The sequence below is a fragment of the Cohnella boryungensis genome, assembly GCF_042651945.1.
Taxonomy (GTDB): Bacteria; Bacillota; Bacilli; order Paenibacillales; family Paenibacillaceae; genus Cohnella; species Cohnella boryungensis.
The window spans coordinates 1-56,905 of the sequence record NZ_JBHSED010000031.1 but is presented as its reverse complement, the minus strand read 5'-3'; the positions used below and the strand labels follow the sequence as shown (position 1 = coordinate 56,905).

Here is a 56,905-nt window from a genome sequence, read left to right as displayed (position 1 = left end):
GCTCATTGACCGGGTAATCGTCACTTCGCAAACGGCATACCCAATTGGGTGAGCAGCTCACGCGCTTCTTCGTCCGATTGTGCTGTCGTTACGATGACGATATCCATCCCGCGAACTTTATCGATTTTGTCGTATTCGATTTCCGGGAAAATAAGCTGCTCTTTCAGACCGAGCGTATAGTTTCCGCGACCGTCGAACGATTTCGTCGACACGCCGTGGAAGTCGCGTACGCGTGGGAGAGAAATGTTGAACAACTTATCAAGGAAATGGTACATCCGTTCGCCGCGCAGCGTAACCTTGACGCCGATCGGCAAATTCTCACGCAAGCGGAAGCCTGCGATTGATTTCTTGGAACGCGTGATTACTGGCTTTTGGCCGGCAATCTTCTGCATATCCTCAACCGCAAAATCGATGATTTTGGAGTTGGAAACCGCCTCGCCGACACCCATGTTGATGACGACTTTCTCGATTTTCGGCACTTGCATGACGGATTTGTAGCTAAACTTCTGCATCAGAGCAGGAGTAATTTCATTCAGGAAACGTTCCTTCATTCTTGCTGCCATGAGTCACAGTGACCTCCTTTCCGTTCTTACTGCGATTAGTCGATCGATTCTCCGGAGCGTTTAGCGACCCGGATTTTCTTGCCGTTATCCAGCGTTTTGTAGCCGATACGAGTCGGCTTTCCGCTTTTAGGATCGATATGCATAACGTTGGAAGCGTGAATTGGCGCTTCGCGTTCGATGATACCACCTTGTTGGTTAGACGGGTTAGGGCGAGTATGGCGCTTGACCATATTCACGCCTTCGACAAGAACGCGGTTCTCGCGCGGATAAGCAGCGATGATGCGGCCTTTCTTGCCTTTGTCCTTACCGGAGATGACGATAATGTTATCGTCTTTCTTCACGTGCAGTTTATTGTTGTGCGATGCAAGCACTTTTTTCAGACGGGGCATGGGTACACCTCCTTGAGTGTTTCTCCATCGGTGCGTTCCGGGTTCTTAGAGAACTTCCGGTGCCAGGGAAATGATTTTCATGAAGTCACGTTCGCGAAGCTCACGAGCAACAGGTCCGAAGATCCGGGTACCGCGCGGGCTCTTATCTTCTTTAACGATTACAGCGGCGTTCTCGTCGAACGCGATGTAAGATCCGTCTTTACGGCGTACCGAACGTTTCGTACGTACGATAACGCATTTGACTACGTCGCCTTTTTTGACAACGCCACCTGGTGTTGCTTGTTTAACGGAGCATACGATCATATCACCGATATGTCCTACGCGGCGTCCCGTACCACCAAGCACACGGATGCACATCAATTCTTTCGCGCCGGAGTTGTCGGCAACATGCAGACGCGTAAACGGTTGAATCATCGCAAGGTCCTCCTTTCAGTAACGGGTGAGTCGCTTAGGCCAATACGGCTTTCTCGACGATTTCGACCAGGCGCCATGTTTTGTCTTTCGACAGTGGGCGGGTCTCCATGATTTTTACAGTGTCGCCGATTTGGGCGTCGTTGTTTTCATCATGTGCTTTGAATTTCTTCGTGTATTTGATCCGCTTGTGGTACAGGCTGTGCTTCTTGTAAGTCTCAACAGCTACCACAATCGTTTTGTCCATCTTGTCGCTGACGACTTTGCCGATCTGCACTTTGCGATTGTTGCGCTCGCTCATGGTCATCCTCCTTTTCCCGGGTATTAGCCGATGCCGAGTTCACGCTCGCGCAAAATGGTTTTAGCCCGAGCGATTTCTTTCCGCAGATCGCCAAGGCGGTGCGGGTTGTCCAGCTGGCCTGTAGCCAGTTGGAAGCGGAGGTTAAACAGTTCGTCCTTGAAGCCGGCGACTTTCTGCTCAAGTTCCGCCGAAGTCAGGTTGCGAAATTCACTCGCCTTCATTTGCTTCACCACCCAGTTCTTCACGTTTCACAAACTTCGTCTTAATCGGCAGCTTGTGTGCGGCAAGACGCATTGCTTCGCGTGCGATCTCCTCGGATACCCCTGCGAGTTCGAACAGCACTTTGCCCGGCTTCACAACGGCAACCCATGCTTCTACGTTACCTTTACCGCTACCCATCCGAACCTCGAGAGGCTTTTGGGTGATCGGTTTCGAAGGGAAGATTTTGATCCAGACCTTACCGCCCCGCTTGATGTAACGAGTCATCGCAATACGGGCAGATTCGATCTGACGGTTCGTCACCCAGGAAGCTTCCTGCGCTTGGAGACCGAATTCGCCGAAGTGCACCTCAGTGCCGCCTTTGGCGCGACCTTTCATTTTACCGCGGTGTACTTTGCGGTGTTTTACGCGTTTAGGGACCAACATGATTAGTTGCCTCCTTCCTCAGCAGCTCTTTTCTTCGTCGGAAGGACTTCGCCGCGGTAGATCCATACTTTAACGCCGATGCGGCCGTAAGTCGTATGAGCTTCCGCTGTTCCGTAATCGATGTCAGCGCGAAGCGTATGCAGAGGCACCGTTCCTTCGCTGTATCCTTCTTGACGAGCAATCTCCGCTCCGCCCAGACGGCCGCTTACCGAAGTCTTGATTCCTTTAGCGCCTGCGCGCTGCGTGCGTTGAATAGCTTGCTTCATTGCACGACGGAAGGAAACGCGACGTTCCAGCTGTTGCGCGATGCTCTCGGCAACGAGGACTGCGTCCAATTCAGGGTTTTTGATCTCGGAGATGTTGATGTGTACCTTTTTGCCGTTCGTGAGCTTGGTCAGTTGGCCGCGAAGCACTTCAACCTCGGAGCCGCCTTTACCAATGACGATGCCTGGCTTAGCGGTATGAATCGTAACGTTAACGCGGTTAGCCGCACGCTCGATTTCAACTTTGGAAACCGCTGCTTCTTTCAGCTTCTTCTTAAGGAATTCGCGGATTTTGACATCTTCGATCAGAAGGGTGCCAAAATCTTTGTCAGCATACCATTTGGATTCCCAGTCACGGATAATGCCGATGCGAAGACCGACGGGATTTACTTTTTGACCCACACGTTGTCCCTCCTTATTTTTCAGATACGACCAGCGTAATGTGGCTGGAGCGTTTGAAAATACTGAATGCGCGACCTTGGGAACGAGGTTGGAACCGTTTCATGGTTGGACCTTCGTTAACGAAGGCTTCGGAAACGACCAATTTGTTCACGTCGAGCTGATAGTTGTGTTCAGCGTTCGCAATGGCAGAGTTCAGGAGCTTTTCCAGAACCGGAGATGCCGAACGCGGCGTGTGACGCAAAATCGCGACTGCATCGCCTACCTTTTTGCCGCGGATCAAGTCAACGACCAGGCGGACTTTGCGAGCCGGAATGCGAATGTTATTCACAACAGCTTTCGCTTGCTGAGACATCGGTGTACCTCCTCCCTTACGTACGTCTCGTGCCGATCAACTCGCGGCGCTCAGCGCCCTTGTCCGATCGCACTTCGTAGGGTTAATTATCTCTTGCCCGTTTTCTTGTCGTCATCCGTATGGCCTTTGAACGTACGCGTAGGCGCAAATTCGCCGAGCTTGTGGCCGACCATGTCTTCCGACACGTATACCGGCACGTGCTTGCGACCGTCGTATACTCCGAACGTTTGACCCACGAATTGCGGGAAAATCGTCGAGCGACGCGACCAGGTTTTGATCACGACTTTTTTATTCGAACCGGACAGCTCTTCTACCTTCTTCAGCAGGTAGCCGTCCACGAAAGGTCCTTTTTTCAAACTGCGACCCATGGATTGTTCCTCCCTTCAAACCGGCTTGAGAGTATTCCGCTCATGCCGCTAGACAAGAATGGATTACTTGCTGCGGCGACGAACGATGTATTTGCTCGAAGCTTTTTTCTTCTTGCGTGTTTTGTAGCCCAGAGTCGGTTGGCCCCAAGGAGAAAGCGGGGATTTCCGTCCGATTGGCGCGCGGCCTTCGCCACCACCGTGCGGGTGATCGTTCGGGTTCATGACGACACCGCGAACAGTCGGGCGCTTGCCTAACCAGCGATTACGTCCAGCCTTACCGATGTTGAGCAACTCGTGGTCTTGGTTACCGACCGTACCGATCGTTGCGCGGCAAGTTTTGAGGATGCGGCGGATTTCGCCGGAAGTCAAACGGATCGTAACGTAGGTTTCTTCTTTACCCAGCAATTGAGCGCTCGTGCCTGCAGCGCGAACCAATTGTCCGCCTTTACCTGGCTTCAGCTCAATGTTGTGGATAACCGTACCCACAGGGATGTTTTCCAGTGGAAGAGCGTTGCCGATTTTGATATCAGCGTCAGGACCCGATGTAATCACGTCGCCGACTTTAAGGCCTTTCGGAGCGATAATGTAAGCTTTCTCTCCGTCCACATAGTTGATCAGAGCGATATAAGACGTACGGTTCGGATCGTATTCAACCGTAGCCACGCGGCCGGGAATGCCGTCCTTCGTGCGCTTGAAATCGATAATCCGGTATTTACGCTTATGTCCGCCGCCGTGGTGACGAACAGTAATTTTACCTTGGTTGTTGCGGCCTGCGCGTTTGAATAACGGCGCGAGCAACGATTTTTCCGGTTCTGTCGCCGTAATCTCTTCGAACGTAGCAATCGTCATTTGACGACGGCTGGCCGTTGTCGGATTAAACTTTTTGACTGGCAATTGGATTCCCTCCTTACTTTACAGACTGGTTATACGGATGATTCGAAGTATTCCAGCGGCTTGCTGTCTTCGGAAAGCGTTACGATCGCTTTCTTCCATTCAGACGTGTAACCGCTGTGTCTGCCGTAGCGTTTAGGCTTGGCAGGCATTCTAAGCGTATTGACGCCAACGACCTTCACCTTGAAGATTTGCTCGATGGCTTGTTTGATTTCCGTTTTGTTAGCTCTCAGGTCGACTTCGAATACGTATTTGCGCTGTTCCATGAACTCGCTCGTACGTTCGGTAACGACCGGGCGCTTGATCAGATCGCGAGGGTTCTTCATTACGCGAACACCTCCTCAACTTTAGCAACCGCATCCTTCGTGATGATCAGTTGATCATGCTTCATCACGTCTAGCACATTGATTCCGTCAGCGGCTACAAACTTGACGCCAGGAATGTTACGTGCGGACAGGGCCACATTTTCTTCAAAGTTCGCCGTAACGACAAGCGCTTTGCGGCTTACTTTGAGGTTGTTCAAGATTTTCGCGATTTCCTTCGTTTTCGGTTGGGCCAAGCTCAGCTGATCCAGAACGATAAGTTGGTTATCCACAACCTTGCTGGACAACGCCGACTTGATCGCCAAACGACGAACTTTACGCGGCAATTTGAAGCCATAGCTGCGTGGTGTCGGTCCGAAGACGATACCGCCGCCCTTCCATTGCGGCGAACGAATGCTGCCCTGACGAGCGCGACCCGTTCCTTTTTGTTTCCACGGCTTGCGTCCGCCACCGCGCACTTCCGAGCGCCCTTTGGTGTCGTGCGTGCCGGAACGAAGGGATGCTTGTTGAAGCAATACGGCGCTGTGCAGAACGTGTACGTTCGGCTGCAGTCCGAAGATTCCTTCAGCCAGATCCAATTGTCCGACTTCTTTGCCGTCTACGTTAAATACGGATACTTTCGGCATGAGTGGTCCTCCTTTCCTCTTACGTTACGTATTATTTCTTCACCGCTGTGCGGATTTTGAGATAGCTGTTGCGAGCGCCGGGTACGGAGCCTTTGATCAGCAGCACGTTGCGCTCTGCGTCGACTTTGACGATTTCGAGGTTTTGAACCGTAATCGTCTCGCTACCCATGCGTCCGTGCATTTTCTTGCCCTTAGGCACGCGGTTGGCATCGCGAATCGTCGCGAGGGAACCGTTGCCGCGGTGGTATTTGGAACCGTGCGTCATCTTACCGCGCTGGAAGCCCCAACGCTTGATTGCACCCGCTGTTCCTTTACCCTTGGAAATACCCGTAACGTCAACAAAATCGCCTTCGGAGAATTGGTCAACTTTAAGTTCCTGACCAACTTCTACTTCTGCTGGCGTAAGTCCGCTAACTTCACGGATGAAGCGCTTGGGTCCAGTGCCTGCCTTTTTAGCATGGCCGATGGCTGGTTTAGTAGCGAGCTTTTCGCGTTTGTCCGCGAAGCCGATTTGAACTGCTTCGTATCCGTCGTTATCCGCAGTTTTCTTTTGCAATACAATGTTCGGAGTCGCTTCAACTACAGTTACAGGCACTACACTGCCGTCCGCTGCGAAGATTTGCGTCATTCCGAGCTTGCGTCCCAAGATTCCTGACATGTTGACACCTCTTTTCTTGATGAATCTAATTTACTTTGAAAGCACCTTACAGCTTGATTTCGATATCGACGCCAGACGGCAAGTCAAGACGCATCAACGCGTCTACTGTTTGCGGCGTAGGATTGACGATATCAATCAAACGCTTGTGCGTACGCATTTCGAATTGTTCACGCGAATCCTTGTATTTGTGCACCGCACGCAGGATCGTAATGATCTGCTTCTCGGTCGGCAACGGAATCGGTCCAGAGACACCTGCACCTGTACGTTTTGCCGTTTCTACGATCTTCTCCGCGGATTGATCCAGGATACGATGATCGTAAGCTTTCAAACGGATTCGAATCTTTTGCTTAGCCATAGAATTCCCTCCTTCATTCGCCCAATTTTGGAATCGGACATACTCCGTGAGAATAACCCTGACACACTGGTCGGCTTCCCTTATGGCAAAGGGGCCGGGTGTGTCGGCAACCTCTCACATCAGCGCACAGTCACAGACCAACATTCACTATTATAGCGATCTGCCCAAGCGATTGCAACAAAAAATGTTTCGGAAATGAAAAATTATTAATTCCCATCTAGCTTGCTGCAAATTCGTCTACATGACCTTGGGTATTTTGGAGAAACTGGTGTAGAGATCACGCTAAATAAAGGAGGGTCCGTCGTGCCGGATTGGCTGGAAGTGGCTTTGCGTACATTGATGGCCGTCGTCATCTTGTTTGTTCTGACTCGTCTGCTTGGAAAGAGACAGGTCTCCCAGCTGTCGTTGTTCGAGTATATCACGGGGATATCCATCGGCAACTTGGCTGCCTATCTATCGCTGGACACCGATTCGAATTGGGTCATCGGAGTTGTGGCCCTTGCGGTTTGGGTCAGCGTCTCGCTGGGCATGGAGTTCCTTCAATTGAAAAGCAAAAAAGCCCGCGACCTGCTGGACGGAAAAGCAAGGGTTATTATTCAGAACGGCAAGATCCTCGAAGAGAACATGAAGAAGGAAAGAATCACTTCCGACGAGCTGCTCGAAATGCTGCGAATGAAAAATGCATTTAACCTGTCCCAGGTCGAATTCGCCATTATGGATACGAGCGGCGAGCTGAACGTTCTGTTGAAAAAGGAATATCTGCCGATCACCCCCTCCGACATTAAGCTGCCCGTCAATGCGGAACACTTTAGCATGGCCGTTATTATGGATGGAAAAGTTATGGAGAACTCGCTCAAGCAAGTCGGGCTGAACCGCAATTGGCTGGACGCCAAGCTGGATCAGCTGGGTACCTCTCTGGACAAGATTTATTTCGCTCAGGTTGACTCGCAGAACAAGCTCTACCTAGACCCTTACGAGGATTCCTTAAAAGCCCACTGACCGTAAAATGTTTCCCTTCCTTTTCGTCATTGCCAGTCTTCTTCTTCCATATATATAAGACTAGCTTTGGCGAAAGGAATGGGGTCATTTGTTTTCCATTCATAAGATCGGCGTTATTATCGCGGGATGCTTGCTGATCGCGTGCGGAATCGACTTTTTCTTGATGCCGCTTCGAGTGCTGGACGGGGGGCTGATCGGGGTGGCTCTCATCAGCAACTACTTGTTCGGAGTTAAGGTAGGCTTCATTCTCATTGTTTGCAGCTTGCCCATTTTCCTGTATGCCTGGTTCAAGGACAAATCGATGTTTTTCCACAGTCTGTTCGGGATGATTTTTCTTTCTTACTTTGTTGATCTGCTGGACCCCTATAATCCGTTTGGTTCAGTTATCGTCTTTCACCCGTTCCTTGCCTCCGTTCTCGGAGGTATCAGCATTGGCATCGGCTTTGGCCTCCTGTTGAAATTCGATACCAGCACAGGGGGCATCGATCTGTTGGCCAAGCTGCTTGCCCCTCGCCTGAAGGTGAATGTTGGAATGCTGATTTTGCTCACCGACGCCGTTGTCGTGATCGCCGGCGGAATCCTATTCTCTCTAGACACCTTGTTCTTGTCCATTGCAACGATTACAACGGGAGGTTTGGCAACCACTCTCTGTACATTTAAGTATTTGTCCTGGTGATTGCTATTAATATAGAAGAAAAGCTGCTCCGGGATAACCCGAGCAGCTTTTCCTATAGGTGGGTGAAGCTTATTTTTGAATGGAAGCAACTGCTCCAGCGCCAACTGTACGGCCGCCTTCGCGAATCGCGAAGCGAGTGCCTTCTTCGATAGCGATTGGAGAGATCAGTTGAACCGTAACCGTGATGTTATCGCCAGGCATAACCATCTCAGTGCCTTCAGGCAGGTTGATGATACCCGTTACGTCAGTTGTACGGAAGTAGAACTGAGGACGGTAGCCAGTGAAGAAAGGCTTGTGACGGCCACCTTCAGCGGAAGTCAGTACGTAGATTTGAGCCGTGAATTCCGTGTGAGGCTTAACGGAACCTGGCTTAGCCAGAACTTGACCACGCTCGATGTCTTTACGGTCAACGCCGCGAAGCAATGCGCCGATGTTGTCGCCAGCTTGAGCTTGGTCAAGCAATTTGCGGAACATTTCAACGCCTGTAACAACGGATTTGCGAGTTTCTTCTTGCAAACCGATGATTTCAGCTTCGTCGCCAACTTTGATGATACCGCGTTCTACACGGCCTGTAGCAACCGTACCACGACCAGTGATCGTGAACACGTCCTCAACTGGCATCAAGAAAGGCTTGTCAGTTGCACGCTCAGGAGTTGGGATGTAGCTGTCAACTGCTTCGAACAGCTCGATGATTTTGTCAGCCCAAGGGCCGTCTGGGTTAGCCAAAGCTTCACGAGCAGCGCCGCGAACGATTGGAGTGTCGTCGCCTGGGAACTCGTACTCGTTCAGCAGGTCGCGAACTTCCATCTCAACCAGCTCAAGAAGCTCTTCGTCTTCAACCATGTCGCATTTGTTCAAGAATACGACGATGTAAGGAACGCCTACTTGACGGGACAACAGGATGTGCTCGCGAGTTTGCGGCATAGGGCCGTCAGCTGCGGATACAACCAGGATAGCGCCGTCCATTTGAGCAGCACCCGTGATCATGTTCTTAACGTAGTCGGCGTGTCCAGGGCAGTCAACGTGAGCGTAGTGACGGTTAGGCGTCTCATACTCAACGTGAGCTGTGGAGATCGTGATACCACGCTCGCGCTCTTCTGGAGCTTTGTCGATTTGGTCGAATGCTACAGCAGCGCCGCTGCCGTATTTCTTGTTCAATACCGACGTGATTGCAGCCGTTGTCGTTGTTTTGCCGTGGTCAACGTGACCGATAGTACCGATGTTAACGTGCGGTTTCGTACGTTCGAATTTAGCCTTAGCCATGGATACTGTTCCTCCTTAATGAGTAAAAGGATTTAATTTTATATTTGATGACGGGGAGACAACCGCATTAAGCCGCTCTCTGCCCGTCCGCTTTCAGGTAAGTCTTAAGCGCCTTTGTGCTTGGAGATGATCTCATCGGAGATCGACTTAGGCACTTCTTCGTAGTGGGACAGTTCCATCGAGAATACCCCGCGGCCTTGCGTACCGGAACGAAGCGTTGTAGAATATCCGAACATCTCAGCCAATGGCACCTTCGCGCGAACGATTTGTGCGCCGAAACGCATATCCGATCCTTCGATGCGGCCACGGCGGGAGCTCAGCATACCCATAACATCGCCGAAGTACTCTTCTGGAACCGTTACTTCAACCTTCATGATTGGCTCGAGCAACACAGGATTACATTTGTCCTTCGCTGCTTTAAGCGCCATCGATCCGGCAATCTTAAACGCCATCTCCGAGGAGTCGACGTCATGGTAAGATCCGTCGAAAATCGTTGCCTTGATATCAACGAGCGGGAATCCGGCGAGAACGCCGTTCTTCATCGACTCTTCGATACCGGCTTGAACCGGAGCGATAAATTCGCGCGGAACAACGCCACCGACAACTTTGTTTTCGAACAGGAAGCCTTCGCCCGGCTCACGCGGTTCGAACTCGATCCAGCAATGGCCGTATTGACCGCGACCACCGGATTGACGAACGAACTTGCCTTCGACCTTCGCAGCTTGACGGAATGTTTCACGGTAAGCAACTTGCGGTTTACCAACATTCGTTTCTACTTTGAATTCGCGAAGCATACGGTCAACGAGAATCTCCAAGTGGAGCTCGCCCATACCCGAGATGATGGTTTGGCCGGTTTCTTCGTCCGTATGTGCGCGGAACGTAGGATCTTCCTCGGCCAGCTTCTGAAGAGCGATACCCATCTTGTCTTGGTCGGCTTTTGTTTTCGGCTCAACTGCAAGCTGGATAACCGGCTCTGGGAAGTTCATCGATTCGAGAATAACAGGGTTCTTCTCGTCGCACAGCGTATCACCTGTTGTCGTATCCTTAAGACCGACGGCTGCAGCGATATCGCCAGAGTATACTTGGTCGATCTCTTGACGGCTGTTCGCATGCATTTGGAGAATACGGCCGATACGCTCGCGTTTGCCTTTGGTTGCGTTAACGACATAAGAGCCGGAGCTCAGTACGCCGGAATATACGCGGAAGAAAGTCAAACGACCAACGTAAGGGTCGGTCATGATTTTGAAAGCCAATGCCGCGAACGGTTCGGAGTCGGAAGACTTACGAATCGTTTCGCTGCCATCGTCAAGCACGCCTTTGATGTCCGGAACATCGACTGGCGCCGGAAGGTAATCAACAACAGCATCCAGCATAGGCTGAATCCCTTTGTTGCGATAAGAGGTTCCGCAAACGACCGGGAAGATTTTCACTTCGCAGACGCCTTTGCGCAGTGCCGCTTTAATTTCCGCAACACTAATCTCTTCGCCTTCCAGATACTTCATCGTAAGCTCTTCGTCCAACTCGGCGACTTTCTCAACCAAGATACTGCGAAGCTCTTCCACTTGTTCAGCGTATTCCGCAGGGATTTCGACTTGCTCAGGCTCTTTGCCTTTGTCGTCGGTGTATTTGTAAGCGATGCGCTCGACAATATCGATCATGCCTACAAATTTGTCTTCAGCACCCATAGGGAACTGAATAGCCACTGCGTTAGCGTTCAAGCGCTCTCTCATGTCCTTGATGACATTGAGATAGTCCGCTCCGATAATATCCATCTTGTTAACATACGCGATCCGCGGTACGCCGTAACGGTCAGCTTGACGCCATACCGTCTCGGATTGCGGTTCTACGCCTTCTTTGGCGCTGAATACGCCAACGGCCCCATCCAATACGCGCAGGGAGCGCTCGACCTCTACCGTAAAGTCTACGTGACCCGGTGTGTCGATGATATTGATGCGGTGACCCTTCCACTGAGCGGTTGTCGCGGCAGACGTGATCGTAATGCCGCGCTCTTGCTCCTGCTCCATCCAGTCCATCGTAGCGGCGCCTTCGTGCACTTCGCCAATCTTATGAACGCGTCCGGTGAAGAACAAAATCCGTTCAGTCGTCGTGGTTTTACCCGCATCAATGTGCGCCATAATCCCGATGTTGCGCGTATTTTGCAAGGAGAACTCTCTAGCCATTGATACAGTCTCCCTTCAAAATATCTTGCTTCGAAATAATTACCAACGGTAGTGCGCGAACGCTCTGTTGGCTTCCGCCATCTTGTGAGTGTCCTCACGTTTCTTGACGGCTGCTCCCGTGTTGTTGGATGCGTCCAGAATTTCTGCTGCCAGACGCTCTTCCATCGTCTTCTCGCCGCGGTTGCGGGAGTAGTTCACGAGCCAGCGCAGTCCAAGAGACGTGCGGCGCTCAGGCTTAACTTCGATCGGAACCTGATAGTTTGCACCGCCTACACGGCGTGCTTTAACTTCAAGCACCGGCATGATGTTCTTGATTGCGGCTTCGAAAACCTCCATAGGCTCTTTGCCGGAGCGCTCTTGAATCAACTTGAACGCATCGTATAGAAGTTGTTGAGCTACGCCTCTCTTACCGTCGATCATAATACGGTTAACAAGACGAGTCACCAATTTGCTGTTGTACAGCGGATCCGGAAGTACGTCCCGTTTAGGAACCGGTCCTTTGCGTGGCATTAAGATTCCTCCTTCCTCATTCATGAAGCGTCAGGCGATCGCAATCGCTTGGCGCGGATTAAGATTTCTTGACTTTCGGTCTTTTCGTACCGTATTTGGAACGAGCTTGCTTCCGGTTGTTAACACCTGCGGTATCCAATGCGCCGCGAACGATGTGGTAACGTACACCCGGAAGGTCTTTAACCCGACCGCCACGAACAAGAACGACGCTGTGCTCTTGCAGGTTGTGTCCGATTCCCCCGATGTAGGCGGTCACCTCGACACGGTTCGTTAGACGAACCCGCGCGTATTTACGCAATGCGGAGTTCGGTTTTTTTGGAGTCATCGTACCTACACGAGTGCAAACTCCACGCTTTTGAGGAGCGCTCAGATCCGTTTCAACGCGCTTAAGTGCGTTGAACCCTCTTTGCAGCGCTGGCGACTTGGATTTTACAACCTTCGATTGACGTCCTTTACGAACGAGCTGGTTAATTGTTGGCATGCTGCCACCCCCTTCCCAAGATGGGTAAAAGAAATGAATAAACGACCGTATCGATACTCTGCTGCAAAGCCCACAGATCCAGGTGGTTCATTTTGAGAGACGAGAAAGGGCCCGACCGGAATTCCCGCATTGCTGCGGTCAACCGAATCAAACCCGTCAATCCTATTCTCAAGCGGCTCAGGCTTGCGCCAGCCGTTCCAATGTCTCACGCTTCGTCTAGGTCAGCACCGTATCATCGCACGTCAGAACGACGTACGTCTGGCACACACTAGAACATATTATCACTTCAAAAATGGCGTGTCAAGAACCTAGATTATTGCCAGTGCGGACATCGCCTCCACTTGCTTGCTACAGCTTTTTGACGGCCGATAGTCTATGGAATATCCCGAACAATGCGGCTCCATAAACCCATGGCGCGATCAATACGGCCGTTCTGTAAGCAAGAGTCAGCTTCTCGTAGCGATCGAAAGCGTCTATCAACGGGAATACCGGAGGCAATAGCCAGGACAGCCAAGCTAGCGATTCGGGCAGTGCTTCCGAGATGCCGCCCGCAGCCAATGAGAGTGCGGAGACCAGCATCAGTCCGATGATCGCATAGCTGAGCTTGGCTATCAGCCTGTAAGTAAACAAGCAGGAAACCGCTATGCCCAGCATCCCCAGCCCAGCGTGGCCGATCAACGAAAACAAAGCCTCGCCAATCGACGGGTCCCTGTCGAACTTGCCGAGCAGAATCGGGTAGACGACCGTGATGACGGACATAACTGCCGTCCAGACGACCATCACGGCAGTTCTTCCGATATCGTATCTGGTTCGCCCGCCCGCGTGAAGCATGCCGATCATGCGCTGAGTTTCGTCCTGGACATCGACGTAGCCGAATCCGAGCCATGAAGCAATCAGAAACAGCAACGCTGCAGTCAAGGAATAGCTTGGCATTACCGGATTGGGTACAACGCTGTAGATGAAGAAAAGCGCAAGGCCGAAGACCAGCATCGGTCCAATATATCGATAAGACCGCACATAATCTCTGAACGAGAACGCCATAATGCCTAACATATCTTACCCCCGTATGCAGCGCCTCTAACATTCGTCCGCGTCGAATCTTCCCGAACGGAGAGAATTGATCCGTTCGCTGCCAGAACCGCCCGCAAGAAATCGTCGGCGCGATCAGCTTGGACATGACAAATCCATATTCCCTGCCCCTCGTATCTCTGGCGCACACCTTCGAATGCCGCGTAGAAGCCTTGCGCAGCCGCATCCATAAGTCTGAATGCGATAACCCGATTCGGCGAATTCTCCTCCCCTTCGAGGGTCATAGGTTCAACGCGTCCGTCTTGCAACTGGACAACACGATCCGCTACCCGCGCCGCGAGCTCCCTCTCGTGTGTTGAGAATACAATCGTCATCCCCTGCTCCTTAAGCAGCAGCAGAATGTGCGTAAGCTCGGTTCGGGTCGGTGCATCCAGCCCTGACAGCGGCTCGTCGAGCAGGAGCAGCTCGGGCTCCTCCAGCAGCGCCTGCATCAAGTTGACCTTCTGCAGCATTCCTTTCGAGTAATCTCTCAGCTGAGCATCTGTTGTCGTTTCAAGCCGAAACAGCTCGAACAGCTTGTCGATTCTTCGATCCGCCTCCGCCGGAGCCATGCCGCGGATCTTCCCCATTGCGCGCAAGTATTCTTTCGCGGAGAAGCGCAGCCTTGGAAACCGATCCGGGGCGAAGCCGATGCGTCTTAGAGGCACCGTCGACAATCTCGTACCGCCGTCTAGAGCGTCGAGCCCGCTAAGCGCCTTAAGCAGAGTACTCTTGCCGGAGCCGTTGCGTCCAAGAAGAGCCACAACCTCTCCGTGCGCGATTTCCAACGACAGCTTGTTAAGCACACGATGGCCCGCGAATGTCCTATTCGCCTCTGCAAGCTTTACTAGCGGGACTTTCGCCATCAGGACGTCTCCTTTCATTCCTGCGTATTTGCAGCCGATTATAGCCGTTCTCCTCTGTTTCGCTCCAGACAGGAAAAGCATTCAAAAAGCGGATACCGTTACCGGTATCCGCCTCACTGTCGAACCTGTTATTCTACGCCAACCGGCTCAAGCTCTGCCGCTTCATCCATCGGCTCGTCGAACGGCGAGACGACCTTGATGTTGCGGTAGCGCGCCATTCCCGTTCCTGCCGGAATGAGCTTCCCGATAATGACGTTCTCCTTCAGACCGAGCAGGCGATCGACTTTTCCTTTAATTGCGGCATCCGTGAGAACGCGAGTCGTCTCTTGGAAGGAAGCCGCCGACAGGAAGGAGTCGGTCTCGAGCGATGCTTTCGTGATCCCCAGAAGCACCGGCCGAGCTACGGCAGGCTCCTTGTCAGACAGGATCGCTTCGCGGTTCGCCGCTTCGTATTCATGAAGATCAACGAAGGCGCCAGGCAGAAGGTGCGTGTCGCCCGGATCAACGATCCGGATCTTGCGAAGCATCTGCTTGATCATAACTTCGATGTGCTTATCGTTGATTTCTACCCCTTGGTTACGGTAAACGCGCTGCACCTCTTGCAGAATATAATTCTGCACGCCGCGAATGCCCTTGATTCTGAGCATCTCCTTCGGATCGATGGAGCCGTCCGTCAGCTCGTCCCCGGCCTCGACTTGCTGGCCTTGAACGACGCGGATACGCGAACCGTAGCTGACAGGATAGATTTTGGATTCCGCTCCGCCTTGCAGCTCGATCTCGCGGCGATCCTTAGTCTCGCGAATTTCCTTGATGACGCCGTCGAGCTCGGAGATGATCGCTTGGCCCTTCGGATTGCGAGCCTCGAACAGCTCCTGGATCCGCGGCAAACCTTGCGTAATATCGTCTCCGGCAACACCGCCGGTGTGGAACGTCCGCATCGTGAGCTGGGTTCCCGGCTCGCCGATCGATTGAGCGGCGATAATGCCGACCGCTTCGCCGATCTCGACCTTCTTGCCGGTTGCCAGGTTGCGACCGTAGCAGAGCTTACATACGCCATGACGAGCACGGCAGCTCAATACGGAACGAATTTGGATTTGTTTGATGCCCGCACGAACGATCTCCTCCGCCTTCGGCGTGTCGAGCAGATCGTTGCGATTGGCGATAATTTCTTTCGTCTCTGGATGACGGATCGTTTCGAAGGCGTAACGACCTTCGATACGGTCGAACAAGTCTTCGATAACCTCTTTGCCATCTTCGATTCGGGACACGGTAATGCCCTTGTCCGTGCCGCAATCTTCCTCGCGGACGATGACGTCTTGGGCAACGTCGACGAGACGACGAGTCAAGTAACCGGAGTCGGCGGTCCGCAGCGCTGTATCGGCAAGACCTTTACGCGCTCCGTGTGTGGAGATGAAGTACTCCAATACCGTCAGACCTTCGCGGAAGTTCGATTTGATCGGCAACTCGATGATTCGACCGGACGGGTTGGCCATCAGACCACGCATACCGCCCAGCTGGGTGATTTGCGATTTGTTGCCCCGTGCCTTGGAATCGACCATCAGCATGATGCTGTTGTAACGATCCATCGACTTCATGAGGATGTCGGTAATCTCGTCCTTCGTCTTGCTCCAGATTTCAATGACGCGGTCACGGCGTTCTTCGTTCGTGATCAAGCCGCGACGATACTGCGTAGTGACCACTTTAACCCGTTCTTCGGATTTCTTCAGGATATCTTCCTTCTCCTGAGGAACGATAACGTCGGATACGCCGATCGTAATGCCCGCGCGGGTCGAGTACGTGAAACCAAGCTGCTTGATGTTATCCAGGATAACGGAAGTCTGGGTCGTATGGTAAATGCGGAAGCATTCGCCGATAATGTTCCCCAGATATTCCTTGCCGACGGCGCCCGGAATGGCTGGATCCTCGATAAATTTCGAGATGTCCGCGCCCTTTTCGTAAATGAAATATTTATCCGGCGTCCCCTTGACGAGATTTTCCTTCGTCGCTTCGTTGATGTACGGGAACGTGTCCGGGAAAATTTCGTTGAAGATGATTTTGCCGATAGTCGTGACCAGATAAGCTTCCTGTTGCTCCGGAGTGAAGGTTTTCTTCTTCAGCTCCTTGACGGGAATGACGACGCGGGCATGCAGCGAAATGCCTTCCGTGCCGCGCTGGTAAGCGGAGACCGCCTCGTTCACGCTCGTGAAGCGAAGACCGGAACCATAAGCCTTGTTGTTGTCCATCGTCAGATAGTAGCAACCGAGTACCATATCCTGAGAAGGAGTAACGACAGGCTTGCCGTCTTTCGGGTTCAGGATGTTGCCTGCCGCCAGCATCAGCAAACGGGCTTCCGCTTGAGCCTCTGCGGACAACGGAACGTGAACTGCCATTTGGTCGCCGTCGAAGTCAGCGTTATACGCCGTACAGACGAGCGGGTGAAGCTTGATGGCGCGTCCTTCGACGAGAATCGGTTCAAACGCTTGAATCCCGAGTCTGTGAAGCGTCGGCGCGCGGTTGAGCAGCACCGGATGTTCCTTGATGACCTCTTCAAGCACATCCCAGACTTCCGGGCTGACGCGTTCGACTTTGCGCTTCGCGCTCTTGATGTTGTGAGCCAGGCCTTTAAGCACCAGCTCTTTCATAACGAAAGGCTTGAACAGCTCCAGCGCCATTTCCTTCGGCAATCCGCATTGATACATTCTGAGACTAGGCCCTACAACGATAACCGAACGACCGGAATAGTCGACGCGTTTACCGAGGAGGTTCTGACGGAAACGTCCTTGTTTCCCCTTCAGCATATGGCTGAGGGATTTCAAAGGACGATTGCCCGGGCCAGTGACCGGACGGCCTCTGCGACCGTTGTCGATCAAGGCGTCGACGGCTTCCTGAAGCATCCGTTTCTCGTTCTGCACGATAATGTCGGGCGCTCCAAGGTCCAACAGGCGCTTCAGACGGTTGTTGCGGTTGATGACGCGGCGATACAGATCATTCAAGTCGCTCGTCGCAAACCGGCCGCCGTCCAATTGAACCATCGGACGAAGCTCGGGAGGAATAACGGGAAGCACGTCCAGAATCATCCAATCCGGCAGGTTGCCGGAATTGCGGAACGATTCAATGACCTCCAGACGCTTGATCGCGCGGTTGCGGCGTTGGCCTTGTGCCGTGCGAAGCTCTTCCTTCAACGTCTCCAACTCGCGGTCGAGATCGATGTCCTGCAGTAGCTTCTTGACGGCTTCAGCGCCCATACCAGCATGGAACGCATAGCCATACTTGTCGCGGTAGCTGCGGTATTCTTTCTCGGAGAGCAGTTGCTTCTTCTCCAGCGGCGTGTCGCCTGGATCCGTTACGACATAGGAAGCGAAATAGATAATCTCCTCAAGGGAACGAGGGGACATATCCAGCGCCAGACCCATGCGGCTAGGAATGCCTTTGAAGTACCAGATATGCGAGACCGGAGCGGCCAGCTCAATGTGACCCATCCGTTCGCGGCGAACCTTCGCGCGAGTGACTTCGACGCCGCAGCGATCGCAGACGACGCCTTTATAGCGCACTCTCTTGTATTTGCCGCAATGACATTCCCAGTCCTTGGTCGGACCGAAAATCTTCTCGCAGAACAGCCCTTCTTTTTCCGGCTTTAGGGTCCGGTAGTTTATCGTTTCCGGCTTTTTGACCTCGCCTCTCGACCAGGATCGGATTTTATCAGGCGAAGCCAAGCCAATTTTCATAAACTCAAAGTTATTGACGTCTAACAAGGAGCAAGCCCTCCTTCATCGTTGCTAAGATTTCGGATCTTAACGACGGTCCCGTAGGCCCGGCGCATTCAAGTGCGGAACGCAGCGTAAGCTACAGGATCGGGTTATTCGGCGCCGACTTCAGAACCCTCAAGGTTAAGATTCAGCTTATCTCCCGCCGTATCGTCCTCGTCGTCCATTTCTTTCATTTCGATCTCCTGCTCGTCTCCGGACAGGATCTTCACGTCCATACCCAAGCTTTGGAGCTCCTTGATCAATACTTTGAACGACTCAGGCACGCCCGGTTCAGGCACATTCTCGCCCTTGACGATCGATTCGTAAGTTTTCACGCGTCCGACGACATCATCGGATTTCACGGTCAGAATCTCTTGCAGCGTATACGCAGCTCCATAGGCTTCGAGCGCCCATACTTCCATCTCCCCGAAACGCTGTCCGCCGAACTGGGCTTTACCGCCGAGAGGCTGCTGGGTAACGAGCGAGTATGGACCAGTGGAACGGGCATGAATCTTGTCGTCGACCATGTGCGCGAGCTTGATCATGTACATGACGCCAACAGTGACCTCGCGTTCGAACAGTTCGCCCGAGCGGCCGTCACGCAGGCGCCATTTGCCATTCCGCGCCATGCCGGCTTCTTCCATCGTGTCGAACACGTCATGCTCGCTTGCCCCGTCGAATACCGGCGTTGCCGCATGAATGCCAAGAAGCTTACACGCCATGCCGAGGTGGACCTCAAGCACTTGCCCAATGTTCATCCGCGAAGGAACCCCCAGCGGGTTAAGAACGACTTGTACAGGCGTTCCGTCCGGTAGGAACGGCATATCCTCTTCAGGCAGAATGCGGGCGATAACCCCTTTGTTTCCGTGACGTCCGGCCATTTTATCTCCCTCGGAGATTTTACGCTTCTGGGCAATATAAGCGCGAACCAGTTGATTAACGCCCGGCGGCAGTTCATCGCCATTCTCGCGCGTGAACACCTTGACATCAACGACAATCCCATCCGTACCGTGAGGCACGCGCAGCGAGGTATCGCGGACTTCGCGAGCCTTCTCGCCGAAGATGGCGTGCAGCAGGCGCTCTTCTGCAGTAAGCTCCGTGACCCCTTTCGGAGTAACTTTGCCGACCAGAATGTCGCCAGCGCTGATTTCCGCGCCTACGCGGATAATGCCGCGCTCGTCGAGATTGCGAAGCGCATCCTCGCCGACGTTCGGAATGTCGCGGGTAATCTCTTCAGGTCCGAGCTTCGTATCGCGCGCTTCGGATTCGTATTCCTCGATGTGAATCGAAGTGTAGACATCCTCGCGTACCAGCTTCTCGGAGAGCAGAATCGCATCCTCGTAGTTGTAACCTTCCCAAGTCATGAAGGCAACGACGACGTTGCGGCCCAGTGCCAGCTCGCCCGTATCCGTGGAAGGACCGTCAGCCATGATGTCGCCTTTCTTGATGACATCGCCGCGACGCACGAGCGGACGCTGGTTGATGCATGTTCCTTGGTTGGAGCGCATGAACTTCTGCAGCTTGTATTTGACGATATCGCCTTTGACTTCCTTGCCGTCGATGATCTCCACGCGGCGAAGCTGGATTTCATTGGCAGAAACTCGTTCGATATAACCGTCATATTTGGATACAATACATACCCCGGAGTCTTTCGCAGACTTATGCTCCATTCCCGTTCCGACGAATGGCGCTTCCGGAATAAGCAGAGGCACGGCTTGACGTTGCATGTTCGATCCCATGAGCGCGCGGTTGGAGTCATCGTTCTCAAGGAACGGAATCATCGCGGTCGCGACGGACACGACTTGCTTAGGGGATACGTCCATATAGTCAACGCGATCGCTCGGCATCGTAAGGATGTTATCCTCTTGCTTGTTGTAGCGCACGATAATGTTGTCCTCGGCGAAGGTGCCGTCCGGATTCAACTTAGCGTTCGCTTGCGCGATGATGTAGTTGTACTCTTCATCCGCAGTCATGTAGACGATGTCGTCGGTAACCCGGTTGGTATGCGGGTCGACCTTCCGATACGGAGCTTCGATGAAGCCGTATTCGTTGATTCTCGCAAAGGAAGACAGGGAGTTGATCAGACCGATGTTCGGTCCCTCCGGCGTCTCTATCGGACACATACGACCATAGTGCGAGTTGTGAACGTCCCGTACCTCGAAGCCTGCGCGTTCCCGAGTCAGACCGCCCGGTCCGAGCGCGGAAAGACGGCGCTTGTGCGTAAGCTCGGCCAACGGGTTCGTCTGATCCATAAACTGCGACAATTGGGAGGATCCGAAGAACTCCTTGATCGCAGCGATGACCGGACGAATATTGATCAGAGCTTGCGGCGTAATCGCGTTCTGATCCTGAATGGACATCCGTTCCCGAACGACTCTTTCCATCCGGGACAGACCGATGCGGAATTGGTTTTGCAGCAATTCCCCTACGGAGCGAAGACGACGGTTACCGAGGTGATCGATATCGTCGGTATCGCCTACGTTTTGCAGCAAATTCATAAAATAGCTTACGGACGATATGATGTCCGCAGGCGTAATGTTTTTGACCGACTTGTCGATGATCCCGTTGGAGATCAGCTTGACGACCTTGCCGTCTTCAAGCGGCGAGAACACATTGATCGCTTGCAGCGGAATGTCTTCCGTCTCGTAGATGCCGCCGGCTACGCGGTAGTTCTTGAAGCCGACGTTCTTCTCCAGCATCGGAAGAATTTGATCCAGCACTCTGCGATCGATCATCTGTCCGGCTTCGGCGATAATTTCGCCGGTTGTCGGATCGACAAGCGTCTCGGCCAGCCGTTGATTGAACAGCCGGTTCTTGATGTGCAGCTTCTTGTTAACCTTGTAGCGGCCGACATTCGCGAGATCGTAACGCTTCGGATCGAAGAAACGGGCAATCAGCAAGCTGCGCGCGTTCTCCAATGTCGGAGGCTCGCCCGGGCGCAGACGCTCGTAAATCTCGATAAGCGCCTTCTCGGTAGAATCCGTGTTGTCCTTTTCAAGCGTATTGCGAATGTAATCGTCCTGCCCGAGCAATTCCAAAATCTCTGCGTCGGTACCGAAGCCGAGCGCACGAAGAAGAACCGTTACCGGAATCTTGCGCGTACGGTCGATCCGCACGTATATAATATCCTTAGCGTCCGTCTCCAACTCAAGCCATGCTCCGCGATTTGGAATGATCGTCGCCGTGTAATTCTTCTTACCGTTCTTATCTATTTTCGTACTGAAATAGACACTCGGGGAGCGCACCAATTGACTGACGATTACGCGTTCCGCACCGTTGATAATGAACGTGCCCGTCTCGGTCATGAGCGGGAAATCGCCCATGAACACTTCCTGCTCCTTCACCTCGCCGGTTTCCTTGTTGAGCAACCGCACTTTAACGCGTAACGGTGCCGCGAAGGTAACGTCGCGCTCCTTCGATTCGTCGACCGAATATTTAGGCTCACCAAGGCTATAGTCGATAAACTCCAGCACAAGATTGCCCGTGAAATCCGAGATCGGCGAAATATCCTGGAAGATTTCCCGCAAACCCTCGTCCAAAAATTTCTGGTACGATTGCTGCTGGATTTCGATCAGGTTCGGAACGTCCAACACTTCATTAATGCGGGCGTAGCTGCGCCGCGTACGGCGGCCATACTGAACAAGATGTCCTGCCAACTTAACCTCACCCCTTAAGTCTGCTTCAACACATAAACAAAGAAAAGCCACTTATGCGCCGGTTGGCGGCACAATGGCAACACATCCTGCCTTTACCCCAAAACAAACCCATTATACGCAAGCCTGAACGATTTTATTCCTGGGAAAAGGACTGGAGCCTTACTGCAATCGTGTTGAAGACAATTAGCCCATCCTAATACTGACATTTCTCTATAATATCACAGTGAAAAAGTCAAGTCAAATTTTTTATTTCGTTTTCGCGTTCGTGCAGCGATACAACCGAAATCCCTTATCCTTAGTGATCTCCGAGACTTCATCCTCGCCAAAAATTTCTTCCAGCTTAGATCTTGCCGAAGCCGCGCCTTGCTTGTTCTGAATGATAACCCAGAGCGTTCCTCCCGGCTTAAGGAAACCGATCGATTCTGCGAACAGGCGATGCACGACCGCTTTGCCCGCTCGAATCGGCGGATTGGAGAGAATAACGTCGAAGGATTCGTCCTGAACGGCTTCGAACAAGTCGCTCTGTCCGAACGACACATTGTGAATGCCGTTGGCTTCCGCATTAAGCCGGGCCAGCTCGACCGCACGCTCATTAATATCGATCAGCTTGACATGTCCTTGCGGCGCAAGGCGGGCAGCGACCAAGCCGATTGGCCCGTATCCGCAACCGATATCCAGCACCCGCGCATTCTCCGGGATTTCCATGTGCTCGATAAGCACCCGACTTCCGTAGTCCACCCCGTCCCGCGAAAACACGCCAGCATCCGACGTCAGCCGCAGTTGAATGCCGCGGTGCGACGCCTCGAAAGCTCTTCGGTTACTCGCCGATTGAGGCTTCGTCGAATAGTAATGATCGTTCACCCAAGCTCCCCCGCATTTCATTTAGGCTGCCTTCTTTAAGCATAATCAACTTTACGCATGAACAAACCCCTCGAAGAAAATCTTCAAGGGGTTTGTGAGGTCCCGCTTCTTATTTTACTTCTACTTTAGCGCCAGCTTCTTCAAGCTTAGCTTTAACTGCGTCGGCTTCTTCTTTAGCTACTTTTTCTTTGATCGGTTTTGGAGCGTTGTCTACGAGGTCTTTTGCTTCTTTGAGGCCCAGACCCGTGATTTCGCGAACCGCTTTGATAACGTTGATCTTGGACGCGCCTGCATCCGTCAGGACAACGTCGAATTCGCTTTGCTCAACAGCCGCTTCAACAGCGCCGCCAGCGACTACCGCTACAGGAGCTGCAGCCGTTACGCCGAATTCTTCTTCGATTGCTTTAACCAGGTCGTTCAGTTCGAGAACAGTCATCGCTTTGATGGCTTCCAAGATTTGCTCTTTGCTCATTTGATGTTCCTCCATGTATTGAGATCGTTATGATCTTCTTATTTTTGATAATGGTCTTGAATTACGCGCTCGCTTCGTTCTTCTCCGACACCGCTTTGACAGCGAGGGCGAAGTTGCGAACAGGAGCTTGAAGCACGCTAAGCAACATAGACAGCAAGCCTTCGCGCGAAGGAAGATCTGCAAGAGCCTTCACTTGCGCAGCGTCGACGAAACGTCCTTCGACGATAGCGCCTTTGATTTTCAATGCATCGTTCTTCTTCGCGAAGTCGCTCAGAATTTTGGCTGGCGCTATAACGTCGCTGCTGAAAGCAACGGCGGTAGGTCCCGTCAGAACGGCATCCAGGTCGTTCAAATCAGCGCTTGCGGCAGCACGGCTTACCAAGGAGTTTTTCAACACTTGGAATTCAATGCCGGCTTCACGCAGTTGCTTGCGAAGCAAAGTAACTTGAGCTACGTTCAAGCCGCGATAGTCCGCCACAACAGTGCTGCTGCTCTCGCGCAGCTTAGCCGCGATCGCATCCACTTCCTGCTGTTTCGCTTGAATGATTTTCGCATTTGCCATTGTGTACACCTCCTAAGTCTTGGATATAACCGCATTATCGTCACACAATCTCCCGAAGGCATAAAAATGCCTCCGCAGACGGTTGCGGAGGCATGGCACGACTCGCTTCCATGCATCGAATGTCGAACACTCGGCATAAAAGAAACGCTCTATTCACACACCTCGGTAGGAAATTAAGCTTGGTGACGGTCTTATAGTCGGCCAAAGCCGCCTATTGCGCTCGCACCCAGCACCTACGGTCTACGGTATCCATATTCGTTTGTCAACTTGACTAGCTTACCATGACGGCAAAGCGTTGTCAAAGTCAAATCTTACCGTCGAACGACTCAACCTTCGTCAGCTTAGCGGTAAGCCGCTACGTTAACGCGAGCGCCTGGTCCCATCGTGGACGAAACCGCGATGTTTTTCAGGTAAATGCCCTTGGAAGACGCCGGTTTAGCGCGGTTCAGCGCGTCGATCAGAGCCTTCAGGTTCTCGTCGAGCTTTGCAGCGTCGAAGGAAACCTTGCCGATCGGAGCGTGAATTTGTCCGGCTTTGTCCAGACGATATTCGATTTTACCGGCTTTAATCTCTTGGATGGCTTTCGTAACGTCATTCGTTACCGTGCCAGCCTTAGGGTTAGGCATCAAGCCTTTACCGCCGAGAATACGGCCGAGCTTACCTACTTCACCCATCATGTCCGGAGTCGCGACGCAGACGTCGAACTCGAACCATCCTTGTTGGATTTTGTTGATGAGATCAGCATCCCCTACGTAGTCCGCTCCTGCAGCTTGAGCTTCCTTCAGCTTTTCACCCTTCGCGAATACGAGGACGCGTTGCGTTTTGCCGGTGCCGTGAGGCAGGACGACTACGCCGCGCACTGCTTGGTCTTGCTTTCTCGGATCAACGCCGAGACGAACTGCCGCTTCGACGGTTTCGTCGAATTTGGCCGTGGCCGCTTTCTTGACCAGCTCGATCGCTTCGAGCGACTCATAGGTCGCGTCGCGGTCGATCAGCTTAGCGGACTCATTGTACTTCTTACCGTGTTTAGCCAAGTTGTTCTCCTCCTTTTGTGGTTTTAACGGTTTCAATCCGCTTCCCCTCGCGGGGATAACAGGATTTCCTCCCACTGGCGAACTCGCGAATGAACGCGCAGAACGCCGTATCCATCTCTTAGTCTTCGATCGTAACGCCCATGCTGCGCGCTGTACCTTCGACCATACGCATCGCCGCTTCTACGGAAGCCGCGTTCAAGTCTTGCATTTTTTGCTCGGCGATTTCGCGCACCTTCGCACGTTTCACAGTCGCGACTTTCTTCTTGTTAGGCTCGCCGGATCCTTTTTGGATACCAGCCGCTACGCGAAGCAATACCGCTGCCGGAGGCGTCTTCGTCTCGAACGTAAAGGAACGATCCTCAAATACAGAGATAACGACCGGAATAACCAATCCGGCTTGATCTGCCGTACGAGCATTGAACTCTTTACAGAATTGCATGATGTTAACGCCAGCTTGACCGAGCGCAGGACCAATCGGCGGCGCAGGGTTAGCTTTACCCGCGTTAACTTGCAACTTTACCAGCTTGATGACCTTCTTTGCCATGTTGCACACCTCCCAGACCCATAATGCGGTTTAACGGAGCTTTCACTCCTCCCGCTCTTGCAAGAAACCCAATACCGCAAAGATGCTTATATTTTCTCCACTTGAGTGAAATCCAACTCAACCGGGGTTTCCCTGCCGAACATGTTGACATGCACCTTAAGCTTGCTCTTGTCGGGCAGAATTTCTTCCACCGATCCGACAAAGTTAGCGAAAGGACCAACCTTAACACGCACATTCTCTTTCAGCTCGAAATCGATAACCGGCTTCGGCTCGTCCATGCCCATATGACGCAGAATGCCTTCCACCTCATCCGGCAGGAGCGCCGTCGGTTTCGATCCCGATCCGGTGGAGCCGACAAACCCGGTTACGCCCGGAGTATTGCGGACCACGTACCAAGAATCGTCCGTTTGGATCATTTCCACAAGAACGTAGCCCGGGTACACTTTACGCATCACCGTCTTTTTCTTGCCGTCCTTGTTCACGATCTCTTCTTCCATAGGCACGAGGACGCGAAAGATCTTGTCCTGCATACCCATAGATTCCACGCGTTTCTCCAGGTTCGCCTTAACCTTGTTCTCGTACCCGGAGTACGTGTGCACTACATACCATCTTTTCTCCATGGAAAAGCCACCTTTGGTTCCTACGTCAGATGATGAGATCGACGAGGGATGAAATACCGATGTCCAGCACCCAGAAGTAGATCGTAACCAGAATCACGGTCACAATAACGATGATCGTGTAGCTGACGAGCTCTTTCCGGTTGGGCCAACGGACTTTCTTCAATTCGTTCCAGCTGTCGGCAAAAAACGAAAAAAAGGACCCAAAGTTTTGTTTCATTTTGGCCAGGAAAGTCACGTTCATACCTCCTAGGAGTTAGCGCGTTTCGCGATGAGGAGTATGTTCATTGCAAAATTTGCAGAACTTCTTCAACTCGATGCGATCGGCGTGAGTCCGTTTGTTCTTGCTCGACGTGTAGTTCCGTTGCTTGCAGCTTGTGCAAGCCAGCGTGATGATCACCCGCATCCCTTCCACCTCCCGGGACCAAGACTTCATAAAAATACAACCATTCGGCGGAAACTCCAGCTTGGCGAACCAAGGCTGAGTTTGAAACCGTGTCAGATAGCGGGCTATCAAGACAACAATTCCTGGTGTTTCGCCGATGATTCTGAGCCAGCGCATAAGAAACCACGTTAAGGTTACTAAAATAATTTATCACAGGGGCAAATCGATGTCAACGAAAACTGTAGGTTCCTACCTAATACCATTCTTCCATTTCCAGCTCTATTTAACCTTCGGCATCCAACTTTTTTTCATATACTCGCGAAAATGCCCAAAGCGGCGGCCCTCAGGTTCCTTCGACTCCCCATATTCGCCGTACTGGCGCCGAGAGGATTGCGGGTCTTGTTCCGGAATCTTCAATAGGCAAAAGACGCAAAAAAAGCAGCTTCGCTATGGCTGCTTGTGTATTGCCTGTTCGATGTATGAGTGCGCTAAAGGCCTATGTCGCGAATCTCCAGATAGCGTTCCAGCTTGCGCTTGACGCGCTGCAAGGCATTGTCGATCGACTTCACGTGACGATCCAGGTCGACGGCAATCTCCTGATAGGAGCGTCCGTCCAGATACAGCATGAGCACCTTTCGTTCGAGATCGCTCAGAATCTCGGTCATCTTGTCTTCGAGGCCGTAAAACTCCTCTTGATTAATGATCATTTCCTCCGGGTCGCACACTCTGGAGCCGCAGATGACGTCCAGCAGCGTCCGGTCGGAATCCTCATCGTAGATCGGTTTGTCCAGCGAAACGTATGAATTAAGCGGAATGTGCTTCTGCCGGGTGGCCGTCTTGATCGCGGTAATAATCTGGCGCGTGATGCACAGCTCCGCAAAGGCTTTGAACGATGCGAGCTTATCGCCCTTGAAGTCTCTTATCGCCTTGTATAAGCCGATCATGCCTTCCTGAACGATATCCTCCCGCTCGGCGCCTATCAGGAAGTAGGATCGCGCCTTGGCACGGACGAAATTGCGGTATTTATGAATCAGGTATTCCAACGCCTCGCTGTCTCCCAAGCGAACAAATTCAACGATGTCCTCGTCGGCCCTGAGGTCGTAATCCAGCGTTGCCAGCCTCTCCAAGTCGACGCTCACGAACATCCCTCCGGTCTGCATTGGCGCGTACTGGAACTTCTTACTCTATCAAACTATTATCAATATACTTGATCTGATGCATAGCGTCAATGGATTTGCCGCGATTGCCGCTTCTCCCGAATTGTCATTTCTGTAAGCGATAGCCAGTTTTCGACATTTTCATTCACGGCTCGTCACAAATCCTCCAGCCCTCGTCTCATCCGCTCCAGACGCTTCTGAACCTCTTCGGGCAGCGTACCCTCCAGCGGATTTTTCTTCATCTGCCGATCGCTCCTGATCGCCGTCCGGATTTCGGCGCTGCTCTGCTGAACGGCAAGCCTGAGCTCCCGGGCCGATACGCGGAGCGCTCCTCTCCCGAGAACGACATGCTGCTCCACCAGATCGGAGGTGGCGACATAGATGTTCCGCTTGACCGAAGTCCACTCCCCTACGAGACGCTCGATGCACTCGTCGGCGGTCTCCTTCTCCTTCGTATAGACGACGCTGAACTTCTTGCGGGGACGATATTCCGCTCCGGCGCCGGGCACGCGGAAGGCATCGAAGACGACGATTACGATCAACCCTGCATATCCCTGATAATCGGATAGCATGTCCAGCAGCCGATCTCTCGCATCCTCCAGCTTCTCTTCCTTGAGCCCGGCCAGCTCCGGCCAAGCGCCGATCATATTGTAGCCGTCGACAAGCAGAACGTCCTCCCGCTGGAACGTTCTTCCCTTATGCATGATCGGCCGGGAAAGCGGCTTGCGAGGTACCTCTTTTCTTTAAGGCTTCCTGGCGCTGGCGCACGACCTCATACAGGATAACCCCTGTCGCGACGGACGCGTTCAACGAGTTGATCTGTCCGGCCATCGGAAGCGAGAGGATAAAGTCGCAGCGCTCTTTAACAAGCCGGGACAGCCCTTGCCCCTCGTTGCCGATAACGATGGCGAGCGGTCCGGTCAGATTCGATTCGTAGAACCCTTCGACCGCCCCGACATCCGCTCCCGCAATCCATAGCCCGGCTTCCTTCAGTTTCTCTATCGTTTGCGCCAGATTGGCCACTCTTGCCACCGGGACGTATTCGACGGCGCCGGCTGAAGTCTTGGCCACGACGGCCGTCAATCCTGCACTGCGGCGCTTGGGCACGATTACGCCATGAACGCCGGTGCAATCGGCGGTTCGAAGAATAGAGCCCAGATTGTGAGGGTCTTCTATCTCGTCCAGCAGCACGATCAACGGCGCTTCTCCGCGCTCGGCTGCGCGGGCCAGAAGTTCGTCCACCTCGGCATAGGCGACGGCGGCCGCTTGCGCCACGACGCCCTGATGCTGCATATCGGGAACAAGGCGGTCCAGCTTGCTCTTGTCCACCTGCTGCACGACAATGCGGCGCGCCTTCGCTTCCTCCAGAATCGGCTGCACGAGCGAGCGCTGGGCCTGATTGGAGAGAAAGATTTTGTTGATGGAACGCCCCGCCCTTAAAGCCTCCAGCACAGGATGCTTGCCGGCCACGTACTCTTCTTCGCTTCTTAAGGCGCTCTCTTCCGCCCAACGCGCCTGCTCCTCCGGAGACTCCCGGCGCAGCTGCGGCTGCGCTTCCCGGGCGCCCCTGTCCTTGCGGCCTTCTCCGCCCTTGGCGGCCTCGTGCCCGGAACGGCGGCCTCCTCCGGCCTGCGGCTTCGAAGCTCCGGGGGTTCTCCCCGGCGATCTTGGATGATTGTTGCGCATCGTTTATCTTCCTTTACCGGTTATTCCGTCTTGGAGAAAGCCAAGTCGATCAGTTGCTCCAGACGATCTTTGCGTCCTTTGTAGTACAAGTAGCCGACAAGGCTTTCCAAAGCGGTCGCATGGCGATAGTCGGCCGGATCGGCGTTCTTCGGAGGCTGGCCGGACTTGCTGTTGCGCCCTCTGCGGACGATGTCGGCCTCCTCATCGTCTAGGAGCGGCATCCAGACCTGCAGCAGTCTTGCCTGCGCCGCCGCCGAGACGTAGCCCGTCGCAGCCCGATGCAGCTCGTGCGGCTTGCGATTGGGACCCGCAATAAGACGCTGCCGGATATAAAGCTCGAACACCGCGTCCCCCGCATAAGCGAGCACGATCGGGGACAACAGATGAATGGGCACGTCGGGAGGGATGACCGGCGAAATGACCGGCGCCTGTTCCTGGACGTCGCTCATTTACGCCGCCACCGAATGCCTTGCGCCGTATCCTCCAGTACGATTCCCCGCTGCGCCAGAAGATCGCGGATTTCGTCCGCGCGGGCAAAGTTCCGCTGAGCCCGCGCTGCCGTCCGCTCGGCGATCAAGGCGTCAATCGCCTCGTCCAGCAGCTCCGCTTCCTCCGCTTCGGGAAGCAGTCCCAATATCCCGTTCATTTCTTCCATGAGCTCCGAGAGGAAGAGCAGGTCCGACTCGCTCACCGCCTCGCGCTGTAAATAAGTATTCGCTTCGGACACGATGCCGAACCAAGCCGTAATCGCGTCCGGCGTGCTGAAGTCGTCTTGCATTCGCGAATGGAATTCCGCCCTCAGCTCTCCCAGCCGCGTTCTTAGCCCTTCATCGGCAGGCAAGGACAGGCTCCCCTTCGCCACGGTGGACAAGCGATGCTTGACGTTGTCGCGGCAATTGGTCAACCGCTCGATGCCGCCCGACGCCTGGCGAATCGTCTCATCGCTGAAATTAAGCGGACTGCGATAGTGCGTCGAGAGCATCAGATAGCGAATCACGAATTTGCTGGTGCTCTTGAGAAGCTGCCTTACGTTTACGCCGTTGCCCAAGGACTTGGACATTTTCTCATTGTTGATATTAACGAAGCCGTTATGCATCCAATAACGCGACAGAGGACGATCCGTCAATGACTCCGACTGGGCAATCTCGCATTCGTGATGCGGGAATTGCAGATCGTGGCCGCCGCCGTGAATGTCGAGCGTATCCCCGGCGAATTTCCTTACCATCGCGGAGCATTCGATATGCCAGCCCGGACGTCCGTTCCCCCACGGGCTCGGCCAGAAGATCTCCCCAGGCTTCGCGGCTTTCCACAAGACGAAGTCCTGCGGATTCTCCTTTCGCTCGTCCACATCGATCCGGATGCCATACTGCAGCTCGTCAAGGTTTTTGTGGGACAGCTTGCCGTAATCGGAAAACGTGCTCGTGCGAAAATAAACATCTCCGGCGCTCTCGTAGGCTTTCCCTTTATCCACCAGCTCGCTGATGAACGCGACGATCTCGTCGATGGTCTCCGTCACGCGAGGGGATACGGTCGGGGAATGCGCGCCCAGCGCCTCCCGATCCTCCTTGAAGGCCGCGATGTACTTCTCCCCCAGCTCCGTCACCGTGATGCCCATGTCCGCTGCCTTGCGGATCATTTTATCATCCACGTCCGTAAAGTTCACGATATAGTTGACCTCGAAACCGACTGCCTCCAGATACCTTCGGACAACGTCGAAAAAGATGACCGGACGCGCGTTCCCGATATGGATATAGTCATAGACGGTCGGTCCGCACACGTACATATTTACCTTGCCTGCCTCGAGCGGCACGAAAGGCTGCAACTCGCGGGTCATGCTGTCATAGATTTTCACGTTCACTTTGCGTTAGCCCCTTTTCTTCTCAAGTTGCGGCGACGCTTCCTCCGCATCCTTATCTTTATTTAAATTCGGCCGGTTCGTTCCTTCGCCCGCACCGAAATCGATCGCCGCAAGCTCCCGCACGTCCCCGCCGCGGTTCGCCTTCAATTGCTCAAGCTCTGTTTTCAAATCGTTGATTTCCTTCTGCATGAACCGGAACGTCTCGATCAGCGGGTCCGGCAGATTGGTATGGTCGAGCCGATCACCGATCTTCTTCCCGTTGCGCTTGACGATGCGTCCGGGGATGCCGACGACGGTGCTGTTCGGCGGCACCTCGCGAAGCACGACCGAATTCGCTCCGATGTTCGTATTGTCCCCTACCGTGAACGACCCGAGCACCTTTGCCCCCGAAGCGATGACGACGCGGTTGCCGATCGTCGGATGGCGCTTGCCCTTCTCTTTCCCTGTGCCGCCGAGCGTCACGCCCTGATAGATGATGACTTCGTCTCCGATCTCGCACGTCTCGCCGATGACCACCCCCATACCATGGTCGATGAACAGCTTCCGCCCGATCGTGGCGCCGGGATGAATCTCGATTCCCGTGAAGAAGCGGCTAACCTGCGAGATGATCCGGGCGATGATGCATATCTTGCGACGGTAAAAGAAGTTCGCTACCCGGTGAGCCCAAATGGCGTGCAAGCCCGCATAAGTGAAGACGACTTCGAACCAGCTTCTCGCCGCAGGGTCGTTCTCGAACACCGCTTCGATATCGGATTTCATTGTTCGCCATATCCCCATTATGTCCCCTCCCCCTGCTTCTCTCTATACTGGCAAGTCCTTGCCGAAAATAAAAAAAAGCCCCCGCAGCGAAATTCGCTGCAGAGACGTCGTGACGTGGTCCCACTCTGCTTAAGCAAAGCGTTCAAGTCAAAACGGCTTCGCCGTTCCTGGGTACGGCGGCACGTTTGGTATCGAGCTATCGGATGGGTATAAAGATGTTCGTATCTTATACTTTCCGATAGTCCGAAAAGGCGCATTGCTCCTCTATGGATGGGTAACGGGTATCCCTCCCGGCACCGCTTAACGGCCATCGGTTGCGCGATTCGCGATCGCAATCCGTCGGTGGTCCGCTCGGCGGCACAGCTCCCAGGCGCATTTCGACTTCGCCGGAACGAGGCGGCTCTCAGCCGTGGCCGCCCTCTCTGTACGCTCTCGCAGCGAAATTTACTCTCCTGTTCGTCGCACGTATTCGATATAGCACAAGTATATCCGAAGCCCGCATTCGTGACAAGAGAGGCGAACGCAGGCTGCCCCGGATTATGCGCGGAGACGCTCGTCCAGACGCTTGAGCACCTTGTCGCGGCCGAGCAGCCAGATCGTGCCGTTCAAATCCGGCCCGTGCGTCTGTCCGGTGAGCGCGACCCGTATCGGCATGAACAGGCCTTTGCCCTTCACGCCCGTAGCCGTTTGCACAGCTTTGATCAGCGCCTTCATGTTGTCGATGAAGAAGCCTTCTTCTCCTGCCTCCTCGATCTCCTTGCGGAAGGCTTCCAGCACGGTCGGCACAGTCTCCTCCGCCAGCACGGCGGCAGCCTCATCGTCGAAAGCAAGCTTCTCCTGAAAGAACAAGTCCGACAGAGGCACGATCTCCGCGCCGAAGCGCAGATGGTCGCGGAACAGCGTTACCAGCGCAGAGGCCCACTTCAGCTCCCCTTCATCCGGCGTTGCGGACAATCGGCCCGCGGCAATCAAATGCGGCACGCACAGCTCGATGACCCGCTCCGGCTCCGCTTGCTTCAGATAATGCTGATTCAGCCAGCTAAGCTTGGCCGTATCGAACACGGCCGGGCTCTTCGACAAACGGTTCGCCTTAAATATTTCGATCAATTGCTCCCGGCTGAAGATTTCCTCCTCGCCCTCGGGCGACCAGCCCAGCAAGGTGATGAAATTAAACAGCGCTTCGGGCAGGTAACCCAGCTCATCGTATTGCTGAATGAATTGAACGATCGATTCGTCGCGCTTGGACAGCTTCTTGCGCTGATCGTTCACGATCAGCGTCATATGCCCGAACTCCGGCGGCGTCCAGTCGAACGCTTCGTAGATCATCAATTGGCGCGGAGTATTGGTAATATGATCCTCCCCGCGAAGCACGTGCGAGATGGCCATGAGATGGTCGTCGACGGCCACCGCGTAGTTATAGGTTGGAATTCCGTCCTTCTTGACGATGACGAAATCGCCGAAGTCCTCGGAGCGAAACGAAATTTCGCCTTTGACGAGATCCCGGAACGTATAGGTACGGTCGGAAGGAACGACAAAGCGAATGCTCGCCGCACGGCCGTCCGCTTCGAACTTCGCCTGCTCCTCGGCTCCCAGATGGCGGCATGCGCCCGAATACTTCGGCGTCTCGCCGCGAGCCGATTGCGCCTCTCTTTCCCGCTCCAGCTCTTCCTCCGTGCAATAGCACTTGTAGGCCAGCCCGCGACTCAACAATTGCTCCGTGTGCTCGCGATAGATGTCCAGCCGCTCGGTCTGGCGATAAGGTCCATATTCGCCGGAGCGATCGATGCTTTCATCCCAATCGACGCCGAGCCACTTCAGGTAGGTCAGCTGACTTTCTTCCCCGCCCGCGACGTTCCGTTTGACATCCGTGTCCTCGATACGAATGATAAAATCCCCGCCATGATGGCGGGCGAATAAATAATTAAAGATTGCGGTTCTCGCGTTGCCGATATGCAGGTGCCCCGTCGGACTCGGCGCATAGCGAACGCGTACTTTGGCCGTAGACATTCCATATTCCTCCTTCAAGATGCTTGTTCTCCTCAAAGCCGACCCTCGGCGGCAAGATCCTTCCCTATCTTCCAGGCGCTTGACCCTCCGACATTGGCGGACCTCGCGCTCTTACGCCTTAACGAGCAGTACGACCGCCTGCGAGGCTATGCCTTCTCCGCGGCCGGGAAAACCGAGCCGCTCGGTCGTTGTCGCTTTTACGTTCACCTGCGACGGGTCGCATTCAAGCGCGCGAGCGATGACTTCGACCATCGCGGGAATATAAGGCGCCATCTTGGGCGCTTGGGCGATAATCGTCGCATCGGCATTGCCGAGCTTGTACCCGCGTTCCTTGGCCAATGCCCATACCTGCTCAAGCAGCTTTACGCTGTCCGCATCCTTGAAGACCGGATCGGTATCGGGGAAATGCTTGCCGATATCGCCTAGGGCCAGCGCTCCCAATATGGCGTCGCTTATCGTATGTAAAAGCACGTCCGCATCGGAGTGGCCCAGCAGCCCTTTCTCGAACGGGATCGTTACGCCGCCGATAATGCAGGGACGGCCCTCCACCAATTGATGCACGTCAAATCCTTGTCCCACTCTAATCATCTTGAACTTCCTTCCCCCTGACGCCTTGTCTCCCCCGAAGCAGCAGCTCCGCGACGGGCAGATCCTCCGGCGTCGTGATCTTCAAGTTCGCGTAGTCTCCCTGAACGATAGCCACCTTCCGCCCCAGACGCTCCAGCAGCATGGCGTCATCCGTGGCGAACGCGCCTTCCTCCCGCGCCCGCCGGTGCGCTTCCAGCAGCTCCAGCCTACTGAAGGCTTGGGGCGTTTGAACGCTCCACAATAAACTGCGCTCGGGCGTCTCTACGATAAATCCTTGACCGTCCGATACCTTGATCGTATCCTTCACGGGTACGGCCAGCGCCGACGCGCCGTGCTCCTCCGCAGCCGCGCAGCACGCCGCGATCTGCTCCGGGGTAACGAGCGGTCTGGCCGCGTCGTGGATCAGCGCTCCATCGGTCGACAGCGCGTTCAGCCCGGCGCAGACGCTGTCCTGACGCTCGGCGCCGCCGACGATAATCTTCCGTATCTTACGGTACCCCGCCGCCTTGACGATTCCGGCCGCCCGCTCCTGCTCTTCGGAGCCCACGACGAGGACAACGCTGTCTACGGAAGCGCAATGCTCGAACGCATCCAGCGCTTGTTCGAGCACCGTCTTGCCGGCCAGCTTCAAATAGATTTTATTCTCGGCGGCCCCCATGCGGGCACCCCGCCCCGCCGCAACTACGACGGCTCCCCATTCCATGTCGCATGATCCCCTGTCTATCGCACGCGTTATGATAACAAGCCAAAGACGGGACACTTGAGCGCGTCCCGCCCGTAATTCTATTATCATACCTCGTCAAAGCGCTTTTTCCAATAGCTTCGGCTTGGCAAAGATCATTCGACCCGCCGATGTCTGCAGCACGCTGGTGACGAGCACCTCCATTGTCGTTCCGATAAAATCTCTTCCGCCCTCCACGACGATCATCGTTCCGTCGTCCAGATAAGCGACGCCTTGCCCATGCTCCTTGCCGTCCTTGATGACCTGCACGATGATTTCCTCGCCGGGCAGCACGACAGGCTTCACCGCATTCGCCAGATCGTTGATGTTCAACACGGACACGCCCTGCAGCTCGCATACCTTGTTCAGGTTGAAGTCGTTCGTGACAACCTTGCCCTGCATTGCCTTAGCCAGCTTGACGAGCTTGCTGTCCACCTCGCCCGGCTCCTCGTTCGCTTCCTCGTAGATGAGCACCTTAACGTCCAGCTCCTTCTGAATCTTATTCAGAATGTCCAGACCTCTCCGCCCCCTGTTGCGTTTCAGCAGATCGGAGGAATCGGCGATATGCTGAAGCTCCTCCAGCACGAATTCCGGAATGACCAGCGTGCCTTCGATAAAGCCCGTCTTGCAAATATCCGCGATCCGACCGTCGATGATGACGCTTGTATCAAGAATCTTATGCTCCTCGAAACGAGGGCCTTGCTTGTCCGGGGCTTCTCCTCTGCTTCGCTTCTGCGCCCAACCGGCCAGATCGTCCTTTTTGCGCAAGCCTACGTTTAATCCCGCATACCCGAGAGCCAGCGCCGTTCCTGCCGCCAATACTTGTCCCACATAGGGAATGTCCGACACATAGGGATACAGGAAAGAAGAAAGTGCAAGCCCGAAGATCAAGCCGAACAAGCCGGACAGCAGCTCAGACGCAGGGTAGCCCGCCAGTTGGTCGATTCCGCGATTCAAGGCACGGGACAACGGAGCGGCGACCGTCGTCGCGACCAGAAAGCCTGCGCACGCGCCTACGATCGCGCTCAGCGAGCCTCCCGCCGCAGAGGTCGATCCCAGCATGGCCTCCATCCAGGGCGAACCCGACGACATCTGCGCCGCCGACATTTGCTGTCCCAGCAACGCGCCCAGCAGCAGTCCCATCGTTTGGATGACTCTTTTCATAATCATGGTAAAATCACTCCCTCTCACTTCGCAATTTCATAAACTCGTTACTAGTATGTTCCAATTTCCCGATTGCAAACCTTCCTCCCGGCCGCTTCTAAAAGTTTATTCAGAAATCAGATCGGGCTTTGAATTCTCTAGCCCCTTGAACTATAATGGAGAGGAAAAAGTAAATAAAAGGTAACCGAGGTGGAACGGATGAGCGCACCTACGCTTCAAGAATTCCAGAGTCAGGTGTCGGAATTATTACTCCGTCATCGCAGTCTGCTCGATGTCGTTACGAAATTCAGTCAGTCCAACGCCTCCGTGAACCGCGCCGTATCCAAGTCGATTACGGAGTGCGGCTGCATCGCCCTTAACGCGCGCAATCAGGGCTTCTCCGAGGAGATGCCGCTGGATCAGGCGCATCGCCAATCGAAGTCGCATATGGAAGGCAGCCTTTGCGAGCAATGCCGCGAGATTATCCGCAATGAAATGGGAAAGAATCTGTTCTATATGTCGGCCATGTGCAATCTGCTGGATATCAGCCTGGAGGATGTCGTCGCCAAGGAAGCGGACAAATGCTCTACGCTGGGCTGGTTTAATCTGACTTAAATACACGCGGTCCGAATAGCGAGTCACCGAAAAGCCCTGAGTATCAGGGCTTTTCGGTTATGCAAATTGCAATAGCCGGATACCGCCAAACAAACAACAAAAAAACCGCCTCATTCGCGTTTCGCGGATGAGGCGGCTTCTCTTGTCGATCCTATGCAATCTATGCGCTATGCTTGGTTGATTCCTCTTCTTCGGAGGAAGAACCGTCCTTGGCTCGTTTTCCCATACGGAAGACGCCTTTAACGTTTTTTTTTAGGCCCCAGAGCGCATAGAGAAGCAGCAGCGCCAGAATGACTTTGGGAATCGCCTGTTGGAACATGTACGCCAGAACCGCCGCTCCTGCGACAACGACGGGAATCGCCCAGATCGCCTTCTTCGGAAGGCCAAGCTTCTTGAAATTCGGGTACTTCATGTTGCTGACCATCAGGAAGGACAGAGCGACCGTGCTGAGTAGAAGCAAAGAATAATGCAGCTCGTGGTGGAACAATGCGAGCGTTGCCAGCACGCCTCCGGCAGCCGGAATCGGCAAGCCGATAAAATAGCCCGGAATGCCATCGACGACATTGAATCTCGCAAGACGAAGCGCCCCGCAAATGGGGAAAATCGCAGTCACGATCCAGGCCAACGCCGGGCTGACCCCCTGGAACGCCGCTTGATACATAATAAACGCCGGAGCGACTCCGAATGAAATGACGTCGGAGAGAGAGTCCAGCTCCTTGCCGAATTCGCTTTGCGCATTCAGCGCGCGCGCCACTCGTCCGTCCAACCCGTCCAGCAGCATGGCGATAATAATCAACAACGCCGCCGTATTTGAACTGTTCGTTTCATTGTTGAATGCCAGAATAATGGCAATTACGCCCAATGACAGGTTTCCTATGGTAAATAAATTCGGTATTGACTTCGTAATCATGTTTGCCACCTCGACTTTACTATACCCTATTGGCCCGAATGTTAAGCGTTGCCAGCTTGTCGCTTGCTGTCGATATAAGGGATAGAGCTTCCTTGCAGAACATTTCCAATTGTATTCCCCTTATATCTGTCTGTCAATAAACACCTGCTCCTGAATTCGTTTCAAGCCATCCTTGATCGCTCTTGCCCGCACCTCGCCTATACCGTCGACTTCGTCCAATTCCTCGATGGAAGCCATAACAATATGTGGGAAAACCTTGAATCGATCGACCAGATTCTGAATGATCACCGACGGCAATCTCGAAATTTTGCTCAGGATGCGATATCCTCTCGGATGCAAGCCTTCCTCCACAACCGAGTTCAAAGAAGGGTAGCCCAGAATACGAATAAGCGATGCGGGATCCAGCAGCTCTTCGGATGACAGCTTTCGAATGGCGGCCTGGATTTCCTTGACCTTGCCCTCTCCTTCATCCTTGGCGTAGTCTCTCAGCAGCAGACGGGCTTCCTCCTCGGCCGAACCGACGAGCTCCTCCTTCTGCATGCTGATTAACCGCCCCTCGTTCCCCAGCTCCAATACATAGCGATTAATTTCATTGTTAATGCGCAGCACCATCTCGGCACGTTGAATCACATGGGCCACCTCGTGCATCGTCACGAGCTCTTCGTATTCCAAGGCGGACAGGTTGGTCAGCGACTGGGTCAAAGCGATCCTGTATCTTTCCAGCGTTTGAATCGCCTGGTTCGCCTTCGTCAGAATCACGCCCATTTCCTTCAAAGCGTAGCGGAGCTGTCCTTGGTACAGCGTAATGACGTTGCGCCGCTGCGAGATCGACACAACCAGCTTGCCCGTCTGCTTCGCCACGCGCTCTGCCGTCCGATGCCGGATTCCGGTCTCCGAAGACGAGATCGAGGAATCGGGAATAAGCTGCGTATTCGCATACAGTATGCGCTTGACGTCCTCATTCAAGATGATGGCCCCATCCATCTTGGCCAGCTCGTACAGGTAGTTTGGGCTGAAGTCGCAGTTGATGGAAAAGCCGCCGTCCACGACCTCCATCACCTCCGGACTGTAGCCGACGACAATAAGAGCTCCCGTCTTGGCGCGCAATACGTTCTCCAGTCCGTCGCGAAACGGAGTGCCCGGAGCAACCATCTGCAGAAGCTGATTCATCGTATTCTCCTGCTGGTTCCGTTCTTTTTCTTTAGGGTCTTTCTCTTTCAGCTCTTTCATGATGTCATTTCCCCCCTTATTCCAATGCCGCTTTAAGCGCCTCGGCGACCGTTCTGACGCCGATAAGCGCAATTCCCTTGGGTGCCTGCCAGCCCTTCGTGCTTTGCTCCGGCATAATGACGCGTTTAAAGCCCAGCTTGTGCGCTTCTTTCACCCGTTGCTCGGCCCGGGATACCGCGCGAACCTCTCCCGTCAAACCGACTTCCCCGAAAATCGCATCGAACGGCTTGGTCGGAACGTCCTTGAAGCTGGAAGCCAGACTGACCGCCGCGGCCAGATCCGTCGCGGGTTCGTCCAGCTTTACGCCGCCTGCGACATTCAGGTACGCGTCCTGATTTTGCAGGAACATGCCCATGCGCTTCTCCAGCACCGCAATGACGAGCGACATTCTATGATGGTCGAAGCCCGAAGCCATCCGGCGCGGAGACGGAAAATGCGTCGGCGACACGAGAGCCTGAAGCTCGACCAGCACCGGCCGGGTGCCCTCAATGCTGGCGACGACGGTAGAGCCGGCGACGCCAAGCGGCCGCTCGGACAGGAACAGCTCCGACGGGTTCGAAACCTCTCTCAGCCCATCCTCCGTCATATCGAAAATTCCGATTTCGTTCGTGGAGCCGAAGCGATTTTTCACAGCGCGAAGTATCCGATACGTATGATGCCTTTCCCCTTCGAAATAGAGCACGCAGTCGACCATATGCTCCAGCAGCCGGGGACCCGCAATCGCTCCTTCCTTCGTTACGTGCCCGACAAGCACCGTCGCGACCCCGTTGACCTTGGAGATGCGCATGAAGTGGGCCGTGCATTCCCTCACCTGGGCGACGCTGCCCGGAGCGGAGGCCACCTCCGGCCGATATACCGTCTGGATAGAGTCGATGACGAGGAAGTCCGGCTGAACCTCGGTAATCGCCTCCTCGATCACTTCCAGGTTTGTTTCGCAGAGGACGTACAATCTATCGTTCAGAGCGCCCAGCCGATCCGCTCTGAGTTTGGTTTGGCGAACGGATTCCTCGCCGGAAACGTACAGCACTTTAAGGCCTTGCGCGGACAAGGAATAGGAAGTCTGAAGCAACAGCGTCGACTTGCCGATACCGGGATCGCCGCCCACGAGCAGCAGCGATCCCGGAACGAGCCCTCCACCGAGCACCCGATTCAGCTCGGACATGCCTGTTTCGACACGGGGCTCCCGCCCACTTTCTATATCTATGATCGCGCGCGCCTTTTCTTTCGTCCGGGTTAGCTCGCTCCGTCCGACGGGCGCTTTGATTTCCGTTTCGGTTTCCTCCACCATCGTGTTCCATTCGTGGCACCCCGGACACTTGCCCATCCATTTGGGCGATTCCGTGCCGCATTGGGTGCATGCGAACTTGGTTTTGACCTTGGCCATGGCAGATGATGGCTCCTTTTGCTTATTGGTAGTGCCTATTGAGAATTTTACCACTTTCGGACGATCTGAGAAACCGAATGGACGAAAAAAATCCCCGCCGGACCGATGCGGTCCTGCGGGGAGTCTTCCCAAGGCTGCTTAGAACTATACATGCCTTCTTGCCTTAGCTCAAGCTTTGGATAATTCAATCTCGCCTTGCTGTTTCACGACAAGACTTCCGTTCTCTTCGTCGATCAGGAGCGAGTTGCCCTTGGAAATCTTGCCAAGCAGCAAGTCCTCCGACAGGCGATCCTCGATATGCTTCTGAATCGCCCTGCGGAGAGGACGCGCCCCGTACTGCGGATCGTAGCCTTCCTTCGCCAGGAACGCTTTGGCCGATTCCGTCAGCTCGAAGCTGACGTTATGCTCGACAAGGCGCTTGCGAAGCTCATCGGCCATCAGCGTCACGATCTGAGCGATATGCTCTTCGTTCAACGGATGGAAGACGATGGACTCGTCAATCCGGTTCAGGAATTCCGGGCGGAACGATTTCTTAAGCTCCGCGAGCACTTTTTCCTTCATATTCTGATAATCGCGTCCGGCATCCTGCGCCGCCGTAAAGCCGAGCGTCGAGTTTTTCTTGATCTGCTCCGCGCCGACGTTGGACGTCATAATGATCAGCGTATTGCGGAAATCGACCGAACGGCCTTTGGAATCGGTCAATCGGCCGTCCTCCAGCACCTGAAGCAGAATATTGAATACTTCGGGATGGGCTTTCTCGATCTCGTCGAGCAGCACAACCGAGTATGGCTTACGGCGAACCTTTTCGGTCAATTGACCGCCCTCGTCGTAGCCGACATATCCCGGAGGCGCTCCGACAAGACGAGAAGTCGAATGTTTCTCCATGTACTCGGACATGTCGATGCGGATAACCGCATTTTCGTCTCCGAACATCGCTTCCGCAATGGCGCGGGCGAGCTCGGTTTTACCGACGCCCGTCGGGCCCAAGAAGATGAAGGAGCCCATCGGACGCTTCGGATCCTTGAGGCCCGCGCGGGCGCGGCGAATGGCGCGGGACACCGATTTGACCGCTTCCTCCTGCCCGATAACCCGGTCGTGAAGGATGCTCTCCATGTTAAGCAAGCGCTCCGTCTCTTCCTCGGCCAGCTTGCTGACCGGAATACCGGTCCAGCTAGCCACGACTTGGGCGATGTCCTCAGGCGTAACCTCGGAATCGGTGCGGCCTTGCTTTTCTTTCCATTGATTTTTCGTATAATCGAGCTCTTCACGGATTTTTTGCTCGGTATCGCGGAGAGCCGCCGCTTTCTCGAACTCCTGGCTTTGAACCGCCGCGTCCTTCTCCTTGCGGATATCCTCAAGCCTTGTTTCCAGCTGCTTGAGATTAGGCGGAACCGTGTACGAATTCAGCCGCACCTTGGAGCCCGCTTCGTCGATCAGATCGATCGCCTTATCCGGGAGGAAGCGATCCGGAATGTAGCGGTCGGACAGCTTGACGGCCGCTTCAATCGCTTCGTCGGTAATCTTGACGCGATGGTGCGCCTCGTATCGGTCGCGCAGGCCAAGCAATATCTGCACGGCCTCCTCTGGCGTAGGCTGATCCACCGTAATCGGCTGGAAGCGCCGTTCCAGCGCGGCATCCTTCTCGATATATTTGCGGTATTCGTCAAGCGTCGTCGCGCCGATGCATTGCAGCTCGCCGCGAGCAAGAGCAGGCTTCAAAATGTTGGAGGCGTCGATCGCGCCTTCCGCGCCGCCCGCGCCGATAAGCGTATGCAGCTCGTCGATGAACAGGATGACGTTGCCCGCTTGGCGGATTTCATCCATGATTTTTTTCAATCTGTCCTCGAACTCGCCGCGATACTTCGTGCCTGCCACGACAGACCCCATATCGAGAGTCATGACGCGCTTGTCGCGCAGCGTCTCGGGAATCTCGTTATTGACGATTCTTTGCGCGAGGCCTTCGGCGATCGCCGTTTTCCCGACCCCCGGCTCCCCGATCAGCACCGGATTGTTCTTCGTCCGGCGGGAGAGCACCTGAATGACGCGCTCGATTTCCTTCTGACGGCCGATAACCGGGTCGATGTTGCCTTCCCGCGCGCTGGCAGTCAGATCGCGGGCCAGACCGTCCAGCGTCGGAGTGCTGACATTAGCCGACGGACCGTGGTTCTGCGATACGGTTTCGTTGCTGCCGAGCAGCTGCAGCACTTGCTGGCGGGCTTTGTTCAGGCTGATGCCCAGATTGTTCAGCACTCTCGCCGCTACGCCCTCCCCTTCGCGGATGAGACCCAGCAGAATATGCTCCGTGCCGACGTACGTATGGCCCAGCTTGCGGGCTTCGTCCATCGACAGCTCGATGACTTTCTTAGCGCGCGGAGTGTACGCGATATTCGTCGGCTGCTCTTGACCGCGCCCGATTAACGACTCGACCTCGTCCTGAATTTTCTCCAAGCCCAGGCCCAGCGCGATCAGCGCCTTCGCGGCGATGCTCTCCCCTTCCCGGATCAAGCCAAGTAGAATATGCTCCGTGCCGATATTATTGTGTCCCAGCCGCACTGCTTCTTCCTGAGCCAAGGCCAACACCTTCTGCGCGCGTTCCGTGAATCTGCCAAACATCATGAGACACACCTCCTAATAAAGTTAGAATAAAGCATTTAAGAAAGAGTTGCCAGCCGGGAACGGATTAAATCCGCCCTGGATTTGTCCCGGTCCTCCGGGCTCATCGCCTCGCCGAACGTCATCTGCAGGAATCCGGGCTGCGTGGACACGAGCAGCTCGTTCATGGAAAGCGGATCGACCTCGGGGAGAAGCCCGAGATGGGAGCCTAGCCGGATGTCCGAGAGCCGCTGCGAAGCTTCCTTCGAATCCATGATCAAGGCCTGCGACAGGATTCCGAAGGACCGCCGCACCCTATCCTCGACGCGAAGTCGGGACTCGGTAAGCAGCTTGCTTCTGGCGGATTTCTCATGCTCGATAATCTGATGCGCCACCTGGAACAGATTTTCGATGATTTCCTGCTCCGACTGCCCCAGCGTAACCTGGTTGGACACCTGGAACAGGTTCCCGGTCGCTTCGCTGCCTTCTCCGTAAATTCCCCTGACGGCCAGGCCGACCTGGGTTACCGCCGACAGAATCCGATTGATCTGCCCGGTCATTACCAGAGCGGGCAGATGCATCATGACCGAGGCCCGAATCCCCGTGCCTACGTTCGTGGGGCAGCTTGTCAAGTAGCCGTGCTTCTCGTCGAAGGCGTAGTCGACCTGCTCCTCGAAAATGTCGTCCACCTTGCTGGCCATATCCCAAGCCTCGCGAACCTGAAACCCCGAACATAGATATTGAATGCGCAAATGATCCTCTTCGTTAATCATGACGCTAATGTCTTCATTGGGGCCTAGGATCAATGCCGCGTTACGCGAGTCGTTCGCCAGATTGGGGCTGATCAGATGCTTCTCAACAAGCACGAGCTTCTCCAGCTCGGTCAGCTCGGACAGCCGCACATGCTCGATCTTGCCGAGTCCGTTCAAGCGCCCGCTCTCCGCCACGCCGAGCAGCTGCTCCATCACGGACAGGGATTGTTCCGTCGCCGCCATGATCGGAAACGGCATATTGCGCAAATTGCGGGCGACGCGGACTCGGCTGCTGACGACGACTTCGGAATCCGGGCCTTCACCTGTCATCCATTGACTGAGCGCCTGTTTGACGAATTTACGTTTTGCCATCATTCTTCCCTGCCCTTCAACCGCTCATTTCGTTCTCAAGCTCCCGAATCCGGTCCCGTAGCTGCGCCGCGGATTCGAAATCCTCCCGCTCGATCCGCCCCCGCATCTCTTTCTTCAAGCGGTCGATTTCCCGCTTCGTCTTGAGATGACCGCCTGCCCGCTTCGGCACCTTCCCGACATGAACCGTACTACCATGTACCCTTTTGAGCAGCGGATCAAGCCGCTCCGAAAATATTTTGTAGCAGTTGCTGCAGCCGAATCGTCCGAGCTTGCTGAACTGCGCAAAGGTCATTCCGCAGCATTCGCATTTCACCGTCGCGGGCTGCTGCGCAAGAGGGCTGGCGTTGGAAGGCTCGAAATCCAGAATGCCCGACAGCAGATTATGAATTGAAAATCCGCTGCCAGCTCCCGGGAGCTGTTCCCCTTTTTCCCTCGCGCAAGGTTCGCAAATATGCAGCTCCGTTTTCTCCCCGTTGACGAATTTCGTGAAATGCAGCGAGGCCGGCCGTTTGCCGCAATCTTGACACTGCATGGCTTCCTGCCTCCTTTCTCATTTCGTAAGCAAGGCGATCAGCATCGCCTTAAGCAGCTTGGCGCGAATCTCGTCCCGAACCGGAAGCTTGAGCGCCAAGGCGTCTCTTGACATCACGGCCTTCAGCAAATAAGCTTCGCGCTCGGTCACGAACCGTGCCTCCACCAATTGGTAGATCAGCCCTTCCGCCGTCGTCTGGTCGATCGTCTCTCCCACCGTCTGGCGAATATGGCGCTGCACGGCCTCCAGCGATGGCAGATCGACGCGCTGAATGCGGATATATCCGCCTCCGCCGCGCTTGCTCTCCACGAAATAGCCCTTCTCCAGCGTAAACCGCGTGCTGATCACGTAATTGATCTGCGAGGGGACGCAAGAGAACTTGTCTGCCAGATCGCTTCGCTGAATCTCGATCGTGCCTTCCAGACTGTTCTCCAGGCTTTGCTTAAGATAATGTTCGATAAGCTCTGTAATATTACGCACTATCCAGCCTCCTTTCATGGATGCATGGCCCGCACAAGCGGATTTACCGCAAAATTGCCGACATGTTCATCAGGGGTGGATCTGACTTTGACTTTCTTTGACTATATCTACATTATACGCTGTCCTCGCGAAAATGCAAATGTCTCTTCCGGCTGTCCGACGACACGCCGTTACCTTCTCGCGTACAGTATTCTCCAAAGGCGCCTTTCGTACTTATCGCGCCGAGCTGACAATTTGATCTTTCGTTTCCTCCTCTTTGCGGCCGCTTGGGATTGCGCTTCCCGAATCCGCTCCCATCTTCGGCCTTTCTCTTCCTCCCGGCTGCTGTTACGCGCAAAGACATGCCCGCAAAAACAGGCTGCCGGAAGTTTCCCGAACAGCCTGCCTGTGCTGTAATCCTCTCTATTTGCTTGACGGAAGCCGGCTCTCCTCCGTCCTCTGCAGGAGCTTTGCCGAAAGCGCGGACAGTCTGCCGCGCATCGCCTCACCCGATACCTCCGGCGAGAAGCGGGCGCGTATCGTCTCCCGTCCGTTGCTTGCGATCCGCTTCCTCCAGGCCTCGTCGTATACCGCTTTGCGCATCAGGTGCACGGCATGCTCCTCGTCGGGCTCGGCCCAGATCTGGTGAGCTTTGTAGGGCCCATAGTGGGTTCCGATCCGCATGAGCTTGCAGCCAACGGTTCCCGAATTCTCGCTGCTCATGAAGTCCGTATTGCCCGACCAGTTCGTCGCGATAACCGGCTTGCCCAGATACATCGCCTCGGCGATTGGAAGGCCGAAGCCTTCCGCCCGGTGCAGCGAAATATAACAATCGGCGCAATTCAGCAAGGCGTTGGCCTCCGACCGGCTCAGCACCCTGTCGATGATGCGGACGGCAGGCAGCCCCTCCGCTTCGCGTCTCAGGTTGTCGACCTCCGTTTTCTGGGGGTTGTTCATCTTGATGACCAGTCCCGCCGGCAAGCCGAGACGCTGAACGGCATACCGATAAGCTTTGAGCACGGCGGAAGGATTTTTGCGGGAGGAATAGCTGAACGTATCATACATGCACAGGAAAAGAAACTTTCGTTCCGGCAAGTCGAAGCGATTTCTCCCCGCGTCAGAGGGGACCTCGACATGAATGCCGTGAGGAATGACCATCACCGGCACGGGGGACTTCCGAATGAGGCTGTCGCGGACGAATGCGGACGGCACCCAGACCTCGTGCACGTGGCGGAAGCCTTCCGCGAATTCGTCGGGAAACTCGGGCAGCTCCCAATGCCAATAACCGATATTTACCCTGTCCTCGAACCAGTCCCGTCCAAGCGTGGCATAGGCCAGGCCCATCTGATCGGCGTTGATGTGAAACAGATTCACCGGATAGATCGGCGCTTCGATCTCCCGATATGACCAAGAGTACTCTCCCCTGTGCGACATATTGCCTCCCGAGTAATCCAGCATGCCGAACGGCACATTGACCGCGCTCAACGCCCTTGCCGCCAGCCTGCAGGACTCGCCGATCCCCATCTCGTATTTTGCGTAGCCGATCAGATTTACGCCAGGCACCACTTGACTCACCTCACCGATAAATCATCGAATCGATAACCGGCTGCCAAACAATCGGATCGATGCCGTATTCGAGCGGAGCAAACTGTCTGGCCCACGTCATCAAGCTTTGCCGATGCTCCCCGTAGGCGGCCGGGAACAGCCTTTGCAGATCCACGCGCGTCTCGTAGATTTCCTTGAGCAGCTGAGGGATGGGAGCCGTAATGCTCGTCGGGGAAAATAGCCAGCTGTAATACCCGTGAGGCGTCAGGGTCAGGAACGGATTCCCGAACGCCGGCAACGCCCCCAGCTTGCGGTACAGCCTTCGGGCCAAGGCGGGGATGGCTATGCCGTTGTCGAAATAGCCGTAGGCATATCTTCTCCCCGCCGTCTCCGCATAGCCGTTCGCAACGAGGTGGGCGACATATTCCCGAAACAGCTGCTCCAGATGCGGCATGCTCGACCACCGATGACGAGTCTGATGCTTCGAGATGCAGCTCAAATCCGCGGGCATTCCGCTGAAATGGTAGAACGTAAGGGGGCTTCCGGCAACCTCGTAGCTGCCGTTGCGCAGCGTGACCGGGCGATCGTGCAAATTCCAGTATGCGACGTTATACGTCTTGTCTTTAAGAATATGAACGCCCTCGAATAGAGCCGGGGCCATATCCATCCATCTCTGATCGACGTGATACCCCGCCGCTGGATCCATAACGCAATAGCTCGTCAATCTCGCCTTCCACCACTTCAGCATCCGCAGTGTCTCATCCTTGCGGGTCAGAGCCAGAAAGCCAAGATTGTACACCCCGCTCCTGAGCAGGTCGACCTCTTCCGGCTTCTGACGATCGTCCGGGAGCGGCGAGAGAAGATGCGGCGTCAAGACAATCGCATGCCTCGGCAGCTCGCGCAGAAAGTCGTCCATTCGCTGTGTAATCCAGGTGTCCGGGTCCAGATAGACAACGGACTCCAGCCCGCGCTTATATAGCAAGTATTCGAGGAAGAAGGGCTTAACGGCGGTGTTGAATTCCGTGACATCGTATTGGAATCGCAGGTTTGGCCACTCGGGCAGCCCGATCTCGTGCAGGCCGACCCATTCGAACGGCTCCTCCCGCTCTGCCAGCGAAGCGTCGGCCTCATCCGCCAGCAGAACGAAGGCTTTGCCGGTCGGATGATGCTCCAGGAAGGATTTCACGAGCGTTCGGGCGAATGCGATGTAGTTCATCGAGATAATCGTACACATCGTGTACATCGTCATTTCTCCCTCCTTCATGGCTGGGATCGCCAGTATTGAAGGAGATCCTTCAGCGTCCGTTCGAACGGAATTTCCGGCTGCCAGCCGGTCGCTGCGCGGAACTTGGCGGAATCTCCAAGTAGAATCTCCACATCGGACGGGCGCAAACGGCTCGGATCGGTCTTAACCTCGATCCTTACGTCGCTGAAGGACAGCAGCATCTCCAGCATCTCTGCAATCGTATAGCAGGTCCCCGAGGCGATATTGTAGTTCTCCCCCGGCTGCCCCTTCTCCAGTGCCAGCCAATAGCCCCGGACAACGTCCCTCACGTCGGTGAAATCCCGCTTCGCCTGCAGATTGCCCACGTGAAGGACGGGAGGCTTTCTGCCCTTCTCGATGTCGACAATCTGCTTGGCGAAGTTGGAGGTGACGAATTGCTCTCCGCGCCTTGGACCGGTATGGTTGAACGTAATCGTCCGGACGACATGCAGCCCGTAGCTCCGATGATACTGATAGCCCAAATAATCCTGCGCGACCTTGCTGATGGCGTAAGGGCTGAGCGGGCGGAGCGGGTTCGTCTCCTTAATCGGCGTCTCCTCCGGCTCCACCTGCCCGTATTCCTCGCTGGAGCAGGCAATTTGAATTTTCGCCTTCAGGCCGAATCTTCTGACCGCCTCGAACAGATTCACCTGTCCCGCCACATTGTTATGGATCGTATCGATCGGAGAATTCCAGGAAGTCGGCACAAAGCTCTGGGCCGCCAGATGAAAGATCAGGTCCGGCCTCTCCCGGTCGATAAGCGATTCTACCGAGAACGGGTCCCTCAGCTCGCACTCTTCCAGGCGTATGTCCTTCAGCAAATGAGAGATGTGGTCCATACGGCTCCGATTGCGTATCGTCCCGACCACTTCCGCGCCTTGCCGCAGCAGAAACTCCGCCATATGACTGCCGACGAAGCCCGATATTCCCGTCACGAGCGCTTTCACTAGCCGACGCCTCCTCCTTGTTTCTCGACACGCTGAACGATCGCTTTAAGATCGGATTCCTTGGATTTATGACAGATCAGCAAGCCCTCCGAGGTAGAGACAATAATCAAATCCTCCGCTCCGATCACAATCGTTTTGCGTCCTTCGGCAAAGATAATGTTGTGGTTGGAGTCGAAGGCATGAACGGACCCATGCAAAATATTGCCGTTGGAATCCGCCTCCTCCTCCCGAATCCGCTCCAAGGACGCCCAACTCCCCAGGTCCTCCCATTCGTAGCGGAAAGGGATCGTGTAGAGGTTGTTCGCCTTCTCCAGCACGGCATAATCGACAGAGATTTTCGGCAATTGCGCATAGATTCGGTCCAGCTCCGCGCCGGCTTTCGCCAATGCGTCCCATAGACCGGGCTGATGCTCCTTCATCGCTCGAGCAATCGTAGACGGTCTCCACACCATAATGCCGCTGTTCCAGAATACATCCGGTTTGGCTACGAGCTGAAGCGCGGTGTCCCTGTCCGGCTTCTCCACGAACGAGAGCACCTTGCGCGCCCCTTCATGCCCCTTTCCCCCGGAAGTCAGAATATAGCCGTAATGCGTTTCGGGCCTGGCCGGCACGATGCCGAGCGTCACGATCGCATCGGAGGACTCCGCTATGTTCTCCGCCTTGCAGAGCGCTTCATTCAAGGCGAGCACATTCGGGATATGCTGATCCGAAGGCATCAGAACAAGCGTCTCATCCTCTCCCCGACGGAGAAAATGAAGCGCGGACAAAGCGACGCAAGGCCCGGTATCCCGCTGGACGGGCTCCAGAATCAGCCGTTCCTCATCCAGCTCCGGCAATTGCTCCAGCACTAGCGGCCGATATTGCACCGCAGTCACCACATAGATCCGATTCGGCGGCACGATGCGGGTCAGACGGCGATAGGTCTGCTGCAGCATCGATTCCTCCGATGTGAGCGCGAGAAATTGCTTCGGTCTGTCCTCCAGGCTTCTCGGCCATAGACGACTGCCCTTGCCGCCCGCCATAATGATGATTCTCATGAGTCAGATCCCCTTCCCGATCCCGGCGGATCGACCGCTGCAAATGCACGGATTATTGTATGGACTGCCCACCCGCATGGCATGGACGCTTGACTACTCCGCCCTGTAAATGGTCCAATGGCCTATCGGCTGCCGGAAAAGGGTCTTGCCTATCGACTCATGCCCAACAGTTCCTTGATTTTATTGCCGATGGCAGCGGGGGAATATCTGAAGTGCATATCGAAGGCCGCCTTTCTGCCGATCCTCTCCCGCCTGCTCCGATTCTCATAGAGCTCCCTCATGGCTTTACCCACGCTTTCCTGCCGAATATCCGCCCACATGTGGCTGCGGTAGTACTCCGGACGCTCCGATTGCAGCTTGGCGTCTACCGGCACCAGCTCCTTCTCAGGTTCTATCAGGACGCTGTTCTCCTTGTTCATGAATTCGGTATATCCGCCCCAGTTTAAGCCGATCGCCGGCTTGCCCAGCGACATCATCTCCATCGCCGGCATGCCCCAGCCTGCCCGGTCGACAGAGATGTAGGCATCACAATTAAGATACAGATCGATCAGCTCCTGCTCTTCGAAAGGCTCCACGATCACGATAATTTGCGAGAACAATCGTTCCTCGGGCGCGTAAGATCGAATCACCGACATGACCTTCTCCGGCGTATAGCCGCTATGGACGTACGCCTTCAGCACAAGAGAGGCATCCTCGTCCCGGCCGAACTCCCGGCAGAAGGCATCGATAAGCAGGTCGACGCCTTTGCGAAAATCGAACCCGAACACGTAGAGAAAGGAGAACTTGCGCAACGGAGGGGAAAATACGATCTGATTGTAAGGACGTCCGGGGTAGAAGCGCGTAACGTTGATCGGGTACGGCACGACGCGCAGCTTGGAGGCGTCTACACCGCTTCTGGAGAAGGTATCGTAATTAAACTTGGAGGGAACCCAGAGCTCATCCATTCGATTGCATTGCGAAGGCCAGTCCTGCGGCACGCGATCGGTCTCGAAGAGCGTAATCCCGATTGTTTTTTTCGTCGACATTGACGGCACGTGCATATGAAAGTGGGCGGGCACCCCGTGCTGGATACATACGGGGCTGTCCCCGATTTTTCCAGTCGAGAGCTTCTCCAGCCATTGAACGGTCTCCTCGCCGATCTCCAGTCGATGGCTGCTTGCCATCGTCGGCGCGATGTGGACCGGTATTTCCGCCGCCTCCAGCGCCCTTAGATAATTGCGGGATACGTTCCCGTACCCGCCCATATCGTATACCGGGCCTACCCAATAGACTCCCGTGCAGGTCATCGAGCACCGTCTCTCCTTTACGCGTTCATTTGGGTCATTATATGTGCGTGCCAGCAGCAGTGCACCGAAGAGGCAATTGAGGATCGAAACGTCGTTCAGGACCGACATTTGTCCATGCACAAATGAGATTGCCGCATATACTTCATTACTGGTGATATCTACCTACCTCAGTTAAGGAAGGACTGCGGCCCATGGGAATTGCCGGCCTGGAGCTATTGGACTACTTTCTGGTTGATCGCGAGCCGGTGGCTTACAACCAGCTCCCCTATGGCAACTGCTCGGAGCGAACGATTGAGATCCCGATCGCTCTTCGTTTTCTGAAGGCGCAGAAGGCCGGTATCGGAGAGCCGTATCTGGAGATCGGCAACGTTCTCGCGAACTATGAAGCTCTGCTGGAACAGGATGCCGCTCTGGCCAATCGAATCGTGCTCGACAAGTTCGAAGAAGCCCCAGGCGTCTTGAACGTGGATCTAATGGAATATGACGGCAAGCACAGCCTGATTCTTTGCCTATCGACCGTCGAGCACGTCGGACAGCATGCTTACGGGGAGCAAAAATCCGGCGATCGCGAAGCTCCGCTTCGGGCTATTCGCCAAATCTACAACTTGCTTGCGCCCGGCGGGACGGCTCTCGTTACCGTGCCGTTCGGCAAGCTGATGGACATGGGCTGGCTGATCCAGTTCAGCGATGCCTACCTGCAGCTCCTTACCGATAAGTACGGCGTCCCTAGGGAGGCTGCGACTATCTCGTATTTTCGCAAGCAGGACATGGATATGCATCTCCAGACTCCGCCTCAATGCTGGATTCAGTGCGAGAAGGGGGAATTGACCGAGACGATGTTCGACAGTCCATTCATGTTCGCGAACGGGATTGCCGTCATTCGTCTTCGCAAAGTCGGACCCGATATCGCCCCGGAGCTCCCGGAGGCTTCTCCTCTCGTCTACATGCCCGCACCTCTCATCTCCAGCGTCTACTTCTCCCCGTTCATCCGACCCGCAGGCTTCGACAAGGACGGCTGTTTTCCGGCCAATCGCCCCGGTTATCCATTCTACAGCCATCCCCTGACGCTTGCTCCCGGAAGCTACGTACTGAAGACGTCGTTCGACATCGAGGGATCGGGGGAATTTACGCTGGAGATGGTCTCGGATCACGGGCGCCGGCTGCTGTGGAGCGAACGCGTCGCCGGGTCGGGAGAGGCCGTTCACCGAATTGTGCTCGACCGGGAAGAGCGCGACGCCTCCTTGCGCCTCTATCAGCATAATTCCGCCCGCAGCCGCTTAAAGGTGCCCTGCTTGCTGTTCATGCGCGATTCGTAATTACCCCTGAGGAGGAATAACCTTGTTCGAATATAGGCCTCATGTCTATGTCGGAGACCATACCGTACTCACAAACCTGACTGCCGGACCTGCCATGTTTCTGGACCTTCGGGAACCTGTATGTATGGCGATCTACCTGACGGGAGGGTGGGAGCCGTGGCTGACGGGAACGTTCCTGTCGGTCGTTCGTCCGGGGATGACCGTGCTGGATATCGGCTCTCATAGCGGTTACTTCACGCTGCTGGCCGCCCAACAGGTCGGCCCGACAGGTGTTGTGCATGCGTTCGAGCCCAATCCCTTTCACCACCGGCACCTGCTCCGAAGCGCGGCCGTTAACGGATACGGCCATGTGAAGCTTCACCGGGTCATGCTGTCGGACTCGAACGGGGAAGAGGTCATCGAAACCCGCGGGGAGGGCGGGTCCAGCATTTTCTATCCCTCCATGCTGGAGATTAATCAGGTCACCCGCACGAAGGTCAAGAAAGCCGTATTGTCGGATTTGCTAGGCCCTTCCAAGAAGGTCGACGTGGTCAAGATCGATATCGACGGCGGCGAGCCGTATATTATGGATAGCCTCTTCGAGGTTATTGAAGCTAACGGCAGAATGGTCATCTTCATGGAATATTTACCGATGCTTTGGGGAGGCCATGCTCCTCGTCCGATTATGCAGCGTTTCGTGGATAAGGGCTTTACCATCTACAACGTGCCGATGAACGGCGAAGCGATCGCTCCGGTGTCCTTGGATACTCTGGCCGCTCATACCGGCCATCTGCATTGGGATCTCCTGATGATTCGCCAGTAGGTCGGGATCGGTGATAGAAGAAAAAGCCGCTTCGGCGGCTTTTTCCATGTCAGAACTTGGGCTTCTCGATAATCAGCCCTATTGAAGTGGATACATACTGACCGAGCATAAGGCGGAGATGAACGGGGTTGCTATAGGGCGGCAGATCCACATAGGATTCGTTAGGGCCCGTGCCTGCGGTATAATCGATCGTAATCCGGTAGCCCTCCCGTCTGAGCTCGTCGGCCATCGCTTCTATGTCTCTGTGCCGGAAGATTACGAGTATTGGGGCTTCCAGCGTACCGTCGTTGGACGTCAGATTATATTCAGTCGTATGCACGGCCACGCCGCCAGGCCGCAAGCATTTCATCTGATTTACGATGAAGCGTTTGCCGTGCTCGATGGAGCCAAGATGCTCAAAGCTGCAGGAAGACCATGTAAAATCGAATTGATTCGTGTAGGCGTCGCTGATCCGGTTCATATCGGCGCTCTCGTAGGTCACCAACTGGGCAAACTGATGAGGATCGCACAGCCCCCGTTCATTCAAGTCCGCCAAATTGACGGCATGCTGATTCGTATCGACCCAGCCTTGCTGCTTCGCGCGTTCGACCTCCAGATCGGTTGCCACAATCTCGGCTCCATAGGCGGCGAATGCAGCGGTCAGCGGCTCCTTCCCGACTCCGAAGCCGAGTCCCCGCTTGAACGGCATCAGCATTACCCGTTCGCGCAGCGCTTCATAAATGTAGCACCACTCCCACAGCTTCCGGTGAAACCTCATTTTTTCCCCTAGCTTCAAGCAGCTCTGAATAAACCACGGCTCGGCGAAATCCGTTTCTCTGCACAATTGCGAGCCCAGCATCCGTTCCTCTCCCTTCGTCATATATTGCGAATGCTCGGCACGCCGTCCGGGCTCTGTTGTATGCGCCAGAGTACGGTTGGGGCCTCCCCCAGAAGGCCGCTCTGATCGATCGCATCCTGAAGCATCTCCGCGAATTGCGGCAGCGATTGCCGTTCGTGCATGTAAGCTTTTGCTCGCTCGGACAGCGCCTCTCGCTTGTCTTTGCTTCGATAAAGCTCTGTTAAAGCTTGAAGCAAAGCGTCCTCCGCTTCTTCGCCCGTCGGGATTTTCACGAACACATCCGCGGGAAAATCCTCGTATGCGAGCGAGTCCGCCACAATCGTGGGAATGCCCCCCGCAGCCAGCTCCATCACCGTATCCGGAGCCCCCTCGGAGCCTGGAGGAAATAAGGCGATGGCCGCATCGGTTCGCGCAAGCTGTTTCTTGTAGCGTTGGATCGAGATGATCTTCTTCAGTCGGATATGCCGCCGTAACCCCAGCTCCTCTATAAGCGTAAGCTGCTCGGGGGACAAGATCAGCTCGCGGTCCGATAGGATCGTATAGCGAAAATTCGCGTCTCCTTGAGCCGCAAGCCTGCCTAGCGCCTTCAGAACTATCGGACACGGAAACGGAAACGAATTCCCTCCGTCAGCCACACTTGCCAGCAGGAACGGCGAGCTGCCCGAAGACGCTGCGGCGAGTCCCGGATTGGCCGGGGCGGGGGCATGCAGGACGCGCCGGTACTGCCGTTTCGCCAACTTGTCTTCAGCTCTTCGGCTATACGCAAGAATGAAATTGGCGTTATCCAAATATTCGCGATACAGCGGTACCTCCGCGCGTGCGATCTTTCCCTCGAAGATTAAGTTCATCCACTGGCGCGCTTGAAGCCCGAACTCCTTAGCCAAGCCGCGATAATAAGCCTGGAGATCGTTGCCCTCAATGGTGCTCTTCCACATCCGCTCGTGAAGGTGCTCCTCCGTCAGAACGACAATCCCCGGCTGGTCCGCCATATTGGCCAGGTAGGGCAGCAAGAACGCATAACGTTCCTCGTTGCCGAGCTCATAGAGGACATACTCATATTGGCCTTTGCGTTGCTCGAATTCGGTATGAGGATATACGGAGATCGGACTATCCTGCCTCCTCGCTTTTCCCCGTTCCTCCACTAGAACCTGTTCGACGTATACATCGACATCGCTTCGATTCGTCAGATAAGGAACAGCCTCATACAGTGTGCCGTAGGCTTGCGGGTAGAACGCATGTCTTGGGGCAAACACCGCGATTTTTCTGCGGTATACTTTCTCATACCCTTCCATCACCTTAAGCGCTACCGTTTCCCAGTTATACTTCCGGGCCTGCTTCAAGCCTTTCTCCGCCATTTCCTGCAGCAGCAGCGGCCGGGTCAACAAATAAACCAGGCCGTCGGCTATGCTCTCAAGACTCTCCGGATCGACCTGATATACCTTATCCTCTCCGATCTCCGCCAGAGAGGAATTGTTGGACGTCAGCACCGAAGCTCCGCATGCCATTGCCTCGACAATCGGCAAACCGAACCCCTCGTAAAGCGAGGGAAAAGCAAACAGAGCGGCGCCGTTGTACAGCTCCACCAGCTCGTCGTCCGCAACGTAGCCTGTAATCACGAGCGCTCCTTCTGCTCCGAGCCGGCTTGCCTGATCAAGCATAGCGCTTTTCTCGGTTGCCGAAGAGTTATAGACGATGACAAGCTGATAGGCGTCGGACAGCTTGCGGTTCGCCCCGATAAAAGCTTCGATCAGCCTCGCCAGATTTTTGCGCGGATCGTCTCCTCCCGTGCACAGAACGTACGGACGCACAATTCCATAACGCTCTGCCGCCGCAGCCGGAGCGCGCTTTGGCAAAACCTTGAATTTCGGATCGTAACCACCCATGATGACGCTGATCTTCTCCGGTTCTATTCCCGCCAATCTGACCGCATCCTGCTTGGTCGTTTCCGAAATCGCGTAGATGATATCGCAAGACCGAATCATTTCAATGACCCGCATATAGATCGGTCTCACAAAATCGTTCATGTACTGCTTCTCCAGCACGAGAGGAATGACATCATAGAGCGTTGCCGCGACCCGTGTATATCCGAACCAGGCTTTGTTCAGCATGGAGTCGCTATAGGCTTGGAACAGATTCGCCGGCAGGTGGAACAGGTTAAAAGGGCTCGTCATATGGTAGACATCGATTCGATTGCGATACAAAAATTGCTGCAACTGGTCTTTAAGGTACTCCGCGCCTTTGCTGACGTCCGGGTAGAAATAATAATAGGTATGCTTGGCATCCTGGTTAAGAATGGCTTCGATCATGTTCTGGGAGTACCGCCCGATTCCTCTTTTCATAGCCTCCGTCTTGGCAAAAAACATATCGAAAGCAATATTCATGGGAAAAGGGTCACCTCCGCTCGCTTCAGACTTCGATCCCATGCTTATTGTATGGCTTCCGCGACGCAGGGCATGGGCACACGCCGGGGGAGCAGAAAAAAAGCGAGAACCGAGCGTTCAGAATGACGCAGATTACGCGAACCGAATGAGAAAATGAAATGCCAAAAAGCACCCTCCGGGATGGAGAGTGCTTCGTCAATCGGGCAGATTGCGCCCTGAAAACTGGAAGCGAACCCGTGCGACGAAGTCGTCACGGC

60 protein-coding genes and 1 other annotated feature are annotated in these 56,905 nt (G+C 54.7%); of the genes, 5 read left to right on the top strand and 55 right to left on the bottom strand.

Features of this window, described 5'->3' with window-relative positions; all coding sequences use genetic code 11:
• Positions 1 to 20: 20 nt before the first annotated feature.
• From rplE to rpsJ, 14 genes are all read right to left on the bottom strand, one after another.
• A complete protein-coding gene (gene rplE / locus ACFO1S_RS14620) occupies positions 21 to 563 on the bottom strand; it encodes a 50S ribosomal protein L5 (protein WP_204605829.1) in 543 nt (180 codons plus the stop codon).
• 35 nt (positions 564 to 598) lie between these two features.
• Complete coding sequence (rplX, locus tag ACFO1S_RS14615; protein ID WP_378127014.1) at positions 599 to 952, bottom strand: 50S ribosomal protein L24; 354 nt, start codon at positions 950 to 952, stop codon at positions 599 to 601.
• Between the two features lie 45 nt (positions 953 to 997).
• Positions 998 to 1,366: a 50S ribosomal protein L14 gene (rplN, locus tag ACFO1S_RS14610; protein WP_135153603.1), complete on the bottom strand. Its 369-nt coding sequence runs from the start codon at positions 1,364 to 1,366 to the stop codon at positions 998 to 1,000.
• A 34-nt stretch (positions 1,367 to 1,400) separates the two neighbouring features.
• Positions 1,401 to 1,664, bottom strand: coding sequence for a 30S ribosomal protein S17 (gene rpsQ, locus ACFO1S_RS14605; RefSeq protein WP_144706911.1), 264 nt, complete (start codon positions 1,662 to 1,664; stop codon positions 1,401 to 1,403).
• A gap of 23 nt (positions 1,665 to 1,687) precedes the next feature.
• The gene (rpmC, locus tag ACFO1S_RS14600; protein ID WP_204605830.1) at positions 1,688 to 1,885 is read right to left on the bottom strand and encodes a 50S ribosomal protein L29; all 198 of its coding nucleotides are present in this window, start codon (positions 1,883 to 1,885) and stop codon (positions 1,688 to 1,690) included.
• On the bottom strand, positions 1,872 to 2,309 hold the full coding sequence (rplP, locus tag ACFO1S_RS14595; RefSeq protein ID WP_204605831.1) for a 50S ribosomal protein L16: 438 nt from the start codon (positions 2,307 to 2,309) through the stop codon (positions 1,872 to 1,874). Before rplP ends, rpmC begins: the two co-directional genes overlap by 14 nt.
• A gap of 2 nt (positions 2,310 to 2,311) precedes the next feature.
• Positions 2,312 to 2,974 carry a 30S ribosomal protein S3 gene (gene rpsC / locus ACFO1S_RS14590; RefSeq protein WP_204605832.1) on the bottom strand — a complete coding sequence of 221 codons (663 nt, stop codon included), beginning with the start codon at positions 2,972 to 2,974 and terminating at the stop codon, positions 2,312 to 2,314.
• A gap of 13 nt (positions 2,975 to 2,987) precedes the next feature.
• Positions 2,988 to 3,326 carry a 50S ribosomal protein L22 gene (gene rplV, locus ACFO1S_RS14585; RefSeq protein ID WP_169281348.1) on the bottom strand — a complete coding sequence of 113 codons (339 nt, stop codon included), beginning with the start codon at positions 3,324 to 3,326 and terminating at the stop codon, positions 2,988 to 2,990.
• Between the two features lie 86 nt (positions 3,327 to 3,412).
• Positions 3,413 to 3,694, bottom strand: coding sequence for a 30S ribosomal protein S19 (rpsS, locus tag ACFO1S_RS14580; RefSeq protein WP_204605833.1), 282 nt, complete (start codon positions 3,692 to 3,694; stop codon positions 3,413 to 3,415).
• 63 nt (positions 3,695 to 3,757) lie between these two features.
• Complete coding sequence (gene rplB / locus ACFO1S_RS14575; RefSeq protein WP_204605834.1) at positions 3,758 to 4,588, bottom strand: 50S ribosomal protein L2; 831 nt, start codon at positions 4,586 to 4,588, stop codon at positions 3,758 to 3,760.
• Between the two features lie 29 nt (positions 4,589 to 4,617).
• Positions 4,618 to 4,911: a 50S ribosomal protein L23 gene (gene rplW / locus ACFO1S_RS14570; protein ID WP_204605835.1), complete on the bottom strand. Its 294-nt coding sequence runs from the start codon at positions 4,909 to 4,911 to the stop codon at positions 4,618 to 4,620.
• Positions 4,911 to 5,534 (bottom strand): 50S ribosomal protein L4, encoded by a 624-nt coding sequence (gene rplD, locus ACFO1S_RS14565; RefSeq protein ID WP_204605836.1) that lies wholly within the window; start codon positions 5,532 to 5,534, stop codon positions 4,911 to 4,913. The genes rplW and rplD overlap by 1 nt, the downstream gene beginning before the upstream one ends.
• A gap of 31 nt (positions 5,535 to 5,565) precedes the next feature.
• Entirely contained in the window at positions 5,566 to 6,192 is a 627-nt protein-coding gene (rplC, locus tag ACFO1S_RS14560) for a 50S ribosomal protein L3 (protein WP_204605837.1), read from the bottom strand.
• A 46-nt stretch (positions 6,193 to 6,238) separates the two neighbouring features.
• Positions 6,239 to 6,547: a 30S ribosomal protein S10 gene (gene rpsJ, locus ACFO1S_RS14555; RefSeq protein WP_027087350.1), complete on the bottom strand. Its 309-nt coding sequence runs from the start codon at positions 6,545 to 6,547 to the stop codon at positions 6,239 to 6,241.
• Positions 6,548 to 6,850: 303 nt separating this feature from the next.
• Here rpsJ and ACFO1S_RS14550 point away from each other — a divergent pair, with 303 nt between their 5' ends.
• A complete protein-coding gene (locus tag ACFO1S_RS14550; RefSeq protein WP_204605838.1) occupies positions 6,851 to 7,546 on the top strand; it encodes a DUF421 domain-containing protein in 696 nt (231 codons plus the stop codon).
• 88 nt (positions 7,547 to 7,634) lie between these two features.
• Entirely contained in the window at positions 7,635 to 8,222 is a 588-nt protein-coding gene (locus ACFO1S_RS14545) for a YitT family protein (protein ID WP_204605839.1), read from the top strand.
• Positions 8,223 to 8,291: 69 nt separating this feature from the next.
• Here the strand turns inward: ACFO1S_RS14545 and tuf are convergent, their stop codons facing one another.
• From tuf to ACFO1S_RS14415, 26 genes are all read right to left on the bottom strand, one after another.
• Positions 8,292 to 9,485 carry an elongation factor Tu gene (tuf, locus tag ACFO1S_RS14540; RefSeq protein WP_204605840.1) on the bottom strand — a complete coding sequence of 398 codons (1,194 nt, stop codon included), beginning with the start codon at positions 9,483 to 9,485 and terminating at the stop codon, positions 8,292 to 8,294.
• A gap of 104 nt (positions 9,486 to 9,589) precedes the next feature.
• The gene (gene fusA, locus ACFO1S_RS14535) at positions 9,590 to 11,665 is read right to left on the bottom strand and encodes an elongation factor G (RefSeq protein WP_204605841.1); all 2,076 of its coding nucleotides are present in this window, start codon (positions 11,663 to 11,665) and stop codon (positions 9,590 to 9,592) included.
• A 39-nt stretch (positions 11,666 to 11,704) separates the two neighbouring features.
• Entirely contained in the window at positions 11,705 to 12,175 is a 471-nt protein-coding gene (gene rpsG / locus ACFO1S_RS14530) for a 30S ribosomal protein S7 (protein WP_204605842.1), read from the bottom strand.
• Positions 12,176 to 12,233: 58 nt separating this feature from the next.
• Positions 12,234 to 12,656 carry a 30S ribosomal protein S12 gene (gene rpsL / locus ACFO1S_RS14525; protein ID WP_094050634.1) on the bottom strand — a complete coding sequence of 141 codons (423 nt, stop codon included), beginning with the start codon at positions 12,654 to 12,656 and terminating at the stop codon, positions 12,234 to 12,236.
• A gap of 348 nt (positions 12,657 to 13,004) precedes the next feature.
• Entirely contained in the window at positions 13,005 to 13,709 is a 705-nt protein-coding gene (locus ACFO1S_RS14520; RefSeq protein ID WP_204605843.1) for a hypothetical protein, read from the bottom strand.
• Entirely contained in the window at positions 13,703 to 14,590 is an 888-nt protein-coding gene (locus tag ACFO1S_RS14515) for an ATP-binding cassette domain-containing protein (RefSeq protein WP_204605844.1), read from the bottom strand. The genes ACFO1S_RS14520 and ACFO1S_RS14515 overlap by 7 nt, the downstream gene beginning before the upstream one ends.
• A gap of 128 nt (positions 14,591 to 14,718) precedes the next feature.
• Positions 14,719 to 18,342 (bottom strand): DNA-directed RNA polymerase subunit beta', encoded by a 3,624-nt coding sequence (gene rpoC, locus ACFO1S_RS14510; protein ID WP_204605845.1) that lies wholly within the window; start codon positions 18,340 to 18,342, stop codon positions 14,719 to 14,721.
• 104 nt (positions 18,343 to 18,446) lie between these two features.
• Entirely contained in the window at positions 18,447 to 21,992 is a 3,546-nt protein-coding gene (gene rpoB / locus ACFO1S_RS14505; RefSeq protein ID WP_204605846.1) for a DNA-directed RNA polymerase subunit beta, read from the bottom strand.
• Between the two features lie 246 nt (positions 21,993 to 22,238).
• Positions 22,239 to 22,874 (bottom strand): class I SAM-dependent methyltransferase, encoded by a 636-nt coding sequence (locus tag ACFO1S_RS14500; protein WP_378127012.1) that lies wholly within the window; start codon positions 22,872 to 22,874, stop codon positions 22,239 to 22,241.
• An 88-nt stretch (positions 22,875 to 22,962) separates the two neighbouring features.
• Positions 22,963 to 23,325, bottom strand: coding sequence for a 50S ribosomal protein L7/L12 (gene rplL / locus ACFO1S_RS14495; RefSeq protein ID WP_204605848.1), 363 nt, complete (start codon positions 23,323 to 23,325; stop codon positions 22,963 to 22,965).
• Between the two features lie 61 nt (positions 23,326 to 23,386).
• Positions 23,387 to 23,887, bottom strand: coding sequence for a 50S ribosomal protein L10 (gene rplJ / locus ACFO1S_RS14490; RefSeq protein ID WP_204605849.1), 501 nt, complete (start codon positions 23,885 to 23,887; stop codon positions 23,387 to 23,389).
• Between the two features lie 52 nt (positions 23,888 to 23,939).
• Positions 23,940 to 24,151 (bottom strand) — a sequence feature (ribosomal protein L10 leader region).
• 77 nt (positions 24,152 to 24,228) lie between these two features.
• Complete coding sequence (gene rplA / locus ACFO1S_RS14485) at positions 24,229 to 24,921, bottom strand: 50S ribosomal protein L1 (protein ID WP_204605850.1); 693 nt, start codon at positions 24,919 to 24,921, stop codon at positions 24,229 to 24,231.
• Positions 24,922 to 25,039: 118 nt separating this feature from the next.
• Entirely contained in the window at positions 25,040 to 25,465 is a 426-nt protein-coding gene (rplK, locus tag ACFO1S_RS14480; RefSeq protein WP_144706957.1) for a 50S ribosomal protein L11, read from the bottom strand.
• An 86-nt stretch (positions 25,466 to 25,551) separates the two neighbouring features.
• Complete coding sequence (nusG, locus tag ACFO1S_RS14475; RefSeq protein WP_204605851.1) at positions 25,552 to 26,085, bottom strand: transcription termination/antitermination protein NusG; 534 nt, start codon at positions 26,083 to 26,085, stop codon at positions 25,552 to 25,554.
• Between the two features lie 25 nt (positions 26,086 to 26,110).
• Positions 26,111 to 26,320, bottom strand: coding sequence for a preprotein translocase subunit SecE (secE, locus tag ACFO1S_RS14470; RefSeq protein ID WP_204605852.1), 210 nt, complete (start codon positions 26,318 to 26,320; stop codon positions 26,111 to 26,113).
• Positions 26,321 to 26,338: 18 nt separating this feature from the next.
• Positions 26,339 to 26,488 (bottom strand): 50S ribosomal protein L33, encoded by a 150-nt coding sequence (rpmG, locus tag ACFO1S_RS14465; protein ID WP_094050645.1) that lies wholly within the window; start codon positions 26,486 to 26,488, stop codon positions 26,339 to 26,341.
• A gap of 467 nt (positions 26,489 to 26,955) precedes the next feature.
• Positions 26,956 to 27,606, bottom strand: a complete 651-nt coding sequence (gene sigH, locus ACFO1S_RS14460) for an RNA polymerase sporulation sigma factor SigH (protein WP_204605853.1) — start codon at positions 27,604 to 27,606, stop codon at positions 26,956 to 26,958.
• Positions 27,607 to 27,779: 173 nt separating this feature from the next.
• Positions 27,780 to 28,328, bottom strand: a complete 549-nt coding sequence (locus ACFO1S_RS14455; protein ID WP_204605854.1) for an NYN domain-containing protein — start codon at positions 28,326 to 28,328, stop codon at positions 27,780 to 27,782.
• The gene (rlmB, locus tag ACFO1S_RS14450; protein WP_378127026.1) at positions 28,321 to 29,094 is read right to left on the bottom strand and encodes a 23S rRNA (guanosine(2251)-2'-O)-methyltransferase RlmB; all 774 of its coding nucleotides are present in this window, start codon (positions 29,092 to 29,094) and stop codon (positions 28,321 to 28,323) included. Before rlmB ends, ACFO1S_RS14455 begins: the two co-directional genes overlap by 8 nt.
• Before the next feature lie 236 nt (positions 29,095 to 29,330).
• Complete coding sequence (locus tag ACFO1S_RS14445) at positions 29,331 to 29,759, bottom strand: Mini-ribonuclease 3 (protein WP_204605855.1); 429 nt, start codon at positions 29,757 to 29,759, stop codon at positions 29,331 to 29,333.
• The gene (gene cysS, locus ACFO1S_RS14440; RefSeq protein ID WP_204605856.1) at positions 29,756 to 31,168 is read right to left on the bottom strand and encodes a cysteine--tRNA ligase; all 1,413 of its coding nucleotides are present in this window, start codon (positions 31,166 to 31,168) and stop codon (positions 29,756 to 29,758) included. The genes ACFO1S_RS14445 and cysS overlap by 4 nt, the downstream gene beginning before the upstream one ends.
• A 6-nt stretch (positions 31,169 to 31,174) precedes the next feature.
• Entirely contained in the window at positions 31,175 to 31,945 is a 771-nt protein-coding gene (gene cysE / locus ACFO1S_RS14435) for a serine O-acetyltransferase (protein ID WP_204605857.1), read from the bottom strand.
• 519 nt (positions 31,946 to 32,464) lie between these two features.
• Positions 32,465 to 33,934, bottom strand: a complete 1,470-nt coding sequence (gltX, locus tag ACFO1S_RS14430) for a glutamate--tRNA ligase (protein WP_204605858.1) — start codon at positions 33,932 to 33,934, stop codon at positions 32,465 to 32,467.
• A gap of 111 nt (positions 33,935 to 34,045) precedes the next feature.
• Positions 34,046 to 34,522, bottom strand: coding sequence for a 2-C-methyl-D-erythritol 2,4-cyclodiphosphate synthase (gene ispF, locus ACFO1S_RS14425; RefSeq protein ID WP_204605859.1), 477 nt, complete (start codon positions 34,520 to 34,522; stop codon positions 34,046 to 34,048).
• Positions 34,515 to 35,225, bottom strand: coding sequence for a 2-C-methyl-D-erythritol 4-phosphate cytidylyltransferase (gene ispD / locus ACFO1S_RS14420; protein WP_204605860.1), 711 nt, complete (start codon positions 35,223 to 35,225; stop codon positions 34,515 to 34,517). The genes ispF and ispD overlap by 8 nt, the downstream gene beginning before the upstream one ends.
• Before the next feature lie 96 nt (positions 35,226 to 35,321).
• On the bottom strand, positions 35,322 to 36,410 hold the full coding sequence (locus tag ACFO1S_RS14415; RefSeq protein WP_378127024.1) for a PIN/TRAM domain-containing protein: 1,089 nt from the start codon (positions 36,408 to 36,410) through the stop codon (positions 35,322 to 35,324).
• Between the two features lie 195 nt (positions 36,411 to 36,605).
• Here ACFO1S_RS14415 and ACFO1S_RS14410 point away from each other — a divergent pair, with 195 nt between their 5' ends.
• A complete protein-coding gene (locus ACFO1S_RS14410; protein WP_204605862.1) occupies positions 36,606 to 37,001 on the top strand; it encodes a nucleoside triphosphate pyrophosphohydrolase family protein in 396 nt (131 codons plus the stop codon).
• 160 nt (positions 37,002 to 37,161) lie between these two features.
• Here the strand turns inward: ACFO1S_RS14410 and pssA are convergent, their stop codons facing one another.
• The 12 genes from pssA to ACFO1S_RS14350 all read right to left on the bottom strand — a co-directional run bounded on the left by pssA (position 37,162) and on the right by ACFO1S_RS14350 (position 51,311).
• Positions 37,162 to 37,911, bottom strand: coding sequence for a CDP-diacylglycerol--serine O-phosphatidyltransferase (gene pssA, locus ACFO1S_RS14405; protein ID WP_204605863.1), 750 nt, complete (start codon positions 37,909 to 37,911; stop codon positions 37,162 to 37,164).
• A gap of 120 nt (positions 37,912 to 38,031) precedes the next feature.
• Positions 38,032 to 39,141, bottom strand: coding sequence for a DNA integrity scanning diadenylate cyclase DisA (disA, locus tag ACFO1S_RS14400; RefSeq protein ID WP_204605864.1), 1,110 nt, complete (start codon positions 39,139 to 39,141; stop codon positions 38,032 to 38,034).
• A gap of 16 nt (positions 39,142 to 39,157) precedes the next feature.
• On the bottom strand, positions 39,158 to 40,525 hold the full coding sequence (gene radA / locus ACFO1S_RS14395; protein ID WP_204605865.1) for a DNA repair protein RadA: 1,368 nt from the start codon (positions 40,523 to 40,525) through the stop codon (positions 39,158 to 39,160).
• Between the two features lie 168 nt (positions 40,526 to 40,693).
• Positions 40,694 to 43,141 (bottom strand): ATP-dependent Clp protease ATP-binding subunit, encoded by a 2,448-nt coding sequence (locus tag ACFO1S_RS14390; RefSeq protein WP_204605866.1) that lies wholly within the window; start codon positions 43,139 to 43,141, stop codon positions 40,694 to 40,696.
• 35 nt (positions 43,142 to 43,176) lie between these two features.
• Positions 43,177 to 44,241 carry a protein arginine kinase gene (locus ACFO1S_RS14385; protein WP_204605878.1) on the bottom strand — a complete coding sequence of 355 codons (1,065 nt, stop codon included), beginning with the start codon at positions 44,239 to 44,241 and terminating at the stop codon, positions 43,177 to 43,179.
• Between the two features lie 16 nt (positions 44,242 to 44,257).
• Positions 44,258 to 44,773: a UvrB/UvrC motif-containing protein gene (locus tag ACFO1S_RS14380; RefSeq protein WP_204605867.1), complete on the bottom strand. Its 516-nt coding sequence runs from the start codon at positions 44,771 to 44,773 to the stop codon at positions 44,258 to 44,260.
• A gap of 18 nt (positions 44,774 to 44,791) precedes the next feature.
• The gene (locus ACFO1S_RS14375) at positions 44,792 to 45,253 is read right to left on the bottom strand and encodes a CtsR family transcriptional regulator (protein ID WP_204605868.1); all 462 of its coding nucleotides are present in this window, start codon (positions 45,251 to 45,253) and stop codon (positions 44,792 to 44,794) included.
• Between the two features lie 402 nt (positions 45,254 to 45,655).
• The gene (locus tag ACFO1S_RS14370; RefSeq protein ID WP_378127007.1) at positions 45,656 to 46,795 is read right to left on the bottom strand and encodes a glycosyltransferase family 4 protein; all 1,140 of its coding nucleotides are present in this window, start codon (positions 46,793 to 46,795) and stop codon (positions 45,656 to 45,658) included.
• A gap of 13 nt (positions 46,796 to 46,808) precedes the next feature.
• Positions 46,809 to 48,020, bottom strand: a complete 1,212-nt coding sequence (locus tag ACFO1S_RS14365) for a hypothetical protein (protein ID WP_378127006.1) — start codon at positions 48,018 to 48,020, stop codon at positions 46,809 to 46,811.
• Between the two features lie 17 nt (positions 48,021 to 48,037).
• The gene (locus tag ACFO1S_RS14360; protein ID WP_204605870.1) at positions 48,038 to 48,988 is read right to left on the bottom strand and encodes a GDP-mannose 4,6-dehydratase; all 951 of its coding nucleotides are present in this window, start codon (positions 48,986 to 48,988) and stop codon (positions 48,038 to 48,040) included.
• Positions 48,988 to 50,025: a mannose-1-phosphate guanylyltransferase gene (locus ACFO1S_RS14355; RefSeq protein ID WP_204605871.1), complete on the bottom strand. Its 1,038-nt coding sequence runs from the start codon at positions 50,023 to 50,025 to the stop codon at positions 48,988 to 48,990. Before ACFO1S_RS14355 ends, ACFO1S_RS14360 begins: the two co-directional genes overlap by 1 nt.
• A gap of 149 nt (positions 50,026 to 50,174) precedes the next feature.
• On the bottom strand, positions 50,175 to 51,311 hold the full coding sequence (locus tag ACFO1S_RS14350; protein WP_204605872.1) for a glycosyltransferase: 1,137 nt from the start codon (positions 51,309 to 51,311) through the stop codon (positions 50,175 to 50,177).
• 191 nt (positions 51,312 to 51,502) lie between these two features.
• Between ACFO1S_RS14350 and ACFO1S_RS14345 the strand changes: the two genes are divergently transcribed.
• A complete protein-coding gene (locus ACFO1S_RS14345; RefSeq protein ID WP_204605873.1) occupies positions 51,503 to 52,627 on the top strand; it encodes a methyltransferase domain-containing protein in 1,125 nt (374 codons plus the stop codon).
• Between the two features lie 22 nt (positions 52,628 to 52,649).
• The gene (locus tag ACFO1S_RS14340) at positions 52,650 to 53,429 is read left to right on the top strand and encodes an FkbM family methyltransferase (protein WP_378127003.1); all 780 of its coding nucleotides are present in this window, start codon (positions 52,650 to 52,652) and stop codon (positions 53,427 to 53,429) included.
• 49 nt (positions 53,430 to 53,478) lie between these two features.
• Here the strand turns inward: ACFO1S_RS14340 and ACFO1S_RS14335 are convergent, their stop codons facing one another.
• From ACFO1S_RS14335 to ACFO1S_RS14325, 3 genes are all read right to left on the bottom strand, one after another.
• Entirely contained in the window at positions 53,479 to 54,267 is a 789-nt protein-coding gene (locus ACFO1S_RS14335; protein ID WP_204605881.1) for a methyltransferase domain-containing protein, read from the bottom strand.
• Positions 54,268 to 54,284: 17 nt separating this feature from the next.
• Positions 54,285 to 56,648, bottom strand: coding sequence for a glycosyltransferase (locus ACFO1S_RS14330; RefSeq protein ID WP_204605874.1), 2,364 nt, complete (start codon positions 56,646 to 56,648; stop codon positions 54,285 to 54,287).
• 44 nt (positions 56,649 to 56,692) lie between these two features.
• Positions 56,693 to 56,905: hypothetical protein (locus tag ACFO1S_RS14325; RefSeq protein WP_378127002.1), on the bottom strand; the 213-nt coding region annotated here is incomplete at its 5' end.

Excerpts from the sequence above, each read along its gene's own strand:
- rplE (WP_204605829.1), bottom strand. The coding sequence starts at position 563 with ATGGCAGCAAGAATGAAGGAACGTTTCCTGAATGAAATTACTCCTGCT.
- rplX (WP_378127014.1), bottom strand. The coding sequence starts at position 952 with ATGCCCCGTCTGAAAAAAGTGCTTGCATCGCACAACAATAAACTGCAC.
- rplN (WP_135153603.1), bottom strand. The coding sequence starts at position 1,366 with ATGATTCAACCGTTTACGCGTCTGCATGTTGCCGACAACTCCGGCGCG.
- rpsQ (WP_144706911.1), bottom strand. The coding sequence starts at position 1,664 with ATGAGCGAGCGCAACAATCGCAAAGTGCAGATCGGCAAAGTCGTCAGC.
- rpmC (WP_204605830.1), bottom strand. The coding sequence starts at position 1,885 with ATGAAGGCGAGTGAATTTCGCAACCTGACTTCGGCGGAACTTGAGCAG.
- rplP (WP_204605831.1), bottom strand. The coding sequence starts at position 2,309 with ATGTTGGTCCCTAAACGCGTAAAACACCGCAAAGTACACCGCGGTAAA.
- rplV (WP_169281348.1), bottom strand. The coding sequence starts at position 3,326 with ATGTCTCAGCAAGCGAAAGCTGTTGTGAATAACATTCGCATTCCGGCT.
- rpsS (WP_204605833.1), bottom strand. The coding sequence starts at position 3,694 with ATGGGTCGCAGTTTGAAAAAAGGACCTTTCGTGGACGGCTACCTGCTG.
- rplW (WP_204605835.1), bottom strand. The coding sequence starts at position 4,911 with ATGAAGAACCCTCGCGATCTGATCAAGCGCCCGGTCGTTACCGAACGT.
- rplD (WP_204605836.1), bottom strand. The coding sequence starts at position 5,534 with ATGCCGAAAGTATCCGTATTTAACGTAGACGGCAAAGAAGTCGGACAA.
- rplC (WP_204605837.1), bottom strand. The coding sequence starts at position 6,192 with ATGTCAGGAATCTTGGGACGCAAGCTCGGAATGACGCAAATCTTCGCA.
- rpsJ (WP_027087350.1), bottom strand. The coding sequence starts at position 6,547 with ATGGCTAAGCAAAAGATTCGAATCCGTTTGAAAGCTTACGATCATCGT.
- tuf (WP_204605840.1), bottom strand. The coding sequence starts at position 9,485 with ATGGCTAAGGCTAAATTCGAACGTACGAAACCGCACGTTAACATCGGT.
- fusA (WP_204605841.1), bottom strand. The coding sequence starts at position 11,665 with ATGGCTAGAGAGTTCTCCTTGCAAAATACGCGCAACATCGGGATTATG.
- rpsG (WP_204605842.1), bottom strand. The coding sequence starts at position 12,175 with ATGCCACGCAAAGGACCGGTTCCTAAACGGGACGTACTTCCGGATCCG.
- rpsL (WP_094050634.1), bottom strand. The coding sequence starts at position 12,656 with ATGCCAACAATTAACCAGCTCGTTCGTAAAGGACGTCAATCGAAGGTT.
- ACFO1S_RS14520 (WP_204605843.1), bottom strand. The coding sequence starts at position 13,709 with ATGTTAGGCATTATGGCGTTCTCGTTCAGAGATTATGTGCGGTCTTAT.
- ACFO1S_RS14515 (WP_204605844.1), bottom strand. The coding sequence starts at position 14,590 with ATGGCGAAAGTCCCGCTAGTAAAGCTTGCAGAGGCGAATAGGACATTC.
- ACFO1S_RS14500 (WP_378127012.1), bottom strand. The coding sequence starts at position 22,874 with ATGAAATGCGGGGGAGCTTGGGTGAACGATCATTACTATTCGACGAAG.
- rplL (WP_204605848.1), bottom strand. The coding sequence starts at position 23,325 with ATGAGCAAAGAGCAAATCTTGGAAGCCATCAAAGCGATGACTGTTCTC.
- rplJ (WP_204605849.1), bottom strand. The coding sequence starts at position 23,887 with ATGGCAAATGCGAAAATCATTCAAGCGAAACAGCAGGAAGTGGATGCG.
- rplK (WP_144706957.1), bottom strand. The coding sequence starts at position 25,465 with ATGGCAAAGAAGGTCATCAAGCTGGTAAAGTTGCAAGTTAACGCGGGT.
- nusG (WP_204605851.1), bottom strand. The coding sequence starts at position 26,085 with ATGGAGAAAAGATGGTATGTAGTGCACACGTACTCCGGGTACGAGAAC.
- rpmG (WP_094050645.1), bottom strand. The coding sequence starts at position 26,488 with ATGCGGGTGATCATCACGCTGGCTTGCACAAGCTGCAAGCAACGGAAC.
- ACFO1S_RS14455 (WP_204605854.1), bottom strand. The coding sequence starts at position 28,328 with ATGCATAAGGGAAGAACGTTCCAGCGGGAGGACGTTCTGCTTGTCGAC.
- ACFO1S_RS14445 (WP_204605855.1), bottom strand. The coding sequence starts at position 29,759 with ATGAGCGACGTCCAGGAACAGGCGCCGGTCATTTCGCCGGTCATCCCT.
- cysE (WP_204605857.1), bottom strand. The coding sequence starts at position 31,945 with ATGGGGATATGGCGAACAATGAAATCCGATATCGAAGCGGTGTTCGAG.
- gltX (WP_204605858.1), bottom strand. The coding sequence starts at position 33,934 with ATGTCTACGGCCAAAGTACGCGTTCGCTATGCGCCGAGTCCGACGGGG.
- ispF (WP_204605859.1), bottom strand. The coding sequence starts at position 34,522 with ATGATTAGAGTGGGACAAGGATTTGACGTGCATCAATTGGTGGAGGGC.
- ispD (WP_204605860.1), bottom strand. The coding sequence starts at position 35,225 with ATGGAATGGGGAGCCGTCGTAGTTGCGGCGGGGCGGGGTGCCCGCATG.
- ACFO1S_RS14410 (WP_204605862.1), top strand. The coding sequence starts at position 36,606 with ATGAGCGCACCTACGCTTCAAGAATTCCAGAGTCAGGTGTCGGAATTA.
- pssA (WP_204605863.1), bottom strand. The coding sequence starts at position 37,911 with ATGATTACGAAGTCAATACCGAATTTATTTACCATAGGAAACCTGTCA.
- disA (WP_204605864.1), bottom strand. The coding sequence starts at position 39,141 with ATGAAAGAGCTGAAAGAGAAAGACCCTAAAGAAAAAGAACGGAACCAG.
- radA (WP_204605865.1), bottom strand. The coding sequence starts at position 40,525 with ATGGCCAAGGTCAAAACCAAGTTCGCATGCACCCAATGCGGCACGGAA.
- ACFO1S_RS14390 (WP_204605866.1), bottom strand. The coding sequence starts at position 43,141 with ATGATGTTTGGCAGATTCACGGAACGCGCGCAGAAGGTGTTGGCCTTG.
- ACFO1S_RS14385 (WP_204605878.1), bottom strand. The coding sequence starts at position 44,241 with ATGGCAAAACGTAAATTCGTCAAACAGGCGCTCAGTCAATGGATGACA.
- ACFO1S_RS14380 (WP_204605867.1), bottom strand. The coding sequence starts at position 44,773 with ATGCAGTGTCAAGATTGCGGCAAACGGCCGGCCTCGCTGCATTTCACG.
- ACFO1S_RS14365 (WP_378127006.1), bottom strand. The coding sequence starts at position 48,020 with ATGTACACGATGTGTACGATTATCTCGATGAACTACATCGCATTCGCC.
- ACFO1S_RS14355 (WP_204605871.1), bottom strand. The coding sequence starts at position 50,025 with ATGAGAATCATCATTATGGCGGGCGGCAAGGGCAGTCGTCTATGGCCG.
- ACFO1S_RS14350 (WP_204605872.1), bottom strand. The coding sequence starts at position 51,311 with ATGACCTGCACGGGAGTCTATTGGGTAGGCCCGGTATACGATATGGGC.
- ACFO1S_RS14345 (WP_204605873.1), top strand. The coding sequence starts at position 51,503 with ATGGGAATTGCCGGCCTGGAGCTATTGGACTACTTTCTGGTTGATCGC.
- ACFO1S_RS14335 (WP_204605881.1), bottom strand. The coding sequence starts at position 54,267 with ATGCTGGGCTCGCAATTGTGCAGAGAAACGGATTTCGCCGAGCCGTGG.
- ACFO1S_RS14330 (WP_204605874.1), bottom strand. The coding sequence starts at position 56,648 with ATGAATATTGCTTTCGATATGTTTTTTGCCAAGACGGAGGCTATGAAA.